Raw genomic sequence first — 53,798 nt, forward strand, 5'->3', positions numbered from 1 at the left:
GTGCTTGTTCACCTTGCGGGCGTTCACCATATGGAATTCCAGTTTTGTTCGGAAGGTAATGTTAAAGATTTTCTCCAGTTCCGCATGCGTTTCATTGACTACACGCTTGAACTGAATCTTATTGCGTACAGCAGTGGCCGAGCATTCCGGGCATCGCTCGCGGCCGTCTTTGAGCGTATCGTAATGACCTGGAGTAAGCTGCTGACCGCAGAAATCACAGTAATGGATACCCGGCATGCGCGGATCATACGTCGATCCGGAATCAAAATGCGCTTTGGCGGTACGGGCATCGTGAAGACTGCTTTCTTCGAAATGCATGCCTCGCAGGTATTCGAGCGTCGCGTCGAGCGCAAGCCAGTCTGGTACTTCCTGGGCGCCGTACTGAAGATACGGAAGAATAACAAACGGGGACTGGATTTCATCCTCTTCTTCCAGCTCTTCATCTTCCGCGAAGATCGCTGCTGGATTGGAAGGTCCTTTTACCGGTTCGGATATGGGCTGTCTGCCAGGTTCGGGTTTCGAACCGCCGCCCGTTTCCTGCGAGCCGTTTTCTTCGGGGGCGTTTTCCTCAGAATCCTCGTCCTTGCGGCCGCGTCCAAACCAGCCTCTGCGTTTTTTCTTCCGGCGGCCTTTTCCTTCTTTCGGATCCGGAGCCTTGGCCGGTTCGGGTTCTGGTTCCGGTGTAGGCGCCGGGTTCGGTTCGGGTTCTGGAGCAGCAGGCGGTTCGTGTGTTTCTACAGAAGACGTACCCGAAGACGGGTTTGCCGCTCCTTCTGGGTTTGCCTCAGTCTGCGGTGTCGGTTCGGCTTCACCAGAAACGTTTTCAGAAGCGGATGCTTTCTGCTCTTTTGAAGCAGCAGGCTGATCCGCCTGGGAAGCCTTCTCGGTCTGAACGTCAGCCGGATCGGCTGCCGGTGATGGATTCTCAGCTGGAGCAGGTGTTTGTTCGGATGAATTTGAAGAGTCTGCGCTCTCAGAAGAATTCGCTTCGTCTTTTTTCCGTCGGCCAAATCCAAAGAGCGGCATCACGGAATAGAGCGTCGGACTGGAATCCGAAGGCCGGCTGGCCATGGATCGCAGCGATTTTTGCGAAGGCAGATAATTCTGCACCTGCGTTTCGTTCGAACCGTCTTCATCACTGACGTCGTGTGCAGCGTCTTCGCCTTCTCTGTGCGTGGTCGATGGACCTTTGGAATTCCATACGAGATAGTCAGCAATGATTTCCATAATTCTCTGCAGATTTCTTTCTACTGTCACAAGCAGACCGAGATCGATATGAGAATCTTCCACAATATAAATCGCGTTCTTCTCCATATCTTCCTCTTCAAAAGCGACACAGGCAGAAGCCGCCCGGTTTCGATCGCGGTAAAGCGGATCGTTTAAGACGGCTTCCGGAATCTGTCCAGGAAGCGCAATCAGATATCCGGTCTCGTTTGGAAACAGAGTTCGGAAAACTTCGTTAAGCAGAACGGCAACGGTGTAGACCACTTCCGGTTTCACGTTTTCCAGCGTGATCTGCAAAAATTCCTTCTGATACAGGCGGCGAACATGGGCCGGTTTGAGCCGAACGTGCGAGGCGTGTTCAAAATCGTTGGGCGAAGGCAGATCCAGATAGCCATCGGTCCGGACTTCAATATTCGCAAAGCCATGACGGATGACCATATCCCGGAAATGATTTTCTCCTGGCTGCATCTCGACACCGGAAATCTTATAGTCGCGCAGCTGACGGTAATACACGCGCCGCATGAAGTGATCTCCGGAACGGCGAACGATAATTTCGCTGTCATTGGAAATCGAAACGACCTGATAGTAACGGCCGTCCCACGAAAAGAACTGTCCAGGCAGCAGGACCTGATAAATCTGGCCGAGCAGCCGGTTGCCCATCGGATATTCCTTCGTTTTTTCGTTTTCAATGACGAAGTAAACCGAACGCAGGGCGGAGTCGTATACCGAATGGAGCTGGTCGAGGTTAATGCTGTACTGGAAGCGGGTGGCCTGAATGTCCGCCCGATAGGCATTGACCTGCGTCGTGTGAATCTTGAATTTTTCCTGTCCGGTATGCTTATGGATCAGATGCTGAAGGACGTCATATGTTTTTCTGGAATGAATGCCATGGATGGCCAGCTGATTGCTGATATAGCTTTCGTCTACCGGTTCCATGCTCATCAGCATGAGCAGCCGGATAATGAAGTTGCGCTCCGTTCGGGCGTAATCCGGAACAATCGTCGGGATCGCTTTGGAGTCAACTGTCATCATTTCGGCATTGGCCGTCATGTAATCGCGAAGCATGTAGTTTTCCGAAAGAATATTGACGAAGCCTTTCTTTTCCAGACGCGAGCTGAACAGGCGGGCGATGTCAAATGCGTTTCGAAACTCATCTTCCACGATCAGATAGCCTTTTTCCATTTCCGGCACCTGCCAGAGATGGCTTTCATAATGCATGCGCTCTTCCAGCTGGTTCTGTTCCAGACGGGTGTGCGTATATTCACAGAAACTTGGGTAATACTGCGAAACGTTCCAGCGAATATCGGCAATCGGCGATTTAGAAGAACTGAACCAGTAAATCTCATCTGCCCCATTCGCCAGACCTTCAAGGGCGATTTCCGTACCGACGCCAAGATAGCGGGAAATTCCAGGAACAATGCGGTTCTGCATGCCAGGGCCGTCCACATGCCAGATCGCCCGGCAAGTGCCGGCTTCGCTGGCAGGCGGAGCAAGGACTTCAACAAGCGGCTGATGGACGAGATGGCTCAGGGCGTCGACCAGACCGTCCACACTGCGGTCGAGCGCGCAGTAAGTGAGCGGATCGCCCGAAGATTCACAGATTTCCAAAATGTTTCGCAGACCGATCTGACCTGTTCCTAAAAGATTGGAAGGTTCCAGAAGCAGAACGAACTGTACCTCTTTGAGGAAGCCGATATTGTTGTGAATGAACGTGTGGTTATAAATGTTGTGGAACGTAATGATGCCGACGCTGATGTCGTCGCTTCTTCCCTTCTCACTGAGCTCCTCCGTCATCCACAGCTTTTTCAGGTTGGTCGTTTCCAGAAATCCGTCGGTAATCCATTCCTTGATATCCTGTGCGTCCGTACTTCGGCCGCAGATCACGAGAACCTTTTTATTTTTAAGGAGCGTGGCAATCATCGGAAGCATGAGGTAATACGTGAAGTCTCTATAAAAGGGATTCATTACGACCAGACTTTCACGGTTAAGCAGCTGTCTTGCCGCCTTCTGATAGTCCGGCTGCAGAGGAATTCCGATATCCAGCAGGGAGTTGAAATACGCAGAAGCCAGTTCATCGATTTCTGTGTTTTCGAGAGCATCTTCCTGATAGAGTCCGGTGACTTTTGCCACCGTTTTTCTTTTCTGATGATCATCGAAGCAAAGCCGGTCTCGGAACATTTTTTTAAGAGACGCACGGATCGTATCGCATTCCGCGCTGTTTTCTTCTTCGGCCAGAATTTTTCCTTCGTTTTTCTCAGGCTGCCAGCCGTTTAAAAAGGCGAAGCATTCTCCAAGAATCAGGATTCCGGCAACCGGCGTCATCATTGCGGGAATGTTCGATCCCCCAATGCCGGAATACACATACTGGGTAATGAGATAAATGAAATAGCAGAAGAAGACTGCCGCCATGATCAGAACCCGCAGATTGTAGTACCGCGGCTTGAGCACGTAGCGTTCCTGCGGATTGGTGTACTGCCGCAGGGCTCTTTCATCTTTCTCGTAAAATTCGCCAGAAGTCAGATCAAACAGATAGGCATGGTTTTCCCAGAGGCTGACCAGTTTTCGAAACGTCAGTTTCTTGACGAGCAGCCAGAACAGAGCCAGCAAAATGTTGGACCAGACAAAGGCCCCCAGACCCGTCAGAATCGTGCCGGCCAGCCAGGCAAAGAACGCATAGAGATAGCGGCCAAGCAGAGGAATCTGGCCAACTAGATTCGCGATCCAGATCAGAATGTCGTACAGAAACTGAAGAACGGCATCGTTGTTGAACATGCCAAGGCACACAACAAGCAGACAGAGGAACGGAACAGCGAACTGATAGCAGCGCTTTTTCGGTTTTTCATGAATCAGAAACGGCGTCATGATGAAAAAGAACTGAAAGGCGAACAGAACCCAGAACAGGATAAAGGAGATAAATGCGTGGATATAATTCATCGGTTTAATCCTCCTGATCCTTCAGGCCGCTTTTTTCTACGACCTTCATTTCATAAGGTTCCAGACGTTTTTTATCGATGCTCGTCACAAAGGGAAACGGCGAATGAATGACCGTTCCGTCCGGGAACGAGACAAAGACGGGATCTTCCGGTTCTTCCAGCAAATATGCCGGGTTTCGTTCAGGCGGAATTTCCAGATCGAAAATTACCGTATGCACGATGCGGCTGTTCGAACCTGGCCAGATGTTGAACGCGTTCATCCAGCTTTTTACCGTAGCCGCCCGGTTGTCGATGGCCTTGATGTGCGCCAGACACTTCAGCTCCTGATTGGAGCGGCTGTTGTTTTCCTTTTCGAAGCGATAGACAATTCGATTTCCCCGGATGGATGCGCAGCAGTTTTTCAAATACTGCGTAATCGCGGGAATTTTGGCTTCGATGGAGTGGAGCGCCTGATCAAGGGTGTAGTTGTATTCGAAAATGCGAACCCCCAGAATCACCCAGAAAACGACGATCACCGCAATGCAGAAGATCAGCATGCCAATCGATGCCGCATAAACTAAAAACGAGTAATCCCCCATGGACTGATTGCGCATCAGACAATAGGCGACAAAAGGAATGACGCCTAAGAAACAGGCGCAGATGCACACCGCTGTCGCGGCGAGCGCCTTGAAGGAATACATGCGGTGGCTCATGTTTTTCTGGACCACTTTATCCCGTTCTTTCAGTTTGATGTGCACCTGTCGGAGCTTCATCATGATCGGCGTATAGCCGGAAAGGACTTCATGTTCGTAATCGGCTGTCTCCTCCCGTATCGCGGCGATCTGATAGGAGTTGAAGTTCAGCTCCTCTGCCGATTCGAGTTCGACGGCCTGATGCGCGTACTGACAGCTGCGTTCGACCGAGCGCTCATACGCACCGATTACTTTTCGAAACGCTCTTCGACTTACGCGGACCTTCTTTTTCCAGGCAGGCAGTTCGGGTCTTGGCAGATCCCCTGTCGGCCCGGTAAAAAAGCGTGGAATATAAATATCGTCATTCGAAGTGAGGGTGATGTCGACCGGAATCGAACGTTCGAGATCCGGCGTATCCAGATTTTTCGAGGTGTAGTTCACGGAATGAAGAACATCAATTTCCTGCTGCAGAAAGAAGCGAATATCGTTCATTTTCAGAAGGTATTCTTCGAAATAGGTCTTCAGAACCTCTTCACTGGCGTTGGCCGACATTTCATACAGGCGATAGGCTTCAAAAGTTCCCGCCGGGAACTCCTCTTCCGCTAAAAGCAGCACGGTCAGCCAGAAGCGAAACATGGATTCCTGAAACATGGATGTATCCGGTTTGGCCTGCCTGAATGTGAGAAAACGGCAGGCTGCAGGATAACGGTTTCGCTGCCAGAACAGGGACGCATAAAAATCGCCGATATTTTCGATTTCCGGTTCTTCGTACGAGATGGAATCGGATTCGGACTCAATCATCGTGCGAAACAGAAAGATTTCGTTTGGCTTTGGAATCGGCATTTCCGACTGCTCGGAAAGTTTGTCGTACAAAGCCTTTTGCTGATCGAGAAGAATCTGGTAATCGTCATCGCCCATGCTTTTGCGCCGGGTCGCTTCCAGACTGATGTCGGGAATGCCCCCAAGCATCTGGCTTAAGCGGATCAGGGCGTACTTGCTCTTATGGACTAAAGGAAACAGATCATCGTTTTCGATGTAGTCAAAAGGATTTCCTTTCTGGGTCGTCTTTTCCCGGTTATCCAGTTCCCAGTGATCCGCCGCCGTCCCGTCAATCGGGTCGACGACAATCGCGCGCCAGTTCTTAACGCCTTCGAGCTGGGTCTTTAAATCTGGAAGAGCTTCATAAAAGTCTTCACCATTTTCGTCCCAGAAACAGAAGCAGACTTTTTCTTTTTCAATTGAGTTTTCGAACAGCAGCTTATGCTGGTCAAAGCTTCTCTGCGCCGATCTGGGATAAATAATGACAGTCAGCAATGTACACTCCTCCTTTCTTTTTTCAAAAGCAGAAATTCAGTAAAGCAATTACAGTAAGGCAAATCCATCATGGATTCGAAGGAACGGATCTAAAGCGGGGAAAAAGCCGACTGGCTTCATCGCAAAATGAAATTTTCATCTTCTTCGTGAATTTCCATCCGCGAAAAATAGATAAAGGATAGAAGAACGAGAAGGAAAAGCCGCTGCAGGAAAAAACAGAAGGAAAGAAGAGATTTGGCAGCAGTTCCCCTCTTCTTTCGATCTTTCAATCCTTTGAAACTTTTCGAATCATGATCCTATAGGTAAATAGCTCCTGCATTGGAAGGGCAGTGCAGGAGCTATTTCAAACGTTCAGCCAGATCCTGGCTATTCTTTACAGAACCAGAGAGAAGCCAAAGCGATTTCTTCTGAATCTTTCAGTGAAGTAAAGGATTCGGGAAATTCGAATACTTTAAGCGTTCTTTGCTTCTTCGCCGTTCTTTGCTTCTTCGGCATTTTTTGCCGCCGCATGAATCATTTCCTGATACTTGCGATCGTAGAGCTCTTTCATCGTTGGTTCGTGATGATACTTCAGCTTGTAGAGATACTTGTTATCGACGATCTCATCAATGCGGTCGCGAATCAGAGTTACGGATTCATCGTCAAAGCGTTTTGCCGGCTTCGGTACGTTTACGTAATCAGTCATATTGTTCAGGAAAAGCTGGAACTGATCGGAAATAATCGAGAAGGCTACCGCGTACATCTCTTCTTCGCCTGTAAACGTGCTGACATAGTTTTCGATCAGAGCGATCAGGTTATCGATCATGGAAGTGAAGTCGGACAGATAGTAATCGCAGTTCGGCATGCTGTATTTGAGCCAGAAGAGAAGATCGAATACCGATGGTTTCATGGGGCTCTTTACAGGGATGAATTCCCGGAGAACGAATTTTGGCTCGTCCTCGCGGACAGCTTCTTCATCGTAGTAATCGCCGAGTGCCTTTTTCTCATCCAGCCAGTTGATTCGACGGATCAGGGTAGACTGCGCGAGAGACAGGCTCTTCTTCACCTGCTTTTCCTTTTCCGCTTCCATTTTGCGAAGCATGATGTCTACCTGCGGCGGGTTGATGCTTAAGGCGTCGAGAACTTCGTAAAGTTCATCGCAGCTTGTGCCGTTTGGAACAATGAAGTCTTCGTTGCTGGAGTTGGAAGGCTTATAGATTACGTCCATGCCGTCGAGGTGATTGGAATCGACTTTCTGATCCACATCCCCGGTAAGCATTCCCCAGAGGAAAGCCTGGAAGATTCCGTCTTCGACAATCTTCTGGTTGCGGTCATCCAGATCCGGCATATACTTCGTCAGATGCCAGTGACGGTCCATGTGGGGAGTGATCTCGAAATTCTTCTCTACGTTCGGACCCAGTTTCCTGTAAATCCGCATATAGGCTTCGTAGTAGTCTCCGCCTGGCTTTCCATTTTCCGGAGCGCGGAAGCGTTTGAAGTCACCCGGATTGAGTGTATATACCGCTTTGTAGACGAGCAGATCGTACTTGGAAATGTTTTTATCCGCAACGCCGCCAAGTTCCTGATTCAAATACTTCTGAACAAAGTCATGGCGAAGCGGGTCGTCATCCAGCAGAACCGCCGGGTTATAGGCAGCTGCACGAATCACGTGACCTTCCACACCCATCGGCTCTTCGAGGAACATACTGGCCAGATTGTTGACTTCGGTCAGGGTATCCGCAGCGACCAGTTCTACATCTTCACGGCTGAGCTCATCGGCATGACGTTCAATTTCTACTTCTTTCATCAGAGCGGAAATGACGTCCATGTCAATGACTTGCGCGAAATGATTCTGAATTTCATCTTTGTAGTATTTGATGATCACATCGCGGAACAGTTTGCCAAAATGCGAAGCTGCCGGAGGACGCTTTTCCGTTTTGGAATATTCCAGAATATCCTGGAAAATCAGAGCGGAAAGCTTGCCGGTAATTGATTCCTGCGCATCCGCTGCCCCGACGATATCGAGAAGTTCTTCCAGGCAGGCTTGACTGGTACATGTATAGCGAATAGCGCTGCCGTCGCGGTTGGCAATCTGCTGAGGAATCAGGCGTACGCGATTGCTTTCTTTTTCCACAAACGTTGGATACGTTTTATAGAAGTCATCAAAATCGCTGGCCAGCTGAGTAAAGAATTTAATGCCTTCGCCATAGACAATCAGTTTTGCCCATGCGCTGGCAAACGTGAAAAATTCGGATTCATCACTGACAAGCGTTTCCGTTTCCTCAATAAATTTCTTGATGATCCGTCTTGAAATTTTGTTTCGATTTTTCTTGTTGTAGCGATCGTTCGCCGTTTCCACTTTATTTGTCGTAGCGGGATCATCGAACGGATGCAGCATGGATCGTTTGGCATCATCGTCTTCGCCAAGTTCCTCCTGGGCCGTCGAGTAGGCATAATTGCAGTTGCGAACCATGGCATAAACCATGTAGCGAACGGCGTTTGGATGAACGAAGCCTCCGTCTTCCGTCTTCAGATAATGCTGGAAGTAATAGGGTTTCGGATTCTTTCCTCGAGGTGAAGCGCTGAAAACATCCAGGGCAACGTGACGGCCGGTTTCACGGGAAACGCGCATCAGACTTTGTGCAAGTCGAATGATGGCCCCTTCCAGAGAATTGATCGCGCCTTTATCGACTTTGCCTTTGGAAGCCTGCAGGCGTGAACGCTGTTTGTTGATCTCAAAAAGGATCTGTTTGATCTCTTCGTTCTCGCGGATTTTCTTTTCCAGATGACTATCCAGAGCATGGACGAAGGATCGGGACAGTTCTTCCCACTGTGTTCCTTCTCCATATTCATCTTCGTGTTCTTTATGGGTCTGGCGGAAAATCATCTGCTGGAATGTGCCTTTGTCATCGGATTTGGAGTCTACATTCTTAAGGTAGAACGTATGCGGGTCTTCAAATTCGACCGAAGGATCCTGCTTTTTCTCCGCTTTCCGTTTATTCAGGTCTTCTGTATACGCTTTATCGATCGTCAGCCATTCTTCACCAAGCTGTTCAAAGCAGGTCTGTCCGGCGAGATAGTCGAGAATTTCTTCATACGGATATTTCAGGACCGCAGATCCGGCACCGCAGAAACGATCCCGTCCGCCCGACTGAATGAGCGCCTTAATGGCATTGTCTTCACTGGAGTTGCTTCGACTGGATGCGCCGCTGATCGCCTGCGCGTAAATCGTATTGGCTGCATACGTCATGTATTCATCGAAGCTGCTGAGCGAAAGATCATCCGCGTTGCGGCGATCGAACAGGAAGCAGAAATTGAATGGCGATTCGTTGTAGTTCACATCTTTTCCGGACATTGGGTGAGGAACTGAGAACTCAAGATCTTTGTACTTTGTGTTTTCCAGAGCCTGGTCGCCTTTGCGCATGAAGGCATCCAGCTCACGGACGGATGCATAGGCATTGGCAAAGATGCTTGCCTTCTCATCCTGGCTCTTTGCGGAAGCGAAAATTTCCGGCAGCAGGAAGAAACCGCGAACAACCGATCCGGTTTTGTTAAAGCTGGAGTTGAGAAGATGCTTAATGTACATCGCAATAGGAATTACGATTCCAGAGCCCGTACCGCCGGCTAAGGAAGACACAATAATGACGCGGATCGCCTGGTTGCCAGCATCGCCGTTGAGCCGGAACAATGTGTCGATCGCATCGTCGAGCGCACGCAGCTTGCCTTTGCTCATCGCTTCGTCCAGGGCCAGCCGGCTGATCGCACGAACCTGTCCTGCACCTTCTGTCGGTGTCTTGCTGTTCAGAATGGTATGAATGGGGAACCAGTCTTCACGGGCGTGTCTGTTGCGCTTGAGATAGTCTTCAATTTTATAAGGTGCCGATGTCTGAATCTGTACGACCGTGGCATCTTCTTCTTTTCTGTGTCTCAGATCATTCCGGTCTGTATCAATGCAGACAAACTGCAGGCGGTTTCTGTCTTTCAATGACTTCGCCATCTTCGAAAGCTTCGTGCAGATCGTACTGCCCGCGCCGCCAAGTCCAATAATTACTGTTGGAGCAGTCATTCCATTTCCTCCTTTTTTCTTTTTCTCTTTGTAGTGCTGATTTTTATTTCTGACTGGCCAGGCCAGCCTGTGAAACCAATAGCGAAAATGCCCGTTCGTCTCAAGTCCGCTTCCGTTAATTTCCCTTAGAACATACGGCTTTACACAAGGCCTTCTGGATCCTGGACGGGCGGGTTTAAACCTTGTGAAGCCATTCCGGATCAGTGTTTTTTGTTGGAAAATTTGAAGCTGACGGTGACATTGGGGTCGGTCATCACCTTAAGACCCTTAAGCACAAACGGTGTTTCATATCCGAACACAAGATTGATGACCTTTTCCGGATTCGTACCCAGCGAATAATTTTTATGGTTAAACGTAAAAGCGCATCGGTTGCAGAGGGCTTCTGGATTTTCCCAGCGAATGTTCCCGCCTTTAACCGCGGTGAACTGCAGGCTGAGTTCAGAAATAATTCCGTTTGTATTTCCTAATTCGAAATTCAGCGTTGCACTCTCGGGTTTAAACGGATTAATCCGGTCGCTGAAGGACAGTTCGTAATCCTGCCGCGGACGGCCTCTTCCCTCCAGTCCCATCCTGATTCCGCGCCGATCCAGATAATGGCCTTTGGCGCTGACATATGTACCCCGTTTAAAACGCGGTTTGGTAATAAATTTATAGACAAGGAACAGGGTAAGAAGCGATGCCAGAACAATCAGGATGAATTTCAGTAAATACGCCCACAGAGAAAGCGGCATGATGCTGATCGCATCTTCTGTCTGGCCTTCTTCCTGCTGTCCGCTGGCCAGCGTAATGTCCAGGTCCACGTTCAGATCCAGGTCGTTGGGAAGGACGCTGGTTGCTGCGGGTCCGCCCAGATAGAAGCGGTAACACGATGGCTGCTCATCTTTGACTACATCAAATTCCAGCGACTGGAAGCAGACCCACCGAATGAGCTGATCGAGAAAATTCGGGGCGTGCTGGCTGGCTGTAAACGTAAAGCTGCTTACGCCTCTTTCCCATTCGTCTTCATTAAGATCTCTCAGTGAGCCGTCCTCTTCTTCGACCTGCACTTTGGCGAGAATATAGGCTTCGCTTCCCGAGCCTCTCTGGTTCGGATCGAACATGTAGGTTCGTTCGCCTTTTTTATACGTCTCCTCAGGATTCTGAAGCGTAATCATCAGATTCAGCGGCTCTGGTGCGACATAGCGAATTTCCACGTTGCCTTCCCCCGCCTGCTGATAGCTGCCGTTATCGCGGGTGACTTTGAGGACAAGATTCTGAGTTGTCGATGTAATGCCCGATCCCTTCTGATCGGTCGCATAAGAAGGCGTCAGATTTACGACGCCGTCCTGGTCGCTCATTGAGATCTCCCAGTTCACCCCTTCGGTACCGGTGACTTCGAATGAGTAGGAATCAAAGGTATCCTTATTGATTCGGGTTCCATCCGGTGCCGAGACCGAAGCCTGCACAGGCTGCTCTCCGCTCAGCGTTCCCGGGTTGATATCGTATCCAGCCGGCTGCGAAAAGAGGACGGAGATCGGTGCGTCTTTTACATCCAGTTTTGCCGATTCTCCCGTCATGTTGATATTTCCCGGAAGCCGGGCGACCGACTGAAGAGTGGCTTTGCCTGGTGCTAAATTCAGTTTTTCTCCGTTGGTGTACGTGACTGTGTTTCCGTCTTCATCCGTTACGGTCAGCGCAAATTCCGAACCTTTAAGAAGTTCCGACTGAGAAGGGTCAATCGGTGTTCCCGTAAGCGGGTCAAAGATCTGAATAACGACTGTACTTTCTCCGCCAGGAATGGATATGCCGTCCTGAATTTCTGTATCGGTAGTTACTTCGGATCCGCTGCGCAGAATCGTCCGGAATTCAATTCCGGGTTCTACATACACATCCACGTCATCGGACGTACTTTCGAATGTGTACTTTCCCGAAGAGAAAGGCTTCTTTGGATCCTTGGCTTCATACGTCACCACTTTGCCGTTCAGATTTGGAGCAATGGCACAACCCGAATTGCATTCCGGCTGCGGAGTCTTATCGTTTACCGAAACCTCTACAGAGAAAGGCTTGGCCGGTACATCTTCGCCGTTGATTTTTGCGTTCGTTACTTCTGTCTGCTTGCCCTGAGCAAAAACGATGAATTTTGAAATGGGTACGTCCGCCTGAAAGGAATAGGAGGAATCTCCCTGAAGCGTGACTTTCTGCAGGGAAAATACCTTCTGGGCAATTTCTGTCAGAGCACCCAGAATCGAACTCGTATCAATGTAGTACGCTTCGTAGCCGTCGTGACTCAGACTGATCTCCTCCGCATAGGACCCGATTCCCACATAGATCATATTGATGCCGTTCACGCCCGCATATTTCTGGAAATCGGATCGAATCTCCTCATTGCTCAGTTCGGTTGTATCGTTGAAAAACGCACCGTCTGTCAAAATGACAAGCCATTTCTGCTGAGCTGTGGACTGTTTGAGGTTTTCGCCCGCGGCATCGACGGCCTGGATCGGCGTGCCGGATGTATCCTTCATGTCATTGATCCGTTTGACACGATCGGCTGGATCTTCCGTTCCCTTTAAAGTAAAGAAGTCATTTTTCGAATCGTTATCTTCGGCTTTGCTCATCGGAAAAACGTTCAGTGTATCTTCTTCACCCATAAAGGCTGAAAAAACTTCCATTGCATATTTCGCCTGAGACCAGCTGTCCATCCGGGAATTGCTCATACTGCCGGAATCGTCGTAGACAACGTTGATCTGCGTCGTATCCTTGCTGGTTTCCATCGCGGAAATCGGTGCGGTCCAGAAGGACCCGAACACTGTGAAAGCAGCCAGCATTGAAGCGAATACTTTTTCCATTTTTTTAATGAACATAGCTTTTCTTCCTTTCCATGAATGAAAACTTGCAGTTTAAGCCGACCTGAAAACCGATTTGCAGACTTGAGAAGGCTTGCCAGAAAACGTATCTGCACTCATCGTGCGAAAAGAAGTCGATTTTCAGGCATGAAATCCGCTGGGTCCAAAAGCGGGCGCTGAGCAGTCGAACAATCGTAATTGTGCGTATTCAGCAAATAAAGGCGATTATTTTTGTTTCGTTTGAATATATCAATCTAACCTTTGCGTAAAAATATAGCTGTCCTACAAATTATAATCGGGTTCACAAGGGCTTTGCCCGCCCATTTGCAGTATTGACAAACTGTGTGCAAATTAGAGCAAATTGTCGGAAGAATTGTCGAATTCATGTGAAATAATTTCGGCCTTTTTCCTGACTCCATCAAATCCTTCAATGCGCACAAAGGAGGGCATGACTGGATGGAGATGGACAGTATCCATATTTATTCTGTTTTCATTTCTGTCGATTTCGATCCCGGGTTACTTGCCTCCTCTGTCGGAAACATCCAGGCAGCGTTTGCTTTTCATCCCCTCCTTTTTCTTCCAGTCCGCCTTTTTCCTGAACAATCGAATTTTACCGAACCGAATTGGCTGCCCGGACGAGGGGGAGAATTTTCATAAAGCGCGAGGACGAAACAGATACGAAACAGGATCGAAAGAAGATCCGAAAGAAGAAAACGGGATTCTGCCTTTTTCGGCCCCTCGAAAATGCATTAGATAATCCTAACTATTTTTCAATTTCCTGTTTGACTTTGTCGAGAGGGCTTTGGTAATATAAACGAGCGTTAAGCGAACGGAGTCGTGTCCGAGCGGTTTAAGGTGCAGTCTTGGAAAGGCTGTGTAGGCGAAAGCTTACCCAGGGTTCGAATCCCTGCGACTCCGCCATTGAAAACAATCCGAACCGGGATTTCTTAAAGAAATTCCGGTTCGTTTTTTTATGGTTTTCCCTTTTTCCTGTCTGACATTTTTTCTTTGTCTGTATGATTTTCATGGATTCAGTCCTGTCCAAAGGAAACGTCCTGGAGTCTACATTGAATTTGACCGGCTTCTTCTCCTTCCGTACCATATTATTTTGTAAAAGAAACTCCGGATTATTCTGTAAAAGAAACTCCGGATTATTCTGTAAAAGAAACACCGGCTTTTTTCTGGATTCAACAGAACTCACGAAGTCTTTTTCTCTATTACCGGCTGAAAATCGGACTCGATTTCTCCGATCTCTTTTTAAAATGATCCCTTTAAAGCATTTCTAAAGCGTTTCTTCACTCGATAACGGTTCATTCCCGCTTTGCGGATGCTTCTCATCCCGACTGGAGGATTCTACGATGAGCAAATCCATGCGCGGACTGTGGATCTGGACATCTCTGTTCTTTTCCCTGTTTGCTTCCTGGCCAAAACTGATGGAGTACGGATTATCTCCGTTTTTTAAATCCTATGTTTTATGGCTTCTTTTTTATAGCCTTCTTTTTCTGGCTATTGCCTTTCTCTTTACCGTCCTGAACAGAAAGTTCAATCTGCGCTCGAGGCGATCCCTTCTGGTTCATTCATCCACAACAAAAAAACAGGAACGCTTTCTGTTCTGGAGCGTCCTGCTGCTGATGATTGTGACCTGGATGCCGGCGTTCCTGGCGTTTTTCCCAGGAACCTTTGGCGCGGATGCCCCGATCCAGCTGGCGATGTATAACGGCGATCTGCCGTTCACGACGCATCATCCGTGGCTTCATACCCTTCTGCTTGGCTCCCTGCTCCGACTCGGAAACATTCTCTTTCACAACCCGAACGCAGGGACCGGTATTTACATTTTCTTCTTTCAGATCGTGTTCTGCGCCTATGCGATCGCCAAAGCGATGCTGTATCTCTATCGAAAAGGCCTCAACGCCTGGATTCTGATCACGACTTCCTTTTTTATGGCCGTCTCGCCTTTCTCGCAGATGCTCGTGTGCTATACGACCAAGGATATAATGTTCGCTCCGGCTCTCCTTTTATTTATTGTTTCGATCTGCTCGCTTCTCTTCCCGCCAAAGCCCTCCGAAAGCGCCAGAGCCGATCTTTCCTCACCTGCAGAAAATCCAAAGGCTGTTCGGGAGAAAGACAGATCTGCAGCGTCGTCTTCCCTTCTGAAAAAGACAGCCGAGATTATCGGCTGGGGCGTTCTCATGTGTCTTTTGCGCAATCAGGGGTTATACCTGGCCATACTCGGTCTGATCCTTCTCTTCTTTGTCTATCTAAAAGACAGAAAGAAGCGCATTGTTCAGCTTTTTATGATTTCTCAGGTTTCCATACTTGTTTTGGGCTGGCTGCTTACTTCCCTTGTCCCTTCCATTGCCGGCATCAAGATTAACAATCCCCGGGAAATGCTTGCTCTGCCGATTCATCAGCTTGCCTTTGAACTGAACCGCAACGATCAGATCGAAGAGAAGTTCATTTCCAAAGAAGACGAGGCTCTCGCCTACAGCTATTTCGATGACTTTACGCCCGATCAGCTGGATCCGTTCAGTGCAGACAGTTCCAAGGATCTTTTTTACAACGAAAAGTTCTCCGAAAATCCGGGACAGTTTATTTCCCTGTATTTGCGGGTACTGACAACAGACTGGCGCGGCGCGATTCAGGCAGCCGCCTATCTGACCGCTCCCTATTTCGATATGCGCTATGGAGAGTACAATGCGCTCTCTGTTATGACGAGCTACGAAGACTACGCGGATAAGCAGCATATCGCTTCCTATTCTCTGCTTCCCGGCTACCGCGACAAACTGCGCGGCATTGCAATGCAGTCGGCCACCTTTGACAACTGTCCGCTGTGGCTGCGTTTCTTTGACCCCGGCATTACCCTTTATCTGGTGATCTTCCTTCTTGGCTATGCTATTTTCTTCCGAAGCAAGTTTGCGGCAACCGCGTGCCTCTATACCGTTCTGTATATTCTGACCATGCTGCTTGGGCCTGTTTCCCTGCTGCGCTATTCCTTTATCTATACGTATCAGTGGCCGTTCCTTCTTGGCGTTCTGCTTTTGAGCGCTCTGTCCCGCAAGCCAAAAAAGAAAACAGCCCGTATAAAACGGACCGTACGCAAATCGGCTGCCGATCCAGCCGCTGCCGCTTCCAAAGCGGCTATCTAATCTTCTGATTTTTCAAACCCAGTACAGGCATTCCTCAAATAAAAAGGCAGGTGTCGACTTTATCGTCGGTACCTGCCTTTTCATTACGAATGTCTGGCTGTCGACTCCACCTTCTGGAGTTCAAAGCGCCAGGTCTGTTTCATTTCTGGATATTTTTCATGATCCACCGGGGAAGCAAACTCATCCAGTTCGCGTACCCACAGTGAACCGTCTCCATACAGCTGGCGGTAGATCACCATTTCCTTAGCGGAATCCGCGTTTCGGGCAATGGCTTCGACCAGATACAGATCGCCTTTGAAATGACGATAGATTCGGCCAGGGTAAATTGTCTGTTTCTTTGTTTCCATACATGTCACTCCTTAAATCCTGAACTGCCTGATCCAGACATTTACGCTTTTACAGGCAAATTCATTACTTAACTTAAAACGAATTTTCACGCTCTATCCATAGACCTTTTCCGGCTGAAAGAGCATCTTGATGCCCTTCCACAGCCATTTCACAATCCAGGAAAGAATAAAGGAAAGCACGAAGAGAATCGCCTCCATGCAAAGGGTATAGAGCAGACTGAAAGCGAAACCGTTGCTTTTCAAAATCAGATTTTGCAGAGACTGAGTAAATCCTACGCTGGTCAGAATGCGCAAAATGGGAAAGTGAACAATATAGATCAGAAAAGAATACGAAGCGGCTGCACAGATCATCGATTCTGCACCCGCTTCAACCGCTTTTTTAGCGCCTTTTCTGGGGCGAATGGCTGCCAGACCAAAAATCAGAATGAGTGCCGAGGCCAGCATGCCCCAGGCGGAATACCAGTACAGCGCGCTCGCATCGCCCGGATCTGCCGCAAAATGTTTCATCTGGACCCTGGCCCGCGCCAGATTCAGGAAAACGAAACCGGCCAGTGCCGCAGCGGCAGTGATCCAGCCGTGAAAGTGTTTTCGATTTCGATACAGAATATGTCCCCAGATCACTTCGATGGAAGCCGGAATGGCTGCTCGGAACAGATAGTGAGAAAAGCCGGCGAGATGGTTGGACGTCAGATCGTTCACAATAAAGAACCCTAACGTAGCAGCCATAAAAAGAATGGTGGCGACTCGGGATCGATCCAGCCCGTCCGCAATCCATTTCAAAACCGGAAAGAACAGAAAGACGAGCAGATTGACGTACAAATACCACAGATGATCCATGCCGATTACACCGTTTCGCCATTGCAGAAAATCATTCAATACCGCCGGAATATCCGAAGGGACAAATCCGGGCAGGGGCAGACTGTTCATCGCAATGCCGAGCAGACTCGCCAGAACGAGCGGAATAAAAATCCGGGTAAACCCTCGCTTGAGCGTTTTGCCATACGTACTGGAAAACAGAAAACAGCCGATGACCATCCAGAAAATACCAACGCCATCCGCTGCCAGGCAGGCAATAAAGACACGGCCAAAAGCCGGTTCGCCGTTAATGATCACTGGCGGATACGAATGACAGAGCAGAACGATCAGACAGGCGATCAGCCGAACCAGTTCTACGCGGGCATCTCGGCCCCTTTTCTTTTTTGGCCTGGATCGAGTCAGAGCCATTGTAGTGGATTGTGTCATTTTTAAACCTCCTGCAAATCGTAAACGATCGGCTTTATTGTAACGGACTGAGCAGACAATTGACGAATTCTTAAAAATCGGGCATTTCAAATAGTCGAACGCAAAAGATCCTCTGACAAAGTCCATTCCTTTTCCCTCGATTTTTCTGGTCCGTATTCATCGCCGTTTCTTATGACCAAAAAAAAAAGAAGAGCTGTCCCCTTACGTACAGTATCTCTTCTTTTTCTGTCCGATTTGCGAAACCCGTTATTCTTCGCAGGACTCTCCGCAGTTGCCGCAGAAACGGGCATCCAGCGGAAGTTTGGTGCCACAGAACGGGCAGTATTTAAACGTCATCGGCTGCTCGAACGGGTCTGAACGGTTTGAATCGCCGTTTCCGGTTTTGTTTCTGGAATCCAGATCTTCACACGGGCTGAGACTTTCGAGTCCATCTAAACTGTCCAGACTCTCAAGATTATCGAGACTGTCCAGATCGATTGAGCGAAGCTGGTCAAATATGCCGCCGGTTGAAGCGGCAGGTTCCGGTTTTGGCAGGTCCATCGTCTCAGTATGACGATCCCGCAGTTTGAGCTGTTCTTTAAGATGCGTAATCTGATCAAAATAAAGAATCAGTTCTGGCGTCGGTTCTTCGAAACGATTTTCATAAAACGCTTTGCCCAGTTCCCGGTACGCCGCATCGAGGGCTTCCAGAGACGATTCCCCTTGATCGGCTTTTGGCATTCGAATAAAAACTGTTTTATTATTTCCGCTCATAGTCTTACCCCAGTACAATCGCAAATTCGCGCTGCTTCAAATAGATCGCCGTATCCCGCCCAAGGTAATATCGACGATGTTTCCCCAGCGGCTGCCCGCTTTCTAAAAAGACAGCCCGGTTTTCAAACGGCTCAATTCCATACATGCCCAGATCACAATCGTAAAAAATGCCGACAGACGCCTTTTCGCTCTGTTCCAGAACGACTTCCGGCTCTTCCTCCATCTCCACGAACACTTCTTCCAGATGGTGCAGCAGAACCGCTTCTCCCTTATGGAATGAGTCTGTGCCGATCAATACGCCTTCAAATCGGTTCATGACGCAAATCCTCCTTGCTTTGTTCAAGCTGGAACAGCTGATTGGAGCCAAGGCGAAGAATCTGTCCGTCTCGGATTTCCGATTTCTGCGTGACGGGCTGATAATTGACAAACGTCTTGGAAGAAGAATTGAGATCTTCCACCATAACGCGATTCTCTTCCAGCGTCAGCCGGGCATGCCGCTCAGAGAGTGTCGTATCAAAATCGATGACAAAGTCGCTTTGCCTTCCGCATCCGATCAGCAGCTCTTTTTGCAGGCGAATCTGAATGCCCGTATTCATATGACGCAAAAACCAGTTTGACCGGGAACGCACGATCGGTTCGGGCTCTGGGATGGAATCGGAATTTTGTACCATACCATCGTCAGAACTTTTCGGTATTTCAGCGAGCACTTCGACAGCTTCGGCAGCTTCGGCGGCTTCCTCTGGGGCTGGATCGGTTCTGAAGTCCAGCAAGTCATCCAGATCTCGCATAGCCGTATCTTCCGCCTTTTTTTCCTCGACTTCCTGATAATTTTGTTCCTGCTGAGTTTCGACAGGATCCGCTTTATCCTGCACGATGGTTTCTGCTGGACGTTCCGGTATGATTTCTGGAGCCTTCTTGCTCAAAAGGTCCGTCTCCACTTTGGAATCTGAGGAAAATTCCCGGAACATCTGATCAAAGATGTCTTTTTTGGATGACGTGGTTTCGTTTTTTGCGGATTCGAAAGCTGGAAAACCGGCAGGCTTTTCTTCCGGAAAAACGAACGGTTCGGGTTCGGTCTGGGAATGGATGTTTGAGAAATCGCCGCCGCAGATTTCCTTTTCTTCGCTGTCTACGGCTTTATGTCGAATGGGATCGCTGGCTGTTCTGGGAACCACGATCGGAATCAGCCCGCTAATACGGGCGGAAACCGGCGGGATATCCAGTGACGAAACAGAAATCCACTTTGCTTTTTTCATGTGTCCTTCCTTATGGCTTATCGTGGTCTGCCTATCCTTTTTTCGGATTCCAAAGAAGGGGGCAGATATACGAAACGTGGCTCGCTGTCGAACCACGTTTCGTCAGGTGCGATCCAGTCGGGCTGTACCCGGCGGATCGCTGAAACAAATTATGGATGCCGTTTTTTCGTCCTGGCTCGACGTCATTTTGAAAAAACGGTTTTATTTCATTTGTCGCTGAAGATCCAGAGCGCTTTCTTCACATCGTTTCAGACTCTCTTCCAGATCCTGAAGGGTACGGGTCATTGCCGATTCGTAGTCTTCGAGGAGCTGCTGGAGCTTCTGATTTTCCTGTATCAGCGTTTCGCACGGATGGGCAGCCGCGTGGAGTTCAGGTGACTGTCTCAGATTTGCGATGATGGAAAGAAGAAGGTTTCTCTCCTGCAGAAGAGTCTCTCTGGAGCGATGGAGCTGTCGTGCCGAGGTTCGAATTTTATCCGAAGATCGCATTCGCCTCATCTTCCAGCGCCTTCAGATCATCCGTGATGGTGCTCTGTGTCTGGGTCATGGAATTGAGATAGTTTTCAATCTGGGTTCTGGCAGCAATGGTTTTCGTGATTACCGTCTGCACATTATGCAGATGGGTATCCAGGTTTCGGACCGCGTCGTTTCCCACGTTGCCAATTACGCCGTTCTGCATATTTTCTTTAACTTTCTGCAGGTCTTTCTGATATCCCTGCATCTTATCCAGTTCGGCTCCAAGTTTGTCGAGAGTCTGTCGATATTTTTCTTCCGAGACTTTAAGTTTCAGTTTTTCCATAGTCTTTCTTTTAATGTGTTCTCTTTCTATTTTCTGATTGACTTAGATGTACAGTTTCGATTACTTGCCTTTTCCGATGCCGGCAGAGCGGAGGGAATCCGTTGCATTTTTCTCCGCGCCGACCAGGGATTCTCCAGCGCGGATAAAGCCCTTCGCCAGATCCCAGATGACCTGTACACAGGCATCCACCAGATCTACAAACTCATTGCCGACTTCTTTAAGGTGATCCGAGAATGTACCTTCGCTTTCCTCGTACAGCTCTCCAATCAGTGCGTCTACCGCTTTGCTGCTTTCCTGGATAACAGTTCCAATGTTTTGAAGATCTTCGGCAGACATATCCATAACTTCTGTTGCGACTTCCAGTTCCCAATTTCCACTCATAGTTCTTTCCTCCTTGTTTCTTTGTTTTACTCACCATTTCGGATCAGCCATTCTTTCAGGCGCCGGATCTGCTCGAGCTGAGCCTGACGCGCGTGAATGTATTCCCGGGAAAATTCTCCCTCCGTTTCGCGCTGCCAGCTTTCCACGTCCATTTCTATACTGTGGATCAGCCTTTGAATCTGATCGAATAGTTCCTGTCGGTTCTGCATCAAAGTAAATATAGTACATCCCCCTGACCGATCGAATAATCTTTCAAATCGTTGCCGCTTTTTAATACGCGCTGCTGTTTTTGACTAAACAGAACTTCCTGTTCGGAGGCGTAATACTTTCCGCCGGCCAGATTTTCAACCGCCTGAGCGAGCAGCTGGGTCAGTTCCTTGCAGTCCATCGAATCCGGAACCATCAGGTTGTATGTTTTCTGAATGGAAGGAACGTATAAATCGATCAGTATTTTTTCCATAAACAGTTCCTTTCTTTGCAGCTCTATTTTCGCCGCCGTATCCATCCTGGCTTTCGTTCGTTCAGGGGACATTCCGTCCGAAAGAAGGCCTGCTCTGAACCGTCTTTCCTTTCCCGGAGTCCTTTATCTTTTCTGAATCAGATCACTTTTCACTTTCCCGATCACCATCTCTTTTCCAATCCCTTTCTCTTTCCTGACCCGTATCTCGTGCAAAATGCACGCAGCCGGTCTAGCTGAGAACCGGCCGTTCATCCTCATCTTCCTGTGCGGTTTTCCTTAAATCGCCAAGCGGAAGGAAAATGGTTTCGACCTGATCGTTTTCCCAGATCAGCCCGTTATTGAGATTTTGCGTTTTGGATGGACGGACAATTCTGGAATATTCGCGCGGCAAAGTCACCAGATCCTGCCGGTCAAAGCATCCGCCAAATAACAGGGTCAGTTTCCCTTTGAAATGTGACTTCATCATAGCGTCGAAGCGTTCCGGGTCATTGGCAAGGGTGAATCTTCGAAGTTCTTCTACTTCCTCGAGGGTCAGATTCCCTTCGTCCAGCTTTGATTTTTCTGTCTCGTGCAGTTTTCGGCTGGCCAGAGAAATGCGTTCCTTGTCCTGAGGATGCCAGCCGAATACAAAATAAATATTGAAACCGGCTGTGTTGTTAATGATCCCGCTTAAAGGTCCGGCAGATCCGGCACTGAGATTCAGGATCAGATCCCCGTAATCGTCCACGAGAATAAACAGAGGCTCTGTTCTTCTTCGCATCTCTTTGCGGACGATTTTCAGGCTGGCGGCTTTTTTCCAGTCTTCGATGCCTTTTTCCTTCTGGATTTCCAGGCGGATCGTTTTGCGCTCCTTTGCGATTTTCGCAAGCTGATTGACGAACGTGTTCACCGTCTGAGCGGTCAGTTTTGTCCACTCGATTCCTTCTCGATGCGTTTTGGGAAGCTCAGAAGCACTCAGTCGAATCACAGAGCCCCCGCTCTTTTTGACGGCGGTCTGAATGGCGCCCATGACGTAGTTCACAGCGTCTGGATTTCCAAAGTAGACAGGCAGGGTGCTCAGCTGCTGAAACGGCAGCGCAATCGGGCGCAGCCGGCTGCGGATAATTCCAAGCGGAATGCGTTCTGGTTTGAACGGCGCGATGAACTCCTCATACGTCTGTTCCGGATCGATCTGCGTCAGATGATCGGGCTCGGCTGCGTCTTTCCAGATCGTATTCGCGGTTTCAATTTGCGAAAGGATCTGACCGTAGCGTTCGGCGTCATCGAGCTGAGGGTCGAGCGCGGCTGCCTGGAACTCTAAAACCCGCTTGTCCTTTCGGATGTAGCCGCGTCCGGGAAGCGGATCGGGAAAGGCCTTCGGCCGGATATCCAGCAGATCCTGATACAGATACATATCGGTCAGCCGTAAGGGCAAAGACGTCTGAATGACGCTCTGCTGTCTGGCGGTCACATTGCGCACGTCCGCGACGAGAAGCATGAACTGAATGCCGAAAGCCGGTCCGTCCCTCAGCAGCCGAAGAAGCTGATCGAGCGCCTGACGGCCCTGTCCCCTGTCGGGGAAATCGTCAAATCCGTCAATGATAAAAAACGTCAGCGGAAGGCGCTGCACTCGGCGCATGGACGCAAAGCTCGTCCGGTTATACTGCGCAAACAGTTTTTTGCGTTTTTCGAGCAGATCGTACGCAAACTGAATGAGCAGGCAGAGTTCCTCTTCGGAAGGTCGGCTCATGCACATGCCGACATGTTTCAGTTGGGAAAACATGCCCAGTGACTTTCCCGTCAGGTCGGCAATATAAAACTGCAGATCTTCCGGTGAATTTCTATCGATTGAAGTGAGAAGAATGGTTTCCGCCAGCCAGGTTTTTCCAGTTCCCGGCTCGCCGGCAATTAAAATGTTTCCCGCATTGGCCAGATCCAGCGTATAGGGCAGCTGTTCCTGATTTTCCGGATCATCCGTCAGACCGATCGTTACCGAATAGGAATCTTCCGGCTGCTTCAGAGAGCTCAGGCTGATCTGCGGATTGAGCGGGTCGAGCCATAAGGAAGGCACTTCGATTCCCTTCTGTCTGGCCAGATCGGACAAATAGGTCACTAAGGAAACGAGCTGCGAGCGGCCTTTTTGCCGTCTGGTCTGAATCGGCTTGGTTTTAAAATACGGTTCGCCATTGGGATCGAGAAAAAGGATTTCCTTGTTTTCCGAAGACTGCGCTTCATCGGACGGCTTATACTCGGCGCCGGTCCACGCGGACTGACCCATCGCAAAGTACTCGTCGTATCCCACCAGCATGTAAAAGCGGCCGGTTTCCTTGATTTCGGCCGCATAAGGCCGGTTGATCATGTCATTGGAGTCGCTGCGGTCCTGAACTTTCAGGCTGACGCGGAATTTGGTGTTGCTTTTGATCTGACCCGTGACGACACCCGCCGGTTTCTGGGTCGCCAGAATGAGGTGGACGCCAAGGCTTCGGCCGATACGTGCAGTAGAAACGAGCTGATCGAGAAATTCCGGATGCTGGTCATTCAGCTCCGCAAACTCATCGGAAATAATGAGCAGATGGGAAACCGGTTCGCTCACAACGCCGCGGCGGTAAAGCTGCTGGTAGCCGTAAATGTCCATCGTTCCTTCGTTGGCAATGGATTTGGCTTCATTGAATATTTTCTGGCGGCGCTTGAGTTCACTCTCGATCGATGCCAGAGCCCGGTTCATCGTGCTTTCGTCCAGGTTGGTAATCGTACCCGCAACATGCGGCAGCTTGATTCCGCGCTGCGGATCCACAAACGCGCCCGTAAGACCTCCGCCCTTGAAGTCGATCAGAATAAACGAGACTTCGTACGGATGATAGTTAACGGCCAGCGACAGAACGTAGGAAATGATGAACTCACTTTTACCCGACCCGGTCATACCGGCGATCAGGCCATGCGGGCCATGCTTTTTTTCATGAATATCCAGCTCAAACAAAGACCCGTCGGGATGGACACCGACTGGTGCAGCCAGCGTTTTCATCGGGTTGGAATCTTTCCAGCGCTGTTCAATATCGAGATGTTCAATACGGCCGGCTTTGTACATTTCCAGAAAGGTCAGCATCGCCGGCAGTTCTTCTTCCTTTTTCTCTTTGGGACGGCGGATATTGGAAATTTCGCTGAACGCCTTCATCAGAGCGTTTCTGGAAATCGAAGCGTCCAGACAGAACAGATCCGGCTTTTCCTGATGTTCCAGCTGCAAAATATGAATGCCTCCCTCTTCGAGAGAAAAGACTTTCGTACACTCCTTAGGCAGGATGGTCGAAAAGCTGAAAATGCTGAAGCCAAGGTTGTGTCCGGCCGTGACTGCTGTCCAGAGCGATTTTGCGGATTCAAGCAGTTCCTGCGAAAAGGAGAAGACCAGATAGTACGGCGGGTTTTCCAGAACCTGTTCGCGGCGGCCTTCCTTTTTCTGCGCTTCTTCCACTCGTTCACTCAGACGCTTGGATGCTTCGGCTGCATCGGCTTCGCTGGTAATAATCCAGCGAAACTCCTGCCGGTCATCCCAGATGTGGGGCAGAAATTTTAAAAACGGATTTTCCTCCAGCATATCGCGGTCCATGACCAGAATGATTTTCAGCTCTTCCGACGCATGCAAGTAGCAGATCTGAAACAGGAGCCGGTAAAACAAGGAGAGCTTTCTCTGCAGGCTGCCGCGCACGCCGCAAATGTAATCCTCGATAAAATCGACTGTGATCGGCGCATCCGTCAAGGCGTAATCCTGTTCGACGAGCCCGTACATTTTGAGGGCCAGAGAATCTTCATCGACGCCAAACGATCGGGATGGATACTGAATTTCACTTTTGAGCGGAACTTTTCCTTTGCCGATGCGCAGACGCAGAAAGTCCTGATGAACCGGTCTTCTTTCCCACAGCCGTCTACGGCTGGGCAGAAAGCGGAACAGATCGTCTTCCGACGGATTGTTTTCGTTGAGGTCCTGCAGTTCCATCGCCTGAACCGTTTCAATCTGATTCTGGATTTCACTGAGATATTCGTTGTAGCGAACATACCGGCGGTTTTCGTATTCTTTTCGTTCTTTCTCGGTAAACTTCGAAGTCAGCATGGGAAACATGACCGAACTGATCAGAGACGTGAAGTTTCCATTGAGCGCACTCATTCCGGAAAACACAGCCGGGCCGCCAAGGCGCAGCAGCAGAGGAATCTTGTTGGCGCTCATGGAAAGGGGCGGCAGGTCGACGGTAATTTTGACGGGATCAAAATGAAACGCACGTTCGCGCGGCTTGCGAAAAAACGGGATGCTTTCCCTTGGTTTGGGAAGAGAAGACCATTCCTTTAACTGAATGGGGTCCGTCAGAGGCGTCAGGGAGCGCACGACCGTATGTTCGGTCAGGCTCTGGATCGATAAAAAGCCTAATCCGACGACAATCAGACAGCCTGGAAATTCCAGACGGTCGCCGGCCTGAAGCGAACGCAGCGAAACAAATTCGCCGTTTACGCGCGTTCCAAACGAACTGTGCTCATCGCGCAGATGCATGCCCTCCGAGGAAAGATCGATCGTCGCATGCAGACGGGAGACGAGCGGATTATCGATTTGAATGTCGTTTTCTGACATTCGGCCGATGTGAATCTGACCGGTGCGCGGCAGGAGAAAGTTTTTCATCAAAACGGTATCTTCCGCATCCTCGATCAGCAGAACCTGCAGCCGAATCGAACCGAATTCAATTTCAAAGGCTTCCAGATTCTGAAGATCCAGACTCGTCTGCGGCTGCGTCTGATCCCAGGCTTTCAGCCGCCCGTTTCCAAAAATGGAAATTCTCTGCTCCTTTTCGTTGCGTTCAAACCAGAGGTTGATGAAGCTGTATCGATCCGAAAGCCAGATGCGACTTCGTCCGATGGGGTACTGGGACAGAGATTTGACCGTGATCAGCTGCCCTTCATGAATGAAGTACAGATTTCTGGAGCATTCTGGTACCTGTTTTAAAGAGAGTCCCTGTTCTCGACCCATACAATCACTTCCTAACTAAATCTTCCCGATTTTTCCCTGTCCTGTCCTGCCTGCCTCGGCTTCTGCACAGAAAAACACGTCGGTACGTCGACGCCATCCGGCAAAACCGTCTTTATGGCCTGCCGAGCTTAGCGTTAAGCGCAGGTTCACCCTGAGACGGCTGGCGCATGAGGCTGGCGGAACTGGTCAGCTTTTCGCCCGGTATTCTTCGTGAATCGCCTGAAGAATCTGCTGTTCTTTTTTCTCTTTGACATTGTTCAGATAAATCAGAACGGCCAGACAGATCACAACGCCGACAATGGCAATTCCCAGGCAGATGATTCCGATGGTTTTGTTCATTCGAGCCATCCTCCGTTTTCTACTTCTTCATGCTGGGTTTCGAGCAGATCCATCTCGGTATCTCCAGTCGAGCTGTCGTACTGCGCGAAAGCCTGCTGATAATACTGATCAAAGGTGTGGAACTCCCGGGCCGTAACCGGCGCCGCCAGCTGTCGATCGAGTTCCAGGAACGCGCGGCGTTTCGCATTGTTGTAATGACCGGGCTGTACTTCTTCCATGCGGGCAATGTTTTTTTCCACTTCATCAAAGCGGCCGAGTTTCTGGTTTACTACGGCCAGATTGTTCAGATCCTGATACGAGGCATAGTTCTGATTCACAATTTCCTGAAGAAGATCCGCCTCCTTCTGGAGATACTTCTTGTCTGGCGAATTTGAAGCCAGGCGCGAATAGACGCGAATCAGCCGCTGACGCATTCTTAATCCATACGCCTCGGGCAGTTTTTCGATCGCTTCTTCTAAAAGGCCGGCTGCTTTTTCATACTCGCCGACTTCCATTTTCCAGTCCGGAAGGCGGCAGTAAATCTGATACTGCATAGCCGGATCGGCTGTCTCCATTTTCAGCGCTTCAAGCTGTTCGATCGCCTGCGCGGTATTGCCCATCGCATGCTGGATCTCGCTCTGGGCAAGGACCAGATCGCCAGACGTCAGTCCGCCAGCCTGTGCCTGTTCCAGAACGGTATTCGCCTGATCGAAGTTTCCAAGATACGCCAGCGTGATGGCGTAATCGCGCGCCAGTGCGGCGTCGTCTTCCTGTAATTCGTAGGCTGAAGCGTAATTTTGCGCAGCCGGTTCATACTCGCCAAGCGCAAACTGCGACTCAGCCAGGTTTTTCAGCGCCTGCGCGAGATAGTTCGAATTTTTGGTAATGTCATCCATCTGCAAAACGGTATCCGCCAGATACTGTTCATTTTCCGCATATTTTCCCTGCGCGATCAGCATGTCCGAGCGCAGCAGGTCCGCATAGCCTTTGGAGGAGCTGACTTCCTTGGCTTTCTGATACGTTTCCTGCGCCTGGGCATACTGTCCGTTTCGAATCTGTTCGGTCATGGCCGTCGTGAGATGGTCATACTGATCTTTTCCATCCTGCACGATCAGGTAGACCGAGAACGCGCCGAGCGCGATAAAGAACACCAGCCCGGCAGTACAGAGGGTTTTCAGCGTTTTGACGGTCTTTCGCCATTTGCGAATGCGGCTGCTGGATTCTTCCATCACCGACAGATCTTCCTTCATCTGCTCCGCGGATTCGTAGCGATCTTCCGGCTTTTGCGCGAGCGCCTTTTTCAGAATTTCCATAAACTCTTCTGAAGTTTTCGCGGCCAGCCCGTCCCATTGCGGATCTTCCGGGGTATAAATTTTTCCCATAGCCGCGTGATAGAGGGTGACTCCCAGCGAGTAAATGTCGCTGCGCGGGCTGAGCGCGCGAAAGCCGGGCATGGATCCGTGTGCCTGGAACTGTTCAAACACCCGTTTCTGTTCGGGAGAGCAGTAGTCTGGCGTTCCGCCGATGCCTTCCGCGCTGTTTCCTTCCATCGACGCGTTCAGATCAATAAGAACCGCGTCTCCATTTTTTCGAATCATGATGTTGGCCGGCTTTACGTCCAGATGAAGAATCGGCTTTTCCTGACGATGGAGTTCGCTTAAGGCAGAGGCAATATCCATCCCCATCTGCCGCAGCTGCAGCAGTCCAAAGTTTTCGCCGCTTTCCAGAATCTTTTCGAGCGAGCGCCCGTCAATAAATTCCATGACGGTGAAAAACTTCCCGTCGACTTCGAGGTAATCGTAGACGGCCGGCAAATACCGGCTTTTCAGTTTTTTCAGCAGGTTGGCTTCCATGCGGTTGGCTTCCTCATCGATCGAGGGGTTAAGAATCTGCTTTAAAACGACATACCGCCTCAGGTTGATCTGATAGGCCAGAATCACCAGGCCGCCTGTTCCGCTCCCGATTCTTCCTTTGATCTGATACATTTTCGAAAGTTCCGCTGATGTCATAGTCTTCCCTGCTTCCCTTTTTCTCTCTGTCTGCAAGGATAGACGCCTGCGCGCGTATGGTTTTGCCTGTTCGATTCCAATGGAAAGGAACGGGCTGCGTACACGCAGACTTCTGTCCTCGTTTTCTGCTTTAGCTTTTATTCCCTGCTTAAGCGTTTACTGGCCGGCTTAAGCTTTTTTCTTTTTCACACCGTCAGCAGCTTCCGCTGGAGCCTGTGAAGGCTCGTCTTCTTTTTTCTGGTCCTGCGATTTTTCTTCCTTTGCTTTCAGTTCTGCGCTGTCTTTTTCATCCGGAGTCTGCGTTTTTTCTTCCGCTTCTGAAATGGCATTAACCCCAGCGTTTTCATTCTGGTCAAAGCGAACCAGTTTCCATTTCCCGTTGATTTTTACCGGCGCAACGCTGCGAATCATCCAGCCGCCGTCTTCAAACTCTCCGGCGTATTCGACTTTCAGACTGCCGTCCAGCATTTCAAATCCTTTTTTGGAATACGTTCCGATTCCATGCAGACCGGGTCTGGAAACGTCCAGGATTCCCTCTTTGGATTTCTTTCCGTCTGCGGAAATGATCGTGAACGTCCGATCTGTGTTCAGCGCTAAGAAGGGGCCCAGAGCATAGTTTTCCGTATTCACTATGCTCATGGCGGGAACTTCGCGTTCGATCAGTGCAAAACAGGGAATCTGTTTTGCATCGTATGGACCGTAGGCTTTCCGGTTTACCGGATTGTAAATATAGTAGACATCCTCTTTCGCTTTGTCCTTTGCAGCGGGTGCCTTCTCATCGGAAGCGGCCTTTTTCTCGACGCGAACCAGAATCGGTGCGGCAGGCTGCTGGATGGCCGCTTTCTCATTTACAGTTTTTTCATTCGCAGAGGTTTCGCCGGACGCCTTTTTTGTATCGTCTGCTCCCGCATTCGGATCCGCTTTTCCATCCTGAGCGGCATCGGCAGCAGATGGATCGGAATCGGACGCGTCGTTGTTCTCCTTAGCAATCGGTGCTTCCTGGGAAGCAATTTTTTCCGAAGTGTTTCCGACTACGATAAGTTCGAGCTTTTCGTTGAGCGCGTAATGCGTCGTCTTTTCTGCAGCCGTTTTTTCATTCTTGTCGGCTGCAGCCGGCTTTTCTTCCTTCTTCGCGGAAGAGGGCTTTTCCTCTTTCTTGACGGGCACAGCTTTTGCTTCATGCAGATCTTTTGTAATTTCGTACTGTTTGCCCTGATCGTCCGCGCGCAGTGAAACAGACTGGATGCTTTCCGGAATTTTCGCCTGCGAATTTTTCAGCAGAATCTCGCAGCTGAGCTTTCGATCCGTACGGGTAACTTTTCCCTGCGGGGTCACAAAGCCGTAAACGCCGTCGGCGGCGATCAGCCAGCCCTGTTCGCCAATTTCAATCGGGGTAAAATCGAGCGGACCTAAATCCGCAACTTTCGTCCATCCCGGATCGGTTTTTCCGTCTTCTTCCGGTCTGGTTACATTGGCGAGCTGCGTATCAAACTCTTCCTGCTCACTGTCCGGCAGACTGGCATGCGCATCCGCAACGACCTGCTGGGCTTCAATCACATCTCCGCTTTCGATCAGGACCTGATAAAGAAGCAGGTAGGCGTCGGATCGGGCGGGATTGATTTCAATTGCGGAATTCAGAAGACGGACAGCGGTCGCCACATCCGCCTGTTCAAGGGAATCCATCGCCTCATTCATATGCTTGCTGTACTGAATCGTATCGGCAGCCGCATTCATGACTTCTTCGATCGGTACGGCCTGACCCGCTTCGGCCATCTCGTTCACGTTTTGGGTAAACGTATCGTTTTCCTGCTGATCCAGAACGGTCTGCGCTTCTTCTACGAGCCCGATGAGCTGTTCTTCGTCGCCCTGATTCGAATACAGAGAATAGAGCTGTTCGTACGTATCGGATCGTTTCGGATCAATTTTCTTGGCTTCCAGAAGCGCTTCTTCCGCTTTGTCGTAATCCTGAGTTTCCATATATTTTTCTGCAGCCGCAATCGCTGCTTCATAGGAGTTTCCAGAATTCATCGACCGGCCCATCCAGCTGCCAAGGCCTACCCCGGCAGCGACGACTGCAGCCGTGCATCCAATTAAGATTCCTTTTTTGGCGCCTTTGGAAAGGCCGCCTTTCTTTTCGGGAGCCGGTGCTCCGCAGTTCATGCAGAACTTCATGCCGTCTGGAATTTCTGCTTTGCATTTTGGACATTTCATATGGGTTCTTCCTGCCTTTTCTTCTCTTTTCACTACCGTAGAAACCGCCGTTTCCCGGTCTGCCTTCAAGCCTTGCGAAGGTTCGCCAGGAAATGCGTGCTTTATCTTTAACCGTTCTTTGTGCCGGTTGATTTGTTAGGACACTCCGAGCCTTTCCTCCGCTGTGATGTATAGGAAAGGCTCGAATTCGATCTAGATATAATCGTAATTAAAATTTACTGCCTTTCTTCGTTTCCCAAAAAGAAGGGGTGATTCTGTCGGCTTTCGAACTTGTTTTTGCCCAATCTGCGCAGTTTTTGTGTCGTAAGTTTTCCATTCTCTCGCATGCCCTGGATCATCCGCTCGCGTTCCGACCGTCCGATTGGCCGATCCGGGTGTAATTCTTTCTTCGGTTTCTCTGGCTCTCACAGCGCCGGCCTTTTTTCGGAACAGAATTTCCGGTTTGGTCCTGCAAAAAAGAGCGCCTTCCAAAAGCGCCCGGATCCTCTCCAAAGAAAGGGTTCGTCTTTGAAGATCTCTTCTGTTTGAGCTCAGAGCAGAATTTTTACCCCTCCAAAATTCAGTTTTCTCGTACTTCTATACTGAAAACCAGATACAGGTTCGGTTCCCCCGATCGCTTCTCTTTATCGCTGAGAAGCGAAGGAATCGAATTCGCGTTCCGTTCCTGGTTTCTCAGGGAAAAAAGGAGGAAATACATTATGCATTACGACTATGCAGAAGAAACCCATAAATGGGTTCTGGATGCGTTTGAAGAAATCGGCATCCACAAATTCGACGACACGAACGACGGCCTGATCCGCTTCTCCATGCTTGTGCCGAAGTCCAAATTCAGAGCCTACGATTTCGCGATCCGGCTGTGCGATCATACCCTCACCATGTACATGATCGCTCCCTTCCGCGGGGATGACAGCGATCGCAAAATGATGACGAAACTGGCTGTTCTTCAGACGAATGCCAACTACGGGCTGCGCAACGGAAACTTCGAAATGGATTTGCGCGATGGAGAAATCCGCTACAAAACGTACATCAACCTGGAAAACAGTACCGTAAATCCAGACGTGCTCGATGACGCGATCCACATGTCCATCGCCGCCTTCGACGTCTATGGAAAGGATATGGCGAAGATCGTCTATGGATTCGGTCAGGAATCCGAAGACGAAGAATTGGATGACGAAAAAGACGAAACGGAATCCGTTTCCGTCCACAGCGATTCCCCGATCCGCCGGCTGCGCGCGAAAATCATCGAGGCGCTCGAGATGCAGCCGACAGAAAACTTCTTTGAACATCTTTATCAGCTCTTTGGCGGCGAATCCCCCGAAGGGGAAACCGCGGACCCGGAAACCGTCATCGATCTGGTTGCGGAAACACTCGATCTGCCCCCTACAAAGATTCTGGAAACGATCATGGACACGCTTCGCGAGTTCAGCGGGGAGTAAGAGGCCGGATCGGCTGAACCCATCCGCAAACCAGACGGATCCAGAAGGTATTTTTCTCGTCTGAGGCTTTCTGATCTGGTGACGCTCAAATACCACAAAACCATGCAAGGTACAGCTCAAAAAGCTGTACCTTGTCTGTTTTCGGATGTCCTGTCCGTCTGGATCTGTCTTTTGAGGAAAGATTTACAGAATATCTTGCTTTTTACGCTATACTTAAAGCAAGGAATTATACATATGACAATTGGTGACCGTCTTAAATACATTCGAATTCAGCGCAAGAAAACTCTTGAAGAAGTCGCGGCAGCCGTCGGCGTCAACCCGACTTCCATTTCCAAATACGAGACCAACCGCATCAAGAACATCCCCCAGAAAAAGCTCGAAGAGCTTGCCCGCTATTTTGACGTCTCCATTTATTACATTCTGGGACTGACCGATCCGGGAGACGCTTCCCCTCTGATTCTTTCGATTGATGAACAGATGCTCGTTGAAGACTATCGAAAGCTTTCCCATGAGGATCAGGTCACCGTGCAGATTCTGGTCAAGCGGCTGCTTGAAGTGGCGTCCGATCCGAAGGATTATGTGCAGCTGACGCTGTGACCTTTTCCTGCCAGATCCTGTTCTTTATCCAAAACAGACAGAAGAATCCGGATCCATCTGGATCCATAATTTCTAGCTTCGCAAATTTATAGCTTTACGCTTCGCGAAAAAAGCCGCAGTCCGACACATCGATCGTGTGTCCAACTGCGGCTTTCGTGTTTATCAGAGATTCAACAGGAACGAAGAAACCGGGCTGGAAACGGTCTTCCTTCCAGTTCTGTCCTATTCTTCGGCTTTGAGTTCCTTTACGGCTTCGCCGAGAACTTTGCCGATGGAATCGTGAATGACCAGATCCGCCTGATTGTCATACGGGGTGCTGTCCCGGTTGATCAGAACAAGGTAGCGGCCGCGGAAATACTGCAGAAGTCCGGCTGCCGGGTAAACCTGAAGGCTGGTACCGCCAACGATCATGCAGTCAGCCTGAGCGATAGCCGAAACCGCCTGGTTCAGAACGCTGCCGTCCAGGGATTCTTCATACAGAACGACATCCGGTTTAATGATGGCGCCGTCTTTCGGATCTCTTGGAATGCCGTCCTGATCGCGGTTTTTCATCGTTTCTTCGAGCGTGAAAAACGTATGGTCTTTCGTACAGTAGTTGCGCAGAACGGATCCGTGCAGTTCCAGCACGTTGAGCGATCCGGCTTTCTGATGCAGACCGTCAATGTTCTGGGTAATTACGGCTTTCAGCTTGCCCATCTTTTCCAGATCCGCCAGCGCGTAATGCGCGGCGTTTGGAACGGCGTCGAGATAAATCATTTCATTGAAGTAGAAATTGAAAAATTCCTTGGGGTGACGGACAAAAAACGAATGGGAAAGCATCGTTTCCGCTGGATAGGGATACTTGTTTTCCTTTTTCTCTCCATAGAGACCCGTCGGAGAACGGAAATCTGGAATATTGCTTTCGGTCGAAACGCCGGCTCCGCCAAAAAAGACAATATTGCTGGAATCGCGAAGAATATCTGTAAGCGTCATATGGCTTTACTCCTTTATTTTCCTGCCTGGGCAGCCGTCAGGCTGAAAAAAGACCGGAAGAAAATCTCTCCCGGTCTGATTATAAATCTAGTCTTCTTTTTTAATGATGCCGACGGTGAATTTTCCGTCTTTGATATCTACATAGATATCGGCGTCGTTCATGATGCCTTCTTCAATCATCTTACGGGCGATGTCCGTTTCGAGATAACGCTGAATGTAACGCTTCATTGGACGAGCACCAAAGACAGGGTCTACGCCGTTTTCGGCGATCTTGTCGTAGGCTTTGTCGCTGACATGCAGGCGAATATTTTTTTCAGCCAGACGATGTTCGAGTTCGCCGACGAACTTGTGCGCGATCTTGATGAAGGCTTTGTCATCGAGTGCGTTGAAGACCACGATGTCATCAATACGGTTGATGAATTCTGGACGGAAGTGCTTCTTAACTTCTTCCATGTATTTCTCATGGAGAATTTCCGGTTCCTTGGCATACTCAAACGCATACTGAGCGCCGAGGTTGGACGTCAGAATGATAATCGTATTCTTGAAGTCGACGGTAACCCCCTTGGAGTCGGTGATACGGCCGTCATCGAGGATCTGCAGCAGAACGTTGAAGACATCCGGATGGGCTTTTTCTACCTCATCAAAGAGGACGATCGAGTACGGATTACGACGAACGGCTTCGGTCAGCTGACCGCCTTCTTCGTGTCCAACGTATCCAGGAGGCGCTCCGATCAGACGGCTCACAGCGTGTTTCTCCATATATTCCGACATGTCGATTCGTACGATATGACGTTCATCATCGAACAGCTGCTGTGCCAGCGTCTTGGCGACTTCGGTTTTACCTACGCCGGTAGGACCGAGGAACAGGAAGGAACCGATCGGCCGGTTTTCATCCTGAATCTGCGCTTTGGAACGAAGGATGGCATCGACAACCAGATTGATCGCATGATCCTGGCCGACAACGCGTTTTTCCATTTCGTTCTGGAGATTGAGCAGTTTCTTGCGTTCGCTCTCAACCAGACGGCTGACTTCTACGCCGGTCCAGCGGGAAATAATCTTGGCGATCATTTCTTCGTTGACGGTTTCCTGAATCAGAGCATCTTCACCGGCTTCTTCTCCCTGACGGGCAGCAATGCGGGCTTCGAGCTCAGGAATTGTTGCGTAGCGCAGTTTGGCTGCATCTTCGTAGCGGGCTTCGTTCTGGGCAGTTTCCAGATCGAGCTTGGCTTTTTCAAGGGCCTGCTTGTCTTCTTTTGCGAGTTCAATTTCACGCTTTTCGTCTTCCCACTTGGAGTAGAGTTCATCACGCTTGGATTGCAGACGGCCCATTTCTTCTTCAATTTCTTTACGGCGTTCCGCGGCTTTCTTATCGTCTTCATCCATCAGAGACGTTTTCTCAATCTGGAGAAGCATGATCTTACGCTGCAGTTCGTCGAGTTCCTGCGGCATGGATTCCATTTCGACTTTCAGCGTCGCACAGGCTTCGTCGACCAGGTCGATGGCTTTATCCGGCAGGAAACGGTCGGTAATGTAACGATCGGAAAGCGCGGCGGCAGCAACGAGCGAATCGTCGTTGATGTGTACGCCATGGTAGGATTCAAAACGGTCTTTCAAACCGCGCAGAATGGAAATGGTATCTTCTACGTTTGGTTCCTTGACCTGAACCTGCTGGAAACGGCGTTCGAGAGCCGCATCCTTTTCGATGTATTTGCGGTATTCGTTAAAGGTGGTGGCACCAATCATGTGCAGTTCGCCGCGTGCCAGCATTGGCTTGAGCAGGTTGGCTGCATCCATGGAACCTTCGGTCTTGCCGGCGCCGACCAGGTTATGAATTTCATCAATAAACAGAATGATCTGACCCTGAGACTGTTTGACTTCATCCAGAATGGCTTTCAGTCGTTCCTCAAATTCGCCGCGGTATTTCGCGCCGGCGATCAGAGATCCCATATCCAGTTCGATCAGTTTCTTGTCTTTCAGAGATTCTGGAACATCATCCTTGAAAATACGCCATGCGAGTCCTTCAACAACAGCCGTTTTACCAACGCCTGGTTCACCAATCAGAACCGGGTTGTTTTTGGTTTTACGTGAAAGGATCTGCATCATCCGGCGGATCTCATCATCACGTCCAATGATTGGATCAATTTTGCCTTCGCGTACTTCAGCGACCAGGTCGCGTCCATATTTTTTCAGGGCTTCAAGGTTTTCTTCAGAATTCGGGGTATCCATTTTACGTCCTCCGCGGCGTTCCAGTTCAGCCTGGTAGCACTGCTGCTCGGTCAGGTTGAAAATCTGAACCAGCTTGCGGGAGATATACGACTTGTTGAACATCAGAGCAATCCAGAGCGTAGCCGTACTGAGGTAGGTCTCTTCGTGTTCCGCTGCCCATTTGGACGCGGTCTCGATGGACTTCTGAACTTCATTGCTCAGGTTGATGTTCGCGGAGCTGGATTTAACGATATTCTTTTCTTCTTCACGGATTACGGAAAGAGCAGTCTGCGGATTCACATTCAGCCGATCAAACAGGCCTTTGAGAGTACCGTCTTTGAACATCGCCTCGAGAACATCAATCGTATCCACGCTGGCATGAGATTTTGCTTTCGCATCATTCATGGCTTCAACCAGGATCTTCTGAAGATTCTCGGACATCTTATCAAATTCCATACTTTCCCTCCTTGTCTATCTAACATCCTCATTATAGGCGCAGGACTTCATTCCCATTTCGAGGATGCCTAAAACATTTATCACTCCGCAATGCAGACCGCCTAAGCCCGTCCTGTACACTGAAACGCTTCCTCTAGCTCGTCAGTTTCAGCATTGTGTACAGGCCTGGCATCGTTTAAAAGCACATTGACCGTATTTCTATTCGGGCAAAGCCTCATAACCTCTTCTTTTTAAAGACTACAGTGATCTTAGCGAGTTCTGCTCGATCCGATGGAAGCCCATTCCCCCAGAAGTAATGCCTTCAAGCCCGGTTTCTTTTTTTTCTGGACGTATTTGGCTTAGATAAACCGCTGACCAGAATTCAATTTTAGTCCCGGCTGCGAATGTTTTCTTTTTGTTCAGACTGCGCTTTCCAGAGATGATCCTGCACGTCATTCGCTCTTCCATTAAAATTTAAATTCCATAATATTTCACAGTCTGGAGAATAGACATGCCCATTTCCGACAACAAAACAATCATTCGACTCGATTCCCAATTTTTCCCGGACGCTCAGTTTCGAAAAGCCGTCTGCAAGCAGTGCAAGCTGAAGGAAGGCGATGTTCTGAGTCTCGATATTCTTTCCCGGATCGAAAACCTCGACCTCTCCTCCCTTTTTATTGACAGTCTGGAAGGCATTGAACATTTCCGCTATCTCAAAAAGCTCGACGTCAGCCTCAATTTTTTGAAAGCGCTCGATATTTCCAGCCTCGTTTATCTGGAAAATCTCAACTGCGATGGCAATTACCTCACCGAGCTCACCCTCGGTTCACATGAACACCTGCGCAAGCTTTCCTGCCGGGAAAACCGGTTAACCTCTCTGAACTTAAGTGAAGTGCCGGCGCTCACGTCTTTATCGTGTCAGGAAAACCGCCTGCGCGGACTGGATCTGCGTGCCTGCCCCAACATTGAAAAAGTCCGCGTGTACGCCAATCCGCTGCGTCAGCTTTTCGTCGATGGATGCTCCCGTCTGCGCAAGCTCGACTGCCGCTGCGGCCGTCTGCAGTCTCTCGTATTCAAATCCAGCCCCGCATTAAAAGAACTCTTCTGCTCCGAAAACCTTCTGACGGAACTCGATGTAAAAAGCTGTCTGAATCTGCAGGTTCTCGACTGCTCCAGCAACCTTCTTTCTTCTCTGGATCCAGGCAACCTCGAAAACCTTACCGAATTCAACTGTTCCGATAATCAGCTCAAGGAGCTGACCGTTTACCCATGGCAGGATCTCATCGATTTTGACTGCTCGAACAACCAGCTTCATGAACTGGAAATTGTTACCTTTGAAGAACTCGAAAAAATCGACTGCTCCAGCAACGATCTCGAAAAGCTGACCGTAAACGACTGTCCCTGGCTCATGTACCTCAAATGCCAGCACAATCATCTGAAGACGCTGAACATTCTCGACTGCCCGGATCTCGCCCATCTCAACTGCTCCGATAACCAGATTACGCAGCTGAACATTAACGACTGCATTTCTCTGGTCAGTCTCAACGCCTCCAGAAACGACCTTAAGGAAATTGATCTGCGGGAGTGCGAACAGCTTTCCCACGTCAACGCCGATCATAACGTCCGCGTTTACGCGAAAGACATTCCGTTAAACAGCTGAAGATCGTTTCATTCTTTCCATAAATCTATAAATCCGCTGCGGGGATCATTTATTCGATGATCCCCGTTTTTCTCTGCTTCTGAAAAGGGCGGACTTTTTTCTTCTGCTCAGTTTTTCAACGATTTTGACGAAAGACGATAGACGAAAGACGATATAAGAAAAGCGAGGCAACTTACTTAGAAGATCCTCGCAGTTTTTTTATGAATTCTCGCTTTTTAGAGCGGGCTTCTATCTGGTTTTGCTTAATAATCGGATCAGCCGAGATTTTCCTCTTCGTCATCGCTGGATTGGTCATCATCCAGAACTTCCATGCGGGCATAGGTGACGATCCATTCATCTCTGGCTGCCACGGATTCGGACTTGGTCAGAGGCGAATACAGCATCTGATCGAAGACGCTTTTCGGAGCGCAGATATTCTGGGCGCCGGCCTGAATGGCCATATGGAACTGACTGGAATCGGAAACGACGACCAGAACGCGATCAGGATCATAGTCTTCGTTGGGCGAATAGGCACCAGCCGTATTGAGGACGTCTTCAACGAGGCCTTCAATTGGTGCAAAGCGGGAAATCTTTTCAAGATCCAGAATGGTCAGCCACGCCTGGTTATGCATGGAGGCCATCGCCTGTTCGAGGGTAAAGATTCGGCCGCAGGCTGTCGGAATATGAAGCGTATGCGCGGCTTTGAGGGTCATGTAGCCCTGGGAATCCGCAGTGACCACGGGAATCAGACGCGGTGAGAATGCCTGCAGGTGTCTTCCCTCTTCAAGAATGCTGCGGAAGCTGGGAGCGATTGAATAGAGCAGGATATTCTGGCTTTCGCTCATGACTTCAAGAAGCGAATTCAGCGTCTCCTTGACGTTTTTATTCGATCTTGAAAAATCCATGGGTTCGGTATAGACACCGCTCAGGGTAATCGCCTGATTGACTTCGAGAAATTCAGCGGGATCGATGGTCTGCAGGTAATACTTCACTAGAATGCCTTCTTTCCTTTGGTGTAGGTCATGACTACGTCGTAGTTCGGATCGAGAACGACGAGGTCAGCGTCCTTTCCGGCCTGGATGGAGCCTTTGCGATCGTTGACGCCAAGCAGAGTAGCCGGGTTGATCGTTACGGAGTTGATGGCGGAAAGCCATGGAACCCCGGCTTCTTCAAGAACTTTCAGACCTTTGTTTACGTTCAGTGTGGAACCGGCAAGTCCGCCTGTGGATGTCAGGTGAGCGGATCCGTCCGGCATCAGTTCGATTTCGTTTCCGCCAAAGAGAACCTTAGTTCCAGTCGGCAGAGATTTAACCATCAGGGAGTCAGTAACCATGATGGCGAAGTTTGGACCTTTGGCTTTGTAGAAGTCGAAGATCGCTTCTTTTGTGGAATGGTTTCCGTCACAGATCAGTTCGCCGTATACGTCACTGAAGCGGAACGCTGCACCGACCAGTCCTGGTTCTCTGTGATGGAATTTGGTCATGCCGTTGTAGACATGCGTCATGGACATCGCGCCGTTGGCTACGCCAAGCAGTGCCTGTTCATAGGTGGCTCCGGAGTGACCCTGGCTGACTACAATGCCGTGATCCACGCAGAAGTGAGTCAGTTCATAGTCGCAGTCATGTTCGGTGGCCATGGTGATCAGCTTGATCAGATGATCGGAAGCTTCGTAGTAGCGCTTGAACTGTTCTACGTCCGGTTTTACGCAGTATTGTTCCGGCTGAGCGCCCTTATACACCTGATCAAGGTACGGACCTTCGAAATGGATACCGAGAATTTCAGCGCCTTCGTAGCCTTCGCGTACGACTTTGGCGACGTTCTTAACCGCAGCCGTCAGAACTTCTTCAGACTGGGTGATGGTTGTCGGCAGGATGCCGGTAACGCCTTCGCGAACGATGTTCTTCATCCAGTTGCGCAGGCCTTCTTCCGTAGCGTCATTGGTGTCCCATCCATAGGCGCCATGGGTATGCTGATCGATGAAGCCAGGAACGATGCGCAGATCGCCATAGTCTTCGTCAACAGGCAGGGTTTCGTAAGGGAGAATCGCTTCAATCTTTTCGCCATTCGTCTTGATCTGGCATGGCATGAAAGTATCAACGACCCATACTCTACGGCTTTGAATAATCATAAAATGTTTCCTCCGTGATCCAGTTCTGCTGGATCCTTGTATGGGTCAAAAGGCAGTCGTCCGGCTGCCCTTTGACAATGATCACCATTTATTTTATCCAGTTTCTGCCCTTGTAAATGTTAATAATTACAAATTTGTCAAAAACGATAAACAAGCATTTGATTCGCTACAGCTTTCAAAAACAGGATTATTCCATTAACCGGCGTTCGTAATTTCCAAGGGCTGCCTTGGTCCGGTTGAGCAGAAGGAAAGCTTTCGGATCGTATTCCTGAATCAGCTTTTTCATGTAACGGACTTCGTAGCGGTTCATGACGCAGAGAAGAATTTCCTTGTCGTCGCCGGTATAGGCGCCGTTGCCTTTCCACCAGGTTACGCCGCGGTGGATTCGATCGAGAATAACGTGTTTCAGTTCGGGGTTCGAGGTAATGATCATAGCTGTCATCGAAATGTTCTGCAGGTGTACCTGGTCGCTGACAAAGTACATGATGACGATGAACAGCGTGGAATACAGAGCGTTTTCCAGACCGTAGATCGAAATGGCGAACAGTTCAACGAACGCGTTAACGATGTAGGAAATCTTGCCGACGGAGAATCCGGGTTTGGTTACCGAGAAATAGACGCCGAGAATATCCAGACCGCCTGCGCTGCCCGCAGACTGCAGGCAAAGACCGATGCCAAGACCGCCAAGGATCGCACCAAAGATAACGTTGGTGAGCGGATCCGCGAAGATCGGGGTTGTTGGAACGCTTAAGAAAGAAAGCAGAGTCGACTGAATCAGAATGGAAAGAATCGTTTTGAAAAGGAAGCTCTTGCTTAAGGCTTTCCAGGCCAGGATGAACAGCGGGATGTTCATCAGGGTGTTAAAAAGACCGGACAGCTTTACGGAACCGCAGATTATCTGCGAAGCGATCTGGGCGATACCGATCAGGCCGCCCGTATTGAATTTCCAGGGGGAAATAAAGACGTTGACGCCAATTGGAAAAAGAATGCTGCCGACGATCAGCAGAAAATACTGATACGCTTTGTGCTTTGTAAATATCTTTTTCTTTTTGGGTTCAAGATGTTTTGCATCTTTTGGCATAACAGGATCGGACTGCAGCGTGCCGTTTTGGTTGGGGGATGAATTCACGTTGGTATACCTCTGTTTCTTTTCTTATCGACAGAATTTTTCTTGTTTGTTACCAGACCAAGACCGTCTCCTGTCTCTGACGGTTTTTCGTTTCGATTTTTGGGGCGTTCTGGGAACCCATCGTCTGTGCATGGATGAAATCCTCAGAACTGCACAAAACCAAAACGAAGGCAGGAATCATAAATTCCTTGTTCAGTTAAGCAACTCATCTTATTTAATAAGTATTTAAATCTTAAGTCAGGGTTTTGGCTCTTTCAAACGGGCTGACCCTCTAACCGCGCCGCTCGTTTTCTGACCAAAAAGGCGATGTCTTTGGGGGAAAGGACTAGTCGTTCAAACATTGGACGCGTTTTCGTCCGTCTGTATTTTGCAATGGAAAAGCCTGTATTCTGACGTGCTTTTTGGAAGCGAACCAGCTCAGCTTCGGGTTTTTTTGTACTCTCCTCTTCCTTCGGTTTTTTGAGAAAGCCTTCCATATTCGAATGGCTTGCTCAGAAAAGAAGAAAAAGATCGTTCTGAATTTCCGCCTTCTGACGTCCGTTCACTCACTGCAACTGGAAAGCTTGCCGGAGGGGTTCGCCGGCTGTTCTGAATCTTTTCTGAGCAGTCTGTATGCGGTTTGTGACGCACCTCAAAACCGCCGGCTGTCCAGATTTTCTCGCGTTTTACGCCTTTGCTGGATCGTCTTCCGTTTTGCCGCCTTTTAAAATGGCGGAACCCGGCAGAAGCCGAAGGCCTTTGGGAAGCTTGTTGGTAATACGGCCGGCTGAGCTTTTTCCAAAGCCGTAAGGAATGCCCTGATAGCACAGCGCGCGAAAGCCGGCAGGCGCCTGAAGCGGAAGCTGCTGACCATGGTAATATGCATCCATTTCTTCGAGCAAGGTTTCCGTTTTCGTTTTCAGATGACGGGCGGCCGTTTCACTCAGATAAAAGGCGAAATCCGGTTCAAAGCGTTTGCGCAGCACGCTGCCGATTAAAACGCCCTGACGAATCACCTTTCCCTTTTTCAGATTCAGAAACGGATGATTCATCCCAAAGACCAGACTTTCGTCTTTTCGCTCGATCACGTGATAAAACGAATAGCCGCATACGCCGCGCTCATCGGCTTCTAGCTGTTCATCCAGAAAGGAAGCGGCTTCCTTAGGCAGCTTGTCTGCAGAGAGCCAGAGGCCCTTTGACCCTTTCCCCTTTTTTCGAGAGCTGCTGACTGGTTCAGCACTTTCTTCGGACTCGCCCGTTTTCATAAAGCGCGCCATAAAGTGGCCTTCCCCGCCATCCATGGGAAAGACGCGGCGAACCAGAGCGGCTTTCGAAGCATCCAGTCCATTTGTCGCAAAGCCTTCTCTTCCCCAGATCACATCGACCGGAAGAAGTTTTGCATCTTCAAACGTGGAAAGAAGCCAGGCGACATTCCCCTCGTTTTCCTCTGGCGCATACGTGCAGGTGGAATAGACGAGTTCGCCGCCAGGTTTAAGCGCCTTCCAGGCTTCTTTCAGGATGTCCTTCTGTCTGGCCGCGCAAAGCAGAACGTTTTCGATCGACCAGTCGTCGCGGGCGATTTCATGCTTTTTCATCATGCCCTCGCCCGAGCACGGCGCATCGACCAGAACTTTGTCAAACAGACCTTCCGTCTGCGAGCAGATCGACGGACTGTCCATATTGGTCACACAGACGTTTTCCGCGCCCATGCGTTCCAGATTGCCAGCCAGAATCTGCGCTCGTTTCGGATCGATCTCATTGGAAACGAGAAATCCGTTCCTGCCAAGTTTCTCCGCGATCTGCGTGCTCTTGCTTCCGGGCGCGGCGCACAAATCGAGAACGGTATCGTCCGGCTGCACATTCAAAATGGAAACGGCACCGGAAGCGGACGGTTCCTGCAGGTAAATCAGCCCCTGCAAGTGTTCCGGCGTTAGTCCCGCTTTCTGATGGATGTACCAGGTATGATCCGCAAACGGCGACACCTCCGAAAGAAACGGCAGATTTTTCCGGGTGATCTGTGGATCCTGCTTGGAGGAACTGATGCGAAGTCCCTGATAAAGCGGAGTCGAAAGACTGTTCTGGTAGGCATCAAATTCGTCACCCAGTAAAGTTCGCATTCGTTTTTCATATAAGGATTCAAGCTGTTCCATAGGACGATCTCTCCTTTCCTGAAGCAATTGGACAAAAATGCGTACGGCGTATAAACCGAATACGCGCTGTATTTGTCTTCAATCCTTGAACAAAGTGAAATAAATCTTCGAGTTTGTCAAATAATTGTGAATTTACTCGAAATATGCGCGCTGCTCTTCCTGTCCTCATTGTATCGAGCCCATAGCTTCGTTCATTTTAAATGACTTTTTATCTTTTAAACGACAAGAAAGGCCTTCGTTTTCAGATGGCCTCCGTGTTCAGATTTCTGACAGTCTATAGATTTCCTTTAGCGGGAAAAATACTGTTCCGGCCGGACGCGGCAGGCGTATCTGGAGCACGTCGCCGGTGCGTTCCAGCCGCAGCCAAACGCAAAATCCGCCGTAGAGGAAAAGTAAGACGCGACGTCTTCAAACGAGCTTTTGATTCGAAACAGCTCGATATGGGTATGCGGACCGGTGGAATTTCCCGTATTGCCCGATTTGGCCAGAAGGTCTCCCTGACGGACCTGCTGACCGGCACGAACGTAAAGGTTCGATGAGAGGTGGGCAAAGGTAATTCCAAAAAGACCGTCTTCGGTGATCCCGATCATACAGAGCGAATTCCCCGCTCCGGCTGGATAGCCTATCCAGTTTCCCAGATACCCGCCGCTGTCTCCCACAGGGGCATTGGCGTACACAATCACGCCGTCGGTCGGCGCATAAATTGGCGTATACATATTCAAAGCCAGATCCATGCCCAGATGCATCTGTCCAGAAGGATACGCCCAGGTCCCGGCAGAGATTACGCCTTTGGCAGGCATTTGAAGGCGAAGGCTGTCGCCATGGTCTTTGAGAAATTCATCTTCATAGTCGTAAGCCGGGCAGGCTCTGGAAAATCCGCCCTCCATATTTTTTTGACTCTGGGCAGACGCAGCAGACGGCTCCAGCACAGGCTGTGCTTTCTTATGGGGAACTGCCTCGTTTTCTCTGGCGAGCGGAACAGAAGAATTTGGAAGACTCCATCCAGCCATTCCTCCAGATCCGTCGATCGGAGTCTTTAGTCTGCTCGGATCAAAGTCGTCTTTGTATTGGCGGGGAGCTTTCTCTCGGCTTTCGGTCTGGTCTGTTTGAGATGATTCGGCTGCTGGATCCGGCAGCAAAGCGGAAGATGAAGAGGACTCGAGCTGCGGCTCGTTTAAATCGCCTGCATCGTTCCGTTCACCAGAAGATGCTTCTCGCTTCGTTATAGAGACCGAATTATTCGAAATGGAAACCTGTTCGTCTAAAACAGAAGGACGCGAAGCCGGAAGCTGAATCTGACTGCCTGCCGTATGAAGCAGAGCTTCCTCTATCGCTTCTTCATGATTTTCCGGCTGCGCAGGTGCGAGGCGTTCCTGTAAAGACTGAAACAGACGATCCAGCCTGCGCAGACGGATCGTCTGCTCACGCATTTCGTTCTGGATGTTTTCCAGACGGTTCTGTTCTTCCTGTCGGCGATTGAGCGCCTGTACTTTCTTTTCGATCCGTTTCAGCCCTTCCTCATTTCGCCGCAGTTTTTCAAAAAGGTCTTCACGCAAACCGCGCAAAAGACGCAGAACCAGCTGAGAAGGCAGATCGAAATCTTCGGAAGCGAGAGAATTCTCTGCTTCTGCATTTTTTGCGGGACCCTCCGATGGATTATTCAATGGGTCCTCATCCGGATTGCCTGCAGTTTCTAATTGTTCGGAGTTCAAGGCGAAGCTTTTTTCCAGAGAAGATCCTAGGGCGGAGCAGTTTTGATCTGTCGCAAGAGATTGAGCGGCTGTCAAAAACGGCCGGCTGACCGCTTCTTTTGGCAGCCATTCTCCGCACGGACCAAGGCTGATGGCCCCAGCCATCAGAAGGCAGATTTCTTTTTTCCGAAACGCCTGCAGAAAAATCGGTCCAGATACAGGAGCTGGGTTCCGGATTTTCTGTTTTGAAACCGTCTTGGAGCGTCTGGAAAGAAAATTGTTCAGGCTGGAGTTCCTGTATCTCTTATATCTCTTAAAAATGGATCGCTTTGGATGCGACTTATGGATTCGTGTTTTCATGCCCGGTTATACGAACCGCAAACCTGCACAAAATCATTTCCGACATAAAGAAAAGGCAGCTCTCCGCAATGGAAAGCTGCCTGATGGTTTCAAAGTGGTGCCGACGATAGGACTTGAACCTACGACCTACGCGTTACGAGTGCGTTGCACTACCAGCTGTGCTACGTCGGCGCCCTGCTATTGTAGCACAGGAATTTCAGAATCAAAACGAAAATTTCAATTCCTTCCTAAAGGAACGATCTGCTCGGGACTTCTGGAGGAGCCGGGCATCAAAAAAAAGAAGGATCTCTGCGGAAACCATCCGTTTTGATCCTTCGTATTCATTCATCTCTGTATTATCTTGTCTGTTCTGTCGGCTTCTACTGACCAAGCTGGCTTTGGAGGTCGGCGATCTGGGCATCGTACTGCTGAAGAATGTCATCGGTACTCAGACCTTCTTCGGCCAGAAACTGCGCGTAATTGTCCCGGTCTGTACGCAGGGAATCGAGCTGTGCCTGAAGGGCATCCGTATTGTCTGCGGGCTGTGCAGCTGGATCAGAAGGATTTTCGCTGATCGGCTGTCCCGATACGTAGTCGTTATACACCTGAGTAAACGTTTTGCCGGTGGTGACTTTCATGGCTTCATCGATTTTGTTGCGCGCATCTTCTTCGAGCGCGTTAAAGACGTCGATTTTATCCACAATGGTGGCGCGCGTTGCTTCGTCTGCCGCGTTAAAGCCCTGGGCGAACGAAAGCAGATCCGCAAATTCCGGATTATCCACGGAAAGTGTATTGTCCTTCATTTCCGCAAGCAGATCCGTAAAGGATTTGCCGGTGTGCTTTGGATTAAGGAAGTACTCATCGATTTCCGTTTTCTTGGCCGCCGGGAGCGAGTTGTAGTCGTTTTCGAGATTGACCAGATTTCGCTTCTGGGCATCCGACATCATCGAGAATTCATCCGCATAGTTCACAAGCCGCTTGTAGGCTGCGTCCTGATCGACGCTGGCTACATGGGCCGGATCATATACGGTGACTTTCCAGGCATAAGCGCCAAAGAGAACGCCAAGCACGATGACGGCGGCAAGGATGACCTTGAATTTGGTCGTCTTATAAAACGGAACGGCTGAGGCCGGCTTTTTCGCAGCGCCTTCCTCTTTCGTATCTTTCTTAACTTCATAGCGGCTCGGCTCCAGATCTTCCCCTTTCGAAGCCTGTGCCTTTCCTTTGGAATGGCGCTTTTTGTTTGGTCTGGAAGAGGGATGCGAGCGGGCAAACTGGTTTTCTTCTTCTTCGATACTGACCTGACCGCGTTCCTTGCGCAGCTGATCGAGCGCCGAAAGCATCGTTTCTTCCGCAACACGCCGCTGTTCTTCGGACATGGTTCCTTCGAGAGACGACGTCGTTACATCGCTGTCGTCTTCGGGAAAGAGAAGATATTCTACCTGCTTATCGAGCAGTTTCTGCGTATAATCATCAATTTCATTTTGATCCTTTGGAAAGGAAGAATCCGGATTTTCGGGAGTCTGGTTTTTATTCTGTTCTGAATCGGACATACCCATACACCTCCTGCGTTCTAACTGTAACACACAATACCGCCGGCTTCCCCCCCATCCTGCTGCACCAAAATACAAAGGCTGTCTTCCTTATCTTTTCAAAATACGAAAGGCCCTTTTGATTTACGGCCGTCTGGCAAGACGAAACTAAAGTTCGGGAAAGTCAGTTTTCTGGTAACAAAGAGCCTATATTTTACCAGCCCTTTTGGATCGTGCATGAAAAAAGTCCTGAATTCCTACATTTTCGAATCCGTTATCAAAGTCAACTTTTGTTCATTGTTTTATTCATTAAATCCATAAATTTCAGTCTTTTTCGGGCGATCCGCTCATCCGGATTTGACGGTTCGGCCGATTGGCATAAGGGAATGTTCTTTCTATAATGAAGTCAGATTTAGTGAAATTCATGATAAAGGAGCAAAGGTATGCATACCAACTATGACTGCTTTGAAGATGAACTGATCGAATCCATTGCCCAGCCGATTCTTGAGGCTCTGCTGTCCCTTCAGGACGAACTTGCAGACCCTTATGCAGAGTCAAAAATTTCGATTGTCCCCCACGATTTCCATCCCGCCGATCTGGATGCGGAGGAAGTCTTCCCCATGGATCTGCCTGCAGAGACGGACACGGAAGTTCGACAGGTCATGATCAACTGTGATTTTGACGAAAATCTTCCAGGATTATCCGATGATTTTCTCGAAAAACTGCAGGATTACTTACAGGAAAAGCTCGACGAACTGTCCATGCCCCGTGTTCTGCACTAAAGAGAAGCGATTCTGCCAGATTGTTCTTATGTCTTTAAGATTTTGCGTTCGGCGCGAATCCATGTTTTAATGTCGTCATGCGGATGTGGTGAAACTGGCAGACACTCTAGACTTAGGATCTAGTGCTTCGGCGTGCAGGTTCGAGTCCTGTCATCCGCACCATAAGAAAGCAAGCCCGTCAGATTGAATCTGTTCGGGCTTTTGTTTTGCCTGCGTGATCAATAGATCCGCAGATCTGCGCCGTTTCGTGTTTTTCAAAAAGAAAAATCCGAATTCGCCGGTCCGTACGAATGAACGAATTCGGATAGAAAGTTTCAAATCAGATTCTTCGGCCTGTCGTCTGCATTGTCCTTCGACGCTTCTGCAAACGACTTTTCGGCTTTACTCAGAACCGGCTTATTTCTGAAAGAGCGGTTTTGGTTCCAGGCACATGAGCAGAGCCATCTTGAACGGGCCGTTGACCTGAATGGCGTGGCGGCCGTTTTTGGCAAAGAGAATTTCTTCGCCGGCATGAAGAACATGCTCGACCCCTTCATAAATTACCGTGGCTTCGCCTTCGAGCCCAAAGAGCAGAGCTTCGCCAGGCGCCGCGTGCTCGGAAAGACCGGTGCCTTCGTCAAAGGACATGACGACCAGTTTCATGCCCGGTGTGAAAAATACATCCCGGTTTACAATGGATCCGTTTTTGTACGGAACCAGATCTGCGAGTTTAAAAACCTCTCCAGGTGCAAGATTAAGATTCATGGATTCAGCATCTCCCGGCGCTATTTCTATATAAATAGCGCCTTTTTCGGTTTCTGTTCCCACAGGAACATTTTTCTCGGTCCAGCAGGCGTCCTGGGCGTTCAGTCGTACAACTTCCGTTTGCGAAGTGTGAACCGTCAGATCGCCGTCCATCACCCAGATCAGCTTGTTCTGACGATAGGTTTCCGGAGAAATATCCGTCTGGGCACCAAGAGAAAACACGATGGCCATCCCTTTTGCGTCTGGCAGAAGGTCGTGCGAAATGGTGCAGCCATCGATTGGCTGATCGTCTTTCAAAATGGAAAAGACAGAACCCGGTGTAATCATATGCGTTATCTCCTTTATCCCTGCAGTCGGCTATTTCATCGTCGCCGCTTTCTGGACAATTCCACCCTAGCATACCCGTATTGTTTTATCGAAACGTCCTGACCGATCCGTTTTTACGCATATGGCGCGAAAAAGAAACGAGCCGTTTCTTTGGTCCGCTCTCAAAAGAAAACGCGCTGTCCTTTCGCACGTTCTGGAAAGATAAAAAAAACACGCCAGGCGGTTAACCTGACGTGTAAATTGGCTTGGCTGGGGTACGTGGATTCGAACCACGGAAATGGCAGATTCAGAGTCTGCTGCCTTACCGCTTGGCTATACCCCAATGCGCTCATTTAAGATAATCCATATCTTGGAAGATTGCAAGGAATTCTTTTAAAAAAAGTGAAAAAAAGTTTCGGTAAATATTTTTGATTTATTTATGGTCCCTGCGCATATTCAGCAGTTTCCAGTCCATTTCAAAGCCGTTCTTCCGGCTTTCCCAACCTGCCGGTCCGGTCTGCATCCACGAGAACCGCGTTTTGCGAAAGGATAAGATCCAGCTTTTCTTTTCGGCTCAGCTGTTTCAGGTGCCATTCCCGGCTGAGGGCATCGTGCCGGCTCAAAAAGACTTCGTGATAGACCAGAAGGACCGGAAGACGGCTTCGCGTATACCGCGCGCCTTTTTTCTGGTTATGCGCCTTCAGGCGGCGAGGAAGCCGATTGGTGCTGCCCGTATAAAAGGTTCCGTCTCTGCAGCAGAGGATATAGACATACCAGAAGGGCTGGACAGCTTCCAGAACGGGATCAGGCGTTTCTATATTGCTTTGGGATGAGTCGGACTGAACCGATGAGTTCTGATCTTTTCGAACGCATTGCGCGTTTTGTTTTTTTCGTGTGGTCACAGTCCCAGTTCTCCCCTCTCCCGTTTTGAATTTTGCACAGACAGTTTCTGCCTTTTTGGATCCCGTTTCACCGATTGACGGATTCATTTACTGCCCGCAGATCTCTGCCAGTTTTTCCAGAAAGGCCGCTGTCTGTTCTTCCAGCTGGAAACGAAACAGAAATTCCTCGATCGCCTGATCCAGTTCAGAAAAAGTACGCAGCGAAAGAAAGCCGTCTTCGTTCTGTACCCAGACTTCATAGGAATCCTTATATTTCGACAGATGAACCGCATTCCTTGACCAACCCTTGGTCAAGGAATGCAGTTCGCCTTCTTCTTCGTGGATCCAGTACGCCTTCTCCTCCAGATTCAGGGCGCAAACCGCCGGTTTCAGGACGCTGTGCACAAAGGGTTTCCAATCTCTCTGCGCAGACGACTTTATCGTCTGGATCGGATCGGTATTTGAATCTTCCTTCATCTTTCTTCTTCCTTTCTTAGAACGGTTCCGCCCGCAAAAAGACTGCCGTGCCGCGTGCTTTTCATTTCTGCAAGGAGCAGTCCGGATCCATTTTGTATCCAGTCTGTCTCTCTTTGATCTTCCCGTTCAGGTATTGTTTTTCATGAATTGTTTTTCGGATTTGCGTGCTTTTCGGAACTGAAATGTATCCCGGATACGGTTTATGATCCGTTTCCAGCTTTCCTTTTATTTTTTCGTTTTTGTTTCCGGCGCAGGCGGCTGAAATACCCTCTTTGCCTGCATTTTGAAAGCTGTTTTCTGAAACATCTAGGAAAAGAAGGCAAAGCTTTTATAATAATCGCATTGTTTGTGAAATTTCCTCAGTCCAGCGCAGATCGTTTCCGGCTTTGCCTAATGCAAAATCGAGCCCGAACCGGATTTGCGAAGGCTGATCGTAACAGATCCCCAAACAGCCAGAATTTTTACTGGGTTTGGCGGAATCTTGAGGAGAGATAAGAAAATGAAAAAACAAGGTCTTGGTACCATTGCGGTACAGGGCGGCTATACTCCGGGAAACGGCGAACCCCGTCAGATTCCTATTGTACAGTCGACAACGTTCAAATACGCAAACGGCGATGAAATGGGCGCGCTTTTCAACCTCGAAGCTGAAGGCTACTTTTACACACGGCTTCAAAACCCGACCAACGACTCGGTAGCGGCCAAAATCTGTGCCCTCGAAGGCGGCAGTGCAGCGATGCTCACGTCCAGCGGTCAGGCGGCCAACTTCTTTGCGATCTTTAATATCGCCAACTGCGGCGATCATGTCGTCTGCTCCACATCCATTTATGGCGGAACGTACAACCTCTTCAATGTCACCATGCGCAAGATGGGCATTGACTTCACCTTTGTGGATCCGGACGCTTCCCCCGAAGAGCTGGATGCGGCGTTCCGTCCCAATACGAAAGCTGTCTTTGGCGAAACGATCGCCAATCCGGCGCTCACCGTTCTGGACATTGAAAAGTTCGCGGATGCGGCCCACCGTCATGGGGTGCCGCTGATTGTGGACAATACGTTCCCGACTCCGATTCACTGCCGCCCGTTTGAATGGGGCGCGGATATCGTCACCCATTCCACGACAAAATACATGGACGGACATGGTGCTGCCGTCGGCGGTGCAATCGTCGATTCCGGAAAATTCGACTGGACGGCGCATGCCGAGAAATATCCGGGACTGACCACGCCGGATGAATCCTACCATGGCATTACCTATACCGAACGCTTCGGTCTGGAAGGTGCCTATATCACCAAGGCCACCGCGCAGCTCATGCGGGACTTTGGAGCCATCCAGTCGCCACAGCACGCGTTCTACTTGAACCTGGGTCTGGAAAGCCTGCATCTTCGCATGAAACAGCACGCGATAAACGGCCAGGCGGTGGCGGAATTCCTGGAAAAGCATCCAGCCGTCAAGAGCGTTGAATACGCAGGGCTTCCTTCTTCCAAATACCATGCGCTCGCTCAGAAGTATCTTCCGGAGGGCGGATGCGGCGTTGTCTCCTTCCGTCTGAAGGGCGGTCGCGAAGCCGCACAGAAATTCATGGAAAACCTGAAGATCGCTGCTATTGAAACGCACGTAGCCGATGCCCGCTCCTGCGTTCTTCATCCGGCCAGCACCACGCATCGTCAGCTGACCGATGCGGAACTGGAGGCAGCCGGCGTATACAGCGATCTGATCCGCTTCTCCTGCGGCATTGAAGATACGCAGGATCTGCTAGACGACATTGCACAGGCGCTCGAGGCGACAGAAGCATAGTTTTCCTTTCCATTCGCTTTTATTCCCGTTTTGATTTTGATGTTCTGAACTTTTCCCGGATCGGCAGCTGCTGTCCTTACAGATAGGAACTGGGTTCTATCGTGCCGTCTCGTTCCTGTCTGAGGCCGCTTCTTCTGCCCGATCCGGTTTTCTTCCCTTTTGTATTTTGCAGCGCATTTCTCTATCGCCGTTTCGATATCATTTTTCTGTACCGTTTTGCAGAACCAGATCGCATCCTGGCGGACTTTATGTTTCCGGCTCTGGATTTTGTTCTGCCTCTGGCTTTTGGGTCCGGTCTCTTTTTGCGCAAAGGAGCACCATTAGAATCTGGACCTGACTTTGTACTTTTAGAAAGGAAGTCTGATTGTATGCCGATTAAAATTCCTGAACAGCTGCCGGCGACCAAAACGCTGGTCGATGAAAACATCTTTGTGATGACCGAAACCCGGGCGACCAGCCAGGACATCCGCCCGCTTCATATTCTTCTGCTGAATCTGATGCCGACCAAAATTGAAACGGAGACGCAGCTGGCCCGCGTGCTGGGCAATACGCCTCTGCAGATCGAACTGGATCTGCTGCAGACCTCTTCGTATGAGCCGTCTCATATTTCTTCTTCGCACATGCAGGCGTTTTATAAAACCTTTGATCAGATCAAGGATAAATACTACGACGGCTTTGTGATTACCGGAGCGCCGCTCGAGCATCTGGACTATGAAGAAGTCGACTACTGGAACGAACTTTGCAAAATTATGGACTGGTCGCTGACGCATGTCTTCTCCACCCTGCATATTTGCTGGGGCGCGTTTGCGGGGCTGTACTATCACTATGGCATCGGCAATGTGAAGCTTCCGGAAAAGCTGTTTGGCGTCTTTGAACATCACGTCGATCGTCCAAGTTCAATTCTGTTTCGCGGTTTTGATGACGTGTTCATGGTTCCCCATTCGCGCGGCATTGGTCTGCGCGAAGATCAGGTGCTCGCCTGCGACAAACTGAAAGTTCTCGCTTCTTCCGACAAAGCCGGTCTGTACTGTCTTTCTACAGAAGGGGGACGCCAGATTTTCGTAACCGGACACAGCGAATACGATCCGCGTACGCTCGAAAAGGAATACCTGCGCGATGTCAACGCAGGCGTTCCCATTCACGTTCCGGACAACTACTATCCTGGCGATGATCCGTCCAAGGATCCCGTCGTTCGCTGGCGTTCTTCCGGCAACCTGTTCTTTGCCAACTGGATCAACTACATCGTCTACCAGACGACACCTTACGATCTCGAACAGCTGCAGATCGTCAAGGAATTCATCAAAAACAAAAGCGCTCAGGATCATACGGCAGAGAAGTAGTCAGCCGGCTCTCTGAGTGATCCATACGAAAACAAATCCTTCACCTCTCGCCTTCTTCTGAACAGTGCGCAGGACAGGTTTCTGTTTTCCATTGGTTTGATTTTTGCGGCTTTTGTATAAAATCTGTACCTTTTCTGAATTTCGAAAAAATGTCTGTCCATTTGCGGGCAGACATTTTTTCTCTGCAATCCATTCGAATTCGTTCGTAAGCGTCAAATAAAAGACGGGTATTTTCTCGACCGCCTCCTTGGGATAATTCCTTTATTCAAGGAGGCTTTTTCATGGAATCAATCATCCCTGCAATCGATCTCGGTATCGATTTCTCCAAAGTT

General features: G+C 49.6%; 38 protein-coding genes and 4 tRNA genes (1 of these 42 only partly in view). 10 read left to right on the plus strand and 32 right to left on the minus strand.

Going from position 1 to position 53,798, the window contains the following annotated elements; translation table 11 throughout:
- The 4 genes from Afil_RS01520 to Afil_RS01535 all read right to left on the minus strand — a co-directional run.
- Positions 1 to 4,158, minus strand: partial view of an MFS transporter gene (locus tag Afil_RS01520; RefSeq protein ID WP_230266766.1) — the 5' portion only. It extends 459 nt beyond the left edge of the window; only the first 4,158 of its 4,617 coding nucleotides appear in the window; its start codon is at positions 4,156 to 4,158; its stop codon lies beyond the left edge, outside the window.
- A gap of 4 nt (positions 4,159 to 4,162) precedes the next feature.
- Positions 4,163 to 6,142, minus strand: coding sequence for a hypothetical protein (locus Afil_RS01525; protein ID WP_230266767.1), 1,980 nt, complete (start codon positions 6,140 to 6,142; stop codon positions 4,163 to 4,165).
- Between the two features lie 451 nt (positions 6,143 to 6,593).
- A complete protein-coding gene (locus Afil_RS01530; RefSeq protein ID WP_230266768.1) occupies positions 6,594 to 10,187 on the minus strand; it encodes a tubulin-like doman-containing protein in 3,594 nt (1,197 codons plus the stop codon).
- A gap of 200 nt (positions 10,188 to 10,387) precedes the next feature.
- Positions 10,388 to 13,027 carry a vWA domain-containing protein gene (locus tag Afil_RS01535; RefSeq protein ID WP_230266769.1) on the minus strand — a complete coding sequence of 880 codons (2,640 nt, stop codon included), beginning with the start codon at positions 13,025 to 13,027 and terminating at the stop codon, positions 10,388 to 10,390.
- A 438-nt stretch (positions 13,028 to 13,465) separates the two neighbouring features.
- On the opposite strand from Afil_RS01535, the gene Afil_RS01540 reads away from it, so the two are divergent.
- The 3 genes from Afil_RS01540 (at position 13,466) to Afil_RS01550 (ending at position 16,155) form a co-directional block, all read left to right on the plus strand.
- A complete protein-coding gene (locus tag Afil_RS01540; RefSeq protein WP_230266770.1) occupies positions 13,466 to 13,666 on the plus strand; it encodes a hypothetical protein in 201 nt (66 codons plus the stop codon).
- A gap of 174 nt (positions 13,667 to 13,840) precedes the next feature.
- Positions 13,841 to 13,930: transfer RNA gene (locus tag Afil_RS01545), tRNA-Ser, on the plus strand.
- 437 nt (positions 13,931 to 14,367) lie between these two features.
- Positions 14,368 to 16,155, plus strand: coding sequence for a DUF6020 family protein (locus Afil_RS01550; protein WP_230266771.1), 1,788 nt, complete (start codon positions 14,368 to 14,370; stop codon positions 16,153 to 16,155).
- Between the two features lie 83 nt (positions 16,156 to 16,238).
- Here Afil_RS01550 and Afil_RS01555 read toward each other — a convergent pair whose 3' ends face one another.
- The 14 genes from Afil_RS01555 to Afil_RS01620 all read right to left on the minus strand — a co-directional run bounded on the left by Afil_RS01555 (position 16,239) and on the right by Afil_RS01620 (position 30,915).
- Positions 16,239 to 16,502: a DUF1653 domain-containing protein gene (locus Afil_RS01555; protein ID WP_230266772.1), complete on the minus strand. Its 264-nt coding sequence runs from the start codon at positions 16,500 to 16,502 to the stop codon at positions 16,239 to 16,241.
- A 93-nt stretch (positions 16,503 to 16,595) separates the two neighbouring features.
- Complete coding sequence (locus Afil_RS01560; RefSeq protein ID WP_230266773.1) at positions 16,596 to 17,744, minus strand: acyltransferase; 1,149 nt, start codon at positions 17,742 to 17,744, stop codon at positions 16,596 to 16,598.
- Between the two features lie 246 nt (positions 17,745 to 17,990).
- Positions 17,991 to 18,464, minus strand: coding sequence for a zinc ribbon domain-containing protein (locus tag Afil_RS01565; protein WP_230266774.1), 474 nt, complete (start codon positions 18,462 to 18,464; stop codon positions 17,991 to 17,993).
- Between the two features lie 37 nt (positions 18,465 to 18,501).
- Positions 18,502 to 18,813, minus strand: a complete 312-nt coding sequence (locus Afil_RS01570; protein WP_230266775.1) for a hypothetical protein — start codon at positions 18,811 to 18,813, stop codon at positions 18,502 to 18,504.
- On the minus strand, positions 18,800 to 19,753 hold the full coding sequence (locus Afil_RS01575; RefSeq protein WP_230266776.1) for an FHA domain-containing protein: 954 nt from the start codon (positions 19,751 to 19,753) through the stop codon (positions 18,800 to 18,802). Before Afil_RS01575 ends, Afil_RS01570 begins: the two co-directional genes overlap by 14 nt.
- Before the next feature lie 201 nt (positions 19,754 to 19,954).
- Positions 19,955 to 20,242: a hypothetical protein gene (locus Afil_RS01580; RefSeq protein ID WP_230266777.1), complete on the minus strand. Its 288-nt coding sequence runs from the start codon at positions 20,240 to 20,242 to the stop codon at positions 19,955 to 19,957.
- Entirely contained in the window at positions 20,226 to 20,552 is a 327-nt protein-coding gene (locus tag Afil_RS01585; protein ID WP_230266778.1) for a hypothetical protein, read from the minus strand. Before Afil_RS01585 ends, Afil_RS01580 begins: the two co-directional genes overlap by 17 nt.
- 60 nt (positions 20,553 to 20,612) lie before the next feature.
- Positions 20,613 to 20,933 (minus strand): hypothetical protein, encoded by a 321-nt coding sequence (locus Afil_RS01590; RefSeq protein ID WP_230266779.1) that lies wholly within the window; start codon positions 20,931 to 20,933, stop codon positions 20,613 to 20,615.
- A 26-nt stretch (positions 20,934 to 20,959) separates the two neighbouring features.
- On the minus strand, positions 20,960 to 21,142 hold the full coding sequence (locus tag Afil_RS01595; RefSeq protein WP_230266780.1) for a hypothetical protein: 183 nt from the start codon (positions 21,140 to 21,142) through the stop codon (positions 20,960 to 20,962).
- Positions 21,142 to 21,393 (minus strand): hypothetical protein, encoded by a 252-nt coding sequence (locus tag Afil_RS01600; protein ID WP_230266781.1) that lies wholly within the window; start codon positions 21,391 to 21,393, stop codon positions 21,142 to 21,144. Before Afil_RS01600 ends, Afil_RS01595 begins: the two co-directional genes overlap by 1 nt.
- Before the next feature lie 229 nt (positions 21,394 to 21,622).
- Positions 21,623 to 26,377 carry a type VII secretion protein EssC gene (essC, locus tag Afil_RS01605; RefSeq protein WP_230266782.1) on the minus strand — a complete coding sequence of 1,585 codons (4,755 nt, stop codon included), beginning with the start codon at positions 26,375 to 26,377 and terminating at the stop codon, positions 21,623 to 21,625.
- A 186-nt stretch (positions 26,378 to 26,563) separates the two neighbouring features.
- Entirely contained in the window at positions 26,564 to 26,716 is a 153-nt protein-coding gene (locus tag Afil_RS01610; protein ID WP_230266783.1) for a hypothetical protein, read from the minus strand.
- Positions 26,713 to 28,704, minus strand: a complete 1,992-nt coding sequence (locus Afil_RS01615; protein ID WP_230266784.1) for a serine/threonine-protein kinase — start codon at positions 28,702 to 28,704, stop codon at positions 26,713 to 26,715. The genes Afil_RS01610 and Afil_RS01615 overlap by 4 nt, the downstream gene beginning before the upstream one ends.
- A 168-nt stretch (positions 28,705 to 28,872) precedes the next feature.
- A complete protein-coding gene (locus tag Afil_RS01620) occupies positions 28,873 to 30,915 on the minus strand; it encodes a tetratricopeptide repeat protein (RefSeq protein ID WP_230266785.1) in 2,043 nt (680 codons plus the stop codon).
- A 698-nt stretch (positions 30,916 to 31,613) separates the two neighbouring features.
- On the opposite strand from Afil_RS01620, the gene Afil_RS01625 reads away from it, so the two are divergent.
- Positions 31,614 to 32,351, plus strand: coding sequence for a type III secretion system chaperone family protein (locus Afil_RS01625; RefSeq protein ID WP_230266786.1), 738 nt, complete (start codon positions 31,614 to 31,616; stop codon positions 32,349 to 32,351).
- A gap of 234 nt (positions 32,352 to 32,585) precedes the next feature.
- Positions 32,586 to 32,948 (plus strand): helix-turn-helix domain-containing protein, encoded by a 363-nt coding sequence (locus tag Afil_RS01630; RefSeq protein ID WP_230266787.1) that lies wholly within the window; start codon positions 32,586 to 32,588, stop codon positions 32,946 to 32,948.
- 222 nt (positions 32,949 to 33,170) lie between these two features.
- Here Afil_RS01630 and Afil_RS01635 read toward each other — a convergent pair whose 3' ends face one another.
- Together Afil_RS01635 and Afil_RS01640 are read right to left on the minus strand one after the other, a co-directional pair.
- Positions 33,171 to 33,920, minus strand: a complete 750-nt coding sequence (locus Afil_RS01635) for an NAD-dependent protein deacylase (RefSeq protein WP_230266788.1) — start codon at positions 33,918 to 33,920, stop codon at positions 33,171 to 33,173.
- An 87-nt stretch (positions 33,921 to 34,007) separates the two neighbouring features.
- Complete coding sequence (locus tag Afil_RS01640; RefSeq protein WP_230266789.1) at positions 34,008 to 36,581, minus strand: ATP-dependent Clp protease ATP-binding subunit; 2,574 nt, start codon at positions 36,579 to 36,581, stop codon at positions 34,008 to 34,010.
- Between the two features lie 490 nt (positions 36,582 to 37,071).
- On the opposite strand from Afil_RS01640, the gene Afil_RS01645 reads away from it, so the two are divergent.
- The gene (locus tag Afil_RS01645; protein ID WP_230266790.1) at positions 37,072 to 38,220 is read left to right on the plus strand and encodes a leucine-rich repeat domain-containing protein; all 1,149 of its coding nucleotides are present in this window, start codon (positions 37,072 to 37,074) and stop codon (positions 38,218 to 38,220) included.
- A gap of 254 nt (positions 38,221 to 38,474) precedes the next feature.
- Here Afil_RS01645 and Afil_RS01650 read toward each other — a convergent pair whose 3' ends face one another.
- The 8 genes from Afil_RS01650 to Afil_RS01685 all read right to left on the minus strand — a co-directional run bounded on the left by Afil_RS01650 (position 38,475) and on the right by Afil_RS01685 (position 47,168).
- Complete coding sequence (locus tag Afil_RS01650) at positions 38,475 to 39,191, minus strand: beta/alpha barrel domain-containing protein (RefSeq protein ID WP_230266791.1); 717 nt, start codon at positions 39,189 to 39,191, stop codon at positions 38,475 to 38,477.
- Positions 39,191 to 40,327 carry an N-acetylglucosamine-6-phosphate deacetylase gene (nagA, locus tag Afil_RS01655; RefSeq protein ID WP_230266792.1) on the minus strand — a complete coding sequence of 379 codons (1,137 nt, stop codon included), beginning with the start codon at positions 40,325 to 40,327 and terminating at the stop codon, positions 39,191 to 39,193. The genes Afil_RS01650 and nagA overlap by 1 nt, the downstream gene beginning before the upstream one ends.
- A 187-nt stretch (positions 40,328 to 40,514) precedes the next feature.
- Positions 40,515 to 41,456 carry a YitT family protein gene (locus Afil_RS01660; protein WP_230266793.1) on the minus strand — a complete coding sequence of 314 codons (942 nt, stop codon included), beginning with the start codon at positions 41,454 to 41,456 and terminating at the stop codon, positions 40,515 to 40,517.
- Between the two features lie 254 nt (positions 41,457 to 41,710).
- Complete coding sequence (locus Afil_RS01665; protein WP_230266794.1) at positions 41,711 to 41,932, minus strand: hypothetical protein; 222 nt, start codon at positions 41,930 to 41,932, stop codon at positions 41,711 to 41,713.
- A gap of 189 nt (positions 41,933 to 42,121) precedes the next feature.
- The gene (locus tag Afil_RS01670) at positions 42,122 to 43,585 is read right to left on the minus strand and encodes a methyltransferase RsmF C-terminal domain-like protein (protein ID WP_230266795.1); all 1,464 of its coding nucleotides are present in this window, start codon (positions 43,583 to 43,585) and stop codon (positions 42,122 to 42,124) included.
- Positions 43,586 to 43,872: 287 nt separating this feature from the next.
- A complete protein-coding gene (locus Afil_RS01675; RefSeq protein WP_230266796.1) occupies positions 43,873 to 45,249 on the minus strand; it encodes a M23 family metallopeptidase in 1,377 nt (458 codons plus the stop codon).
- Between the two features lie 482 nt (positions 45,250 to 45,731).
- Positions 45,732 to 45,807 (minus strand) — tRNA-Thr (locus Afil_RS01680).
- A gap of 188 nt (positions 45,808 to 45,995) precedes the next feature.
- Positions 45,996 to 47,168: a hypothetical protein gene (locus Afil_RS01685; protein WP_230266797.1), complete on the minus strand. Its 1,173-nt coding sequence runs from the start codon at positions 47,166 to 47,168 to the stop codon at positions 45,996 to 45,998.
- 422 nt (positions 47,169 to 47,590) lie between these two features.
- Here Afil_RS01685 and Afil_RS01690 point away from each other — a divergent pair, with 422 nt between their 5' ends.
- Together Afil_RS01690 and Afil_RS01695 are read left to right on the plus strand one after the other, a co-directional pair.
- The gene (locus tag Afil_RS01690) at positions 47,591 to 47,929 is read left to right on the plus strand and encodes a hypothetical protein (RefSeq protein WP_230266798.1); all 339 of its coding nucleotides are present in this window, start codon (positions 47,591 to 47,593) and stop codon (positions 47,927 to 47,929) included.
- A gap of 79 nt (positions 47,930 to 48,008) precedes the next feature.
- Positions 48,009 to 48,091: transfer RNA gene (locus tag Afil_RS01695), tRNA-Leu, on the plus strand.
- 234 nt (positions 48,092 to 48,325) lie between these two features.
- Here Afil_RS01695 and Afil_RS01700 read toward each other — a convergent pair.
- The 4 genes from Afil_RS01700 to Afil_RS01715 form a co-directional block, all read right to left on the minus strand.
- Positions 48,326 to 49,000: a cupin domain-containing protein gene (locus tag Afil_RS01700; protein WP_230266799.1), complete on the minus strand. Its 675-nt coding sequence runs from the start codon at positions 48,998 to 49,000 to the stop codon at positions 48,326 to 48,328.
- Positions 49,001 to 49,246: 246 nt separating this feature from the next.
- Positions 49,247 to 49,322 (minus strand) — tRNA-Gln (locus Afil_RS01705).
- Between the two features lie 133 nt (positions 49,323 to 49,455).
- Positions 49,456 to 49,881, minus strand: coding sequence for a GIY-YIG nuclease family protein (locus Afil_RS01710; RefSeq protein ID WP_230266800.1), 426 nt, complete (start codon positions 49,879 to 49,881; stop codon positions 49,456 to 49,458).
- A gap of 87 nt (positions 49,882 to 49,968) precedes the next feature.
- Positions 49,969 to 50,337 carry a hypothetical protein gene (locus Afil_RS01715; protein WP_230266801.1) on the minus strand — a complete coding sequence of 123 codons (369 nt, stop codon included), beginning with the start codon at positions 50,335 to 50,337 and terminating at the stop codon, positions 49,969 to 49,971.
- 499 nt (positions 50,338 to 50,836) lie between these two features.
- On the opposite strand from Afil_RS01715, the gene Afil_RS01720 reads away from it, so the two are divergent.
- On the plus strand, positions 50,837 to 52,126 hold the full coding sequence (locus Afil_RS01720) for an O-acetylhomoserine aminocarboxypropyltransferase/cysteine synthase family protein (RefSeq protein WP_230266802.1): 1,290 nt from the start codon (positions 50,837 to 50,839) through the stop codon (positions 52,124 to 52,126).
- A gap of 368 nt (positions 52,127 to 52,494) precedes the next feature.
- Positions 52,495 to 53,466, plus strand: a complete 972-nt coding sequence (gene metA / locus Afil_RS01725; protein WP_230266803.1) for a homoserine O-acetyltransferase MetA — start codon at positions 52,495 to 52,497, stop codon at positions 53,464 to 53,466.
- The last annotated feature ends 332 nt before the right edge of the window (positions 53,467 to 53,798 follow it).

This window comes from Allobaculum fili (assembly GCF_020969955.1).
In the GTDB taxonomy this organism is placed as follows: domain Bacteria; phylum Bacillota_I; class Bacilli_A; order Erysipelotrichales; family Erysipelotrichaceae; genus Allobaculum; species Allobaculum fili.

Excerpts from the sequence above, each read along its gene's own strand:
- Afil_RS01645 (WP_230266790.1), top strand. The coding sequence starts at position 37,072 with ATGCCCATTTCCGACAACAAAACAATCATTCGACTCGATTCCCAATTT.
- Afil_RS01590 (WP_230266779.1), bottom strand. The coding sequence starts at position 20,933 with ATGAGTGGAAATTGGGAACTGGAAGTCGCAACAGAAGTTATGGATATG.
- Afil_RS01700 (WP_230266799.1), bottom strand. The coding sequence starts at position 49,000 with ATGATTACACCGGGTTCTGTCTTTTCCATTTTGAAAGACGATCAGCCA.
- Afil_RS01640 (WP_230266789.1), bottom strand. The coding sequence starts at position 36,581 with ATGGAATTTGATAAGATGTCCGAGAATCTTCAGAAGATCCTGGTTGAA.
- Afil_RS01720 (WP_230266802.1), top strand. The coding sequence starts at position 50,837 with ATGAAAAAACAAGGTCTTGGTACCATTGCGGTACAGGGCGGCTATACT.
- Afil_RS01535 (WP_230266769.1), bottom strand. The coding sequence starts at position 13,027 with ATGTTCATTAAAAAAATGGAAAAAGTATTCGCTTCAATGCTGGCTGCT.
- Afil_RS01585 (WP_230266778.1), bottom strand. The coding sequence starts at position 20,552 with ATGGAAAAACTGAAACTTAAAGTCTCGGAAGAAAAATATCGACAGACT.
- Afil_RS01715 (WP_230266801.1), bottom strand. The coding sequence starts at position 50,337 with ATGAAGGAAGATTCAAATACCGATCCGATCCAGACGATAAAGTCGTCT.
- Afil_RS01595 (WP_230266780.1), bottom strand. The coding sequence starts at position 21,142 with ATGCAGAACCGACAGGAACTATTCGATCAGATTCAAAGGCTGATCCAC.
- Afil_RS01580 (WP_230266777.1), bottom strand. The coding sequence starts at position 20,242 with ATGCGATCTTCGGATAAAATTCGAACCTCGGCACGACAGCTCCATCGC.
- Afil_RS01670 (WP_230266795.1), bottom strand. The coding sequence starts at position 43,585 with ATGGAACAGCTTGAATCCTTATATGAAAAACGAATGCGAACTTTACTG.
- Afil_RS01690 (WP_230266798.1), top strand. The coding sequence starts at position 47,591 with ATGCATACCAACTATGACTGCTTTGAAGATGAACTGATCGAATCCATT.
- Afil_RS01530 (WP_230266768.1), bottom strand. The coding sequence starts at position 10,187 with ATGACTGCTCCAACAGTAATTATTGGACTTGGCGGCGCGGGCAGTACG.
- Afil_RS01565 (WP_230266774.1), bottom strand. The coding sequence starts at position 18,464 with ATGCCAAAAGCCGATCAAGGGGAATCGTCTCTGGAAGCCCTCGATGCG.
- nagA (WP_230266792.1), bottom strand. The coding sequence starts at position 40,327 with ATGATTATTCAAAGCCGTAGAGTATGGGTCGTTGATACTTTCATGCCA.
- Afil_RS01560 (WP_230266773.1), bottom strand. The coding sequence starts at position 17,744 with ATGACACAATCCACTACAATGGCTCTGACTCGATCCAGGCCAAAAAAG.
- Afil_RS01665 (WP_230266794.1), bottom strand. The coding sequence starts at position 41,932 with ATGGAAGGCTTTCTCAAAAAACCGAAGGAAGAGGAGAGTACAAAAAAA.
- metA (WP_230266803.1), top strand. The coding sequence starts at position 52,495 with ATGCCGATTAAAATTCCTGAACAGCTGCCGGCGACCAAAACGCTGGTC.
- Afil_RS01600 (WP_230266781.1), bottom strand. The coding sequence starts at position 21,393 with ATGGAAAAAATACTGATCGATTTATACGTTCCTTCCATTCAGAAAACA.
- Afil_RS01575 (WP_230266776.1), bottom strand. The coding sequence starts at position 19,753 with ATGAAAAAAGCAAAGTGGATTTCTGTTTCGTCACTGGATATCCCGCCG.
- Afil_RS01625 (WP_230266786.1), top strand. The coding sequence starts at position 31,614 with ATGCATTACGACTATGCAGAAGAAACCCATAAATGGGTTCTGGATGCG.
- Afil_RS01550 (WP_230266771.1), top strand. The coding sequence starts at position 14,368 with ATGAGCAAATCCATGCGCGGACTGTGGATCTGGACATCTCTGTTCTTT.
- Afil_RS01685 (WP_230266797.1), bottom strand. The coding sequence starts at position 47,168 with ATGTCCGATTCAGAACAGAATAAAAACCAGACTCCCGAAAATCCGGAT.
- Afil_RS01570 (WP_230266775.1), bottom strand. The coding sequence starts at position 18,813 with ATGAACCGATTTGAAGGCGTATTGATCGGCACAGACTCATTCCATAAG.
- essC (WP_230266782.1), bottom strand. The coding sequence starts at position 26,377 with ATGGGTCGAGAACAGGGACTCTCTTTAAAACAGGTACCAGAATGCTCC.
- Afil_RS01610 (WP_230266783.1), bottom strand. The coding sequence starts at position 26,716 with ATGAACAAAACCATCGGAATCATCTGCCTGGGAATTGCCATTGTCGGC.
- Afil_RS01540 (WP_230266770.1), top strand. The coding sequence starts at position 13,466 with ATGGAGATGGACAGTATCCATATTTATTCTGTTTTCATTTCTGTCGAT.
- Afil_RS01635 (WP_230266788.1), bottom strand. The coding sequence starts at position 33,920 with ATGACGCTTACAGATATTCTTCGCGATTCCAGCAATATTGTCTTTTTT.
- Afil_RS01615 (WP_230266784.1), bottom strand. The coding sequence starts at position 28,704 with ATGACATCAGCGGAACTTTCGAAAATGTATCAGATCAAAGGAAGAATC.
- Afil_RS01555 (WP_230266772.1), bottom strand. The coding sequence starts at position 16,502 with ATGGAAACAAAGAAACAGACAATTTACCCTGGCCGAATCTATCGTCAT.
- Afil_RS01630 (WP_230266787.1), top strand. The coding sequence starts at position 32,586 with ATGACAATTGGTGACCGTCTTAAATACATTCGAATTCAGCGCAAGAAA.
- Afil_RS01620 (WP_230266785.1), bottom strand. The coding sequence starts at position 30,915 with ATGAAATGTCCAAAATGCAAAGCAGAAATTCCAGACGGCATGAAGTTC.